At 59.3% G+C, this 56761-nt stretch carries 54 protein-coding genes, 1 pseudogene and 1 riboswitch (2 of these 56 running past the window's edge); of the genes and pseudogenes, 34 read left to right on the forward strand and 21 right to left on the reverse strand.

The genetic code is table 11. The annotated features are described in order from the left end of the window. The 7 genes from CU103_RS03580 to hutI all read right to left on the reverse strand — a co-directional run. Window positions 1–997, reverse strand: partial view of a PepSY-associated TM helix domain-containing protein gene (locus CU103_RS03580; protein ID WP_106662502.1) — the 5' portion only. It extends 368 nt beyond the left edge of the window; the window shows 997 of its 1365 coding nt (coding positions 1–997); the start codon lies at window positions 995–997; the stop codon falls past the left edge of the window. 85 nt (window positions 998–1082) lie between these two features. Continuing rightward, entirely contained in the window at window positions 1083–1466 is a 384-nt protein-coding gene (locus CU103_RS03585) for a hypothetical protein (protein WP_106662503.1), read from the reverse strand. 80 nt (window positions 1467–1546) lie between these two features. Further along, window positions 1547–2092: a HutD/Ves family protein gene (locus tag CU103_RS03590; protein ID WP_106662504.1), complete on the reverse strand. Its 546-nt coding sequence runs from the start codon at window positions 2090–2092 to the stop codon at window positions 1547–1549. Continuing rightward, window positions 2092–3762, reverse strand: a complete 1671-nt coding sequence (gene hutU / locus CU103_RS03595) for a urocanate hydratase (RefSeq protein WP_106662505.1) — start codon at window positions 3760–3762, stop codon at window positions 2092–2094. Before hutU ends, CU103_RS03590 begins: the two co-directional genes overlap by 1 nt. Next, window positions 3762–4565, reverse strand: coding sequence for an N-formylglutamate deformylase (gene hutG / locus CU103_RS03600; RefSeq protein WP_106662506.1), 804 nt, complete (start codon window positions 4563–4565; stop codon window positions 3762–3764). The genes hutU and hutG overlap by 1 nt, the downstream gene beginning before the upstream one ends. After that, on the reverse strand, window positions 4562–6103 hold the full coding sequence (gene hutH / locus CU103_RS03605) for a histidine ammonia-lyase (RefSeq protein WP_106662507.1): 1542 nt from the start codon (window positions 6101–6103) through the stop codon (window positions 4562–4564). Before hutH ends, hutG begins: the two co-directional genes overlap by 4 nt. Further along, window positions 6100–7299 (reverse strand): imidazolonepropionase, encoded by a 1200-nt coding sequence (hutI, locus tag CU103_RS03610; protein ID WP_245448558.1) that lies wholly within the window; start codon window positions 7297–7299, stop codon window positions 6100–6102. The genes hutH and hutI overlap by 4 nt, the downstream gene beginning before the upstream one ends. Window positions 7300–7397: 98 nt before the next feature. Between hutI and CU103_RS03615 the strand changes: the two genes are divergently transcribed. From CU103_RS03615 to CU103_RS03635, 4 genes and pseudogenes are all read left to right on the forward strand, one after another. Beyond that, complete coding sequence (locus CU103_RS03615) at window positions 7398–8768, forward strand: formimidoylglutamate deiminase (RefSeq protein ID WP_106662509.1); 1371 nt, start codon at window positions 7398–7400, stop codon at window positions 8766–8768. Further along, window positions 8765–9466, forward strand: a complete 702-nt coding sequence (locus tag CU103_RS03620) for a histidine utilization transcriptional repressor HutC (RefSeq protein ID WP_245448560.1) — start codon at window positions 8765–8767, stop codon at window positions 9464–9466. The genes CU103_RS03615 and CU103_RS03620 overlap by 4 nt, the downstream gene beginning before the upstream one ends. A 333-nt stretch (window positions 9467–9799) precedes the next feature. Continuing rightward, window positions 9800–11047 carry an Mrp/NBP35 family ATP-binding protein gene (locus CU103_RS03630; RefSeq protein WP_106662511.1) on the forward strand — a complete coding sequence of 416 codons (1248 nt, stop codon included), beginning with the start codon at window positions 9800–9802 and terminating at the stop codon, window positions 11045–11047. Between the two features lie 427 nt (window positions 11048–11474). Continuing rightward, a pseudogene (locus CU103_RS03635) lies at window positions 11475–13114 on the forward strand (arylsulfatase). Window positions 13115–13174: 60 nt separating this feature from the next. Here CU103_RS03635 and fghA read toward each other — a convergent pair. Genes fghA through CU103_RS03655 form a run of 4 tightly spaced genes read right to left on the reverse strand, consistent with a single transcriptional unit; the run spans window position 13175 to window position 16272 of the window. Further along, on the reverse strand, window positions 13175–14008 hold the full coding sequence (gene fghA / locus CU103_RS03640) for an S-formylglutathione hydrolase (RefSeq protein WP_106662512.1): 834 nt from the start codon (window positions 14006–14008) through the stop codon (window positions 13175–13177). A 21-nt stretch (window positions 14009–14029) separates the two neighbouring features. Next, window positions 14030–14680, reverse strand: a complete 651-nt coding sequence (locus tag CU103_RS03645) for a DUF1345 domain-containing protein (protein WP_106662513.1) — start codon at window positions 14678–14680, stop codon at window positions 14030–14032. 6 nt (window positions 14681–14686) lie between these two features. Next, window positions 14687–15160 carry a GNAT family N-acetyltransferase gene (locus CU103_RS03650; RefSeq protein WP_106662514.1) on the reverse strand — a complete coding sequence of 158 codons (474 nt, stop codon included), beginning with the start codon at window positions 15158–15160 and terminating at the stop codon, window positions 14687–14689. Beyond that, the gene (locus CU103_RS03655) at window positions 15160–16272 is read right to left on the reverse strand and encodes an S-(hydroxymethyl)glutathione dehydrogenase/class III alcohol dehydrogenase (RefSeq protein WP_106662515.1); all 1113 of its coding nucleotides are present in this window, start codon (window positions 16270–16272) and stop codon (window positions 15160–15162) included. The genes CU103_RS03650 and CU103_RS03655 overlap by 1 nt, the downstream gene beginning before the upstream one ends. 187 nt (window positions 16273–16459) lie before the next feature. Between CU103_RS03655 and hrpB the strand changes: the two genes are divergently transcribed. From hrpB to CU103_RS03680, 5 genes are all read left to right on the forward strand, one after another. Continuing rightward, on the forward strand, window positions 16460–18907 hold the full coding sequence (gene hrpB / locus CU103_RS03660) for an ATP-dependent helicase HrpB (protein WP_106662516.1): 2448 nt from the start codon (window positions 16460–16462) through the stop codon (window positions 18905–18907). A gap of 67 nt (window positions 18908–18974) precedes the next feature. Continuing rightward, window positions 18975–19334, forward strand: coding sequence for a nucleotidyltransferase domain-containing protein (locus CU103_RS03665; RefSeq protein ID WP_112760646.1), 360 nt, complete (start codon window positions 18975–18977; stop codon window positions 19332–19334). Next, complete coding sequence (locus CU103_RS03670) at window positions 19315–19809, forward strand: ribonuclease toxin HepT-like protein (RefSeq protein ID WP_106662517.1); 495 nt, start codon at window positions 19315–19317, stop codon at window positions 19807–19809. The genes CU103_RS03665 and CU103_RS03670 overlap by 20 nt, the downstream gene beginning before the upstream one ends. Window positions 19810–19815: 6 nt before the next feature. Beyond that, window positions 19816–21120 (forward strand): ActS/PrrB/RegB family redox-sensitive histidine kinase, encoded by a 1305-nt coding sequence (locus CU103_RS03675; RefSeq protein WP_106662518.1) that lies wholly within the window; start codon window positions 19816–19818, stop codon window positions 21118–21120. A gap of 415 nt (window positions 21121–21535) precedes the next feature. Then, window positions 21536–22099, forward strand: coding sequence for an ActR/PrrA/RegA family redox response regulator transcription factor (locus CU103_RS03680; protein WP_106662519.1), 564 nt, complete (start codon window positions 21536–21538; stop codon window positions 22097–22099). A gap of 4 nt (window positions 22100–22103) precedes the next feature. Here the strand turns inward: CU103_RS03680 and CU103_RS03685 are convergent, their stop codons facing one another. Then, window positions 22104–22598 (reverse strand): MmcB family DNA repair protein, encoded by a 495-nt coding sequence (locus CU103_RS03685; protein ID WP_106662520.1) that lies wholly within the window; start codon window positions 22596–22598, stop codon window positions 22104–22106. A gap of 178 nt (window positions 22599–22776) precedes the next feature. On the opposite strand from CU103_RS03685, the gene CU103_RS03690 reads away from it, so the two are divergent. Next, on the forward strand, window positions 22777–23394 hold the full coding sequence (locus tag CU103_RS03690; RefSeq protein ID WP_106662521.1) for a L,D-transpeptidase: 618 nt from the start codon (window positions 22777–22779) through the stop codon (window positions 23392–23394). Between the two features lie 160 nt (window positions 23395–23554). Further along, window positions 23555–25183 carry an alpha-D-glucose phosphate-specific phosphoglucomutase gene (locus CU103_RS03695; protein ID WP_106662522.1) on the forward strand — a complete coding sequence of 543 codons (1629 nt, stop codon included), beginning with the start codon at window positions 23555–23557 and terminating at the stop codon, window positions 25181–25183. On the opposite strand, the gene CU103_RS03700 is transcribed toward CU103_RS03695, so the two are convergent. From CU103_RS03700 to CU103_RS03710, 3 genes are all read right to left on the reverse strand, one after another. After that, window positions 25176–25931, reverse strand: a complete 756-nt coding sequence (locus CU103_RS03700; protein WP_106662523.1) for an RES family NAD+ phosphorylase — start codon at window positions 25929–25931, stop codon at window positions 25176–25178. The two genes, CU103_RS03695 and CU103_RS03700, sit on opposite strands and share 8 nt — an antisense overlap. Next, complete coding sequence (locus tag CU103_RS03705) at window positions 25891–26274, reverse strand: MbcA/ParS/Xre antitoxin family protein (protein WP_106662649.1); 384 nt, start codon at window positions 26272–26274, stop codon at window positions 25891–25893. The genes CU103_RS03700 and CU103_RS03705 overlap by 41 nt, the downstream gene beginning before the upstream one ends. Window positions 26275–26541: 267 nt before the next feature. After that, window positions 26542–27921, reverse strand: a complete 1380-nt coding sequence (locus CU103_RS03710; protein ID WP_106662524.1) for a cytochrome P450 — start codon at window positions 27919–27921, stop codon at window positions 26542–26544. 225 nt (window positions 27922–28146) lie between these two features. On the opposite strand from CU103_RS03710, the gene CU103_RS03715 reads away from it, so the two are divergent. From CU103_RS03715 to gyrB, 3 genes are all read left to right on the forward strand, one after another. Continuing rightward, on the forward strand, window positions 28147–29931 hold the full coding sequence (locus tag CU103_RS03715) for a S10 family serine carboxypeptidase-like protein (RefSeq protein WP_106662525.1): 1785 nt from the start codon (window positions 28147–28149) through the stop codon (window positions 29929–29931). Then, entirely contained in the window at window positions 29928–30380 is a 453-nt protein-coding gene (locus CU103_RS03720; protein ID WP_106662526.1) for an EF-hand domain-containing protein, read from the forward strand. The genes CU103_RS03715 and CU103_RS03720 overlap by 4 nt, the downstream gene beginning before the upstream one ends. 280 nt (window positions 30381–30660) lie before the next feature. Next, window positions 30661–33102, forward strand: a complete 2442-nt coding sequence (gene gyrB, locus CU103_RS03725) for a DNA topoisomerase (ATP-hydrolyzing) subunit B (RefSeq protein ID WP_106662527.1) — start codon at window positions 30661–30663, stop codon at window positions 33100–33102. Between the two features lie 68 nt (window positions 33103–33170). On the opposite strand, the gene brnA is transcribed toward gyrB, so the two are convergent. Continuing rightward, window positions 33171–33386, reverse strand: coding sequence for a type II toxin-antitoxin system BrnA family antitoxin (brnA, locus tag CU103_RS03730; RefSeq protein WP_106662528.1), 216 nt, complete (start codon window positions 33384–33386; stop codon window positions 33171–33173). After that, window positions 33373–33636: a BrnT family toxin gene (locus CU103_RS03735; protein WP_106662529.1), complete on the reverse strand. Its 264-nt coding sequence runs from the start codon at window positions 33634–33636 to the stop codon at window positions 33373–33375. The genes brnA and CU103_RS03735 overlap by 14 nt, the downstream gene beginning before the upstream one ends. A 285-nt stretch (window positions 33637–33921) precedes the next feature. Between CU103_RS03735 and CU103_RS03740 the strand changes: the two genes are divergently transcribed. The 9 genes from CU103_RS03740 (at window position 33922) to thiD (ending at window position 43111) form a co-directional block, all read left to right on the forward strand. Continuing rightward, window positions 33922–34977, forward strand: coding sequence for a dipeptidase (locus tag CU103_RS03740; RefSeq protein ID WP_106662530.1), 1056 nt, complete (start codon window positions 33922–33924; stop codon window positions 34975–34977). Window positions 34978–35019: 42 nt separating this feature from the next. Beyond that, entirely contained in the window at window positions 35020–36630 is a 1611-nt protein-coding gene (locus CU103_RS03745; RefSeq protein WP_162707234.1) for an ABC transporter substrate-binding protein, read from the forward strand. A 27-nt stretch (window positions 36631–36657) separates the two neighbouring features. Continuing rightward, complete coding sequence (locus tag CU103_RS03750) at window positions 36658–37725, forward strand: ABC transporter permease (RefSeq protein ID WP_106662531.1); 1068 nt, start codon at window positions 36658–36660, stop codon at window positions 37723–37725. Further along, complete coding sequence (nikC, locus tag CU103_RS03755; RefSeq protein WP_106662532.1) at window positions 37722–38651, forward strand: nickel transporter permease; 930 nt, start codon at window positions 37722–37724, stop codon at window positions 38649–38651. The genes CU103_RS03750 and nikC overlap by 4 nt, the downstream gene beginning before the upstream one ends. Further along, window positions 38648–39481 (forward strand): ABC transporter ATP-binding protein, encoded by an 834-nt coding sequence (locus CU103_RS03760; RefSeq protein ID WP_106662533.1) that lies wholly within the window; start codon window positions 38648–38650, stop codon window positions 39479–39481. The genes nikC and CU103_RS03760 overlap by 4 nt, the downstream gene beginning before the upstream one ends. After that, on the forward strand, window positions 39478–40236 hold the full coding sequence (locus tag CU103_RS03765) for an ABC transporter ATP-binding protein (RefSeq protein ID WP_106662534.1): 759 nt from the start codon (window positions 39478–39480) through the stop codon (window positions 40234–40236). Before CU103_RS03760 ends, CU103_RS03765 begins: the two co-directional genes overlap by 4 nt. Before the next feature lie 150 nt (window positions 40237–40386). Beyond that, window positions 40387–41412 carry a TadE/TadG family type IV pilus assembly protein gene (locus CU103_RS03770; RefSeq protein ID WP_162707235.1) on the forward strand — a complete coding sequence of 342 codons (1026 nt, stop codon included), beginning with the start codon at window positions 40387–40389 and terminating at the stop codon, window positions 41410–41412. A gap of 55 nt (window positions 41413–41467) precedes the next feature. After that, window positions 41468–41570: riboswitch (TPP riboswitch) on the forward strand. 66 nt (window positions 41571–41636) lie between these two features. Beyond that, window positions 41637–42302, forward strand: a complete 666-nt coding sequence (gene thiE / locus CU103_RS03775; protein ID WP_106662536.1) for a thiamine phosphate synthase — start codon at window positions 41637–41639, stop codon at window positions 42300–42302. Further along, complete coding sequence (gene thiD / locus CU103_RS03780; protein ID WP_106662537.1) at window positions 42299–43111, forward strand: bifunctional hydroxymethylpyrimidine kinase/phosphomethylpyrimidine kinase; 813 nt, start codon at window positions 42299–42301, stop codon at window positions 43109–43111. Before thiE ends, thiD begins: the two co-directional genes overlap by 4 nt. On the opposite strand, the gene CU103_RS32720 is transcribed toward thiD, so the two are convergent. Beyond that, on the reverse strand, window positions 43041–43802 hold the full coding sequence (locus tag CU103_RS32720) for a transglycosylase SLT domain-containing protein (RefSeq protein ID WP_106662538.1): 762 nt from the start codon (window positions 43800–43802) through the stop codon (window positions 43041–43043). The genes thiD and CU103_RS32720 overlap by 71 nt on opposite strands. 230 nt (window positions 43803–44032) lie before the next feature. On the opposite strand from CU103_RS32720, the gene CU103_RS03790 reads away from it, so the two are divergent. The 9 genes from CU103_RS03790 (at window position 44033) to CU103_RS03830 (ending at window position 51758) form a co-directional block, all read left to right on the forward strand. Next, entirely contained in the window at window positions 44033–44782 is a 750-nt protein-coding gene (locus tag CU103_RS03790; protein ID WP_106662539.1) for a FadR/GntR family transcriptional regulator, read from the forward strand. A gap of 24 nt (window positions 44783–44806) precedes the next feature. Then, window positions 44807–45784 (forward strand): sialic acid TRAP transporter substrate-binding protein SiaP, encoded by a 978-nt coding sequence (locus CU103_RS03795; RefSeq protein WP_106662540.1) that lies wholly within the window; start codon window positions 44807–44809, stop codon window positions 45782–45784. Window positions 45785–45850: 66 nt separating this feature from the next. Further along, a complete protein-coding gene (locus CU103_RS03800; protein ID WP_106662541.1) occupies window positions 45851–46423 on the forward strand; it encodes a TRAP transporter small permease in 573 nt (190 codons plus the stop codon). Window positions 46424–46426: 3 nt separating this feature from the next. Then, on the forward strand, window positions 46427–47833 hold the full coding sequence (locus tag CU103_RS03805) for a TRAP transporter large permease (RefSeq protein ID WP_106662542.1): 1407 nt from the start codon (window positions 46427–46429) through the stop codon (window positions 47831–47833). Next, on the forward strand, window positions 47830–48876 hold the full coding sequence (locus CU103_RS03810) for an L-idonate 5-dehydrogenase (RefSeq protein ID WP_106662543.1): 1047 nt from the start codon (window positions 47830–47832) through the stop codon (window positions 48874–48876). The genes CU103_RS03805 and CU103_RS03810 overlap by 4 nt, the downstream gene beginning before the upstream one ends. A 176-nt stretch (window positions 48877–49052) precedes the next feature. After that, window positions 49053–49907, forward strand: coding sequence for a D-alanyl-D-alanine carboxypeptidase family protein (locus CU103_RS03815; RefSeq protein WP_106662544.1), 855 nt, complete (start codon window positions 49053–49055; stop codon window positions 49905–49907). A gap of 100 nt (window positions 49908–50007) precedes the next feature. Beyond that, complete coding sequence (locus CU103_RS03820) at window positions 50008–50598, forward strand: hypothetical protein (protein WP_106662545.1); 591 nt, start codon at window positions 50008–50010, stop codon at window positions 50596–50598. Further along, window positions 50595–51185 carry a hypothetical protein gene (locus tag CU103_RS03825; RefSeq protein WP_106662546.1) on the forward strand — a complete coding sequence of 197 codons (591 nt, stop codon included), beginning with the start codon at window positions 50595–50597 and terminating at the stop codon, window positions 51183–51185. Before CU103_RS03820 ends, CU103_RS03825 begins: the two co-directional genes overlap by 4 nt. Before the next feature lie 3 nt (window positions 51186–51188). Beyond that, on the forward strand, window positions 51189–51758 hold the full coding sequence (locus CU103_RS03830; RefSeq protein ID WP_106662547.1) for a hypothetical protein: 570 nt from the start codon (window positions 51189–51191) through the stop codon (window positions 51756–51758). Here the strand turns inward: CU103_RS03830 and CU103_RS03835 are convergent. The 3 genes from CU103_RS03835 to CU103_RS03845 form a co-directional block, all read right to left on the reverse strand. Next, window positions 51731–53059 (reverse strand): hypothetical protein, encoded by a 1329-nt coding sequence (locus tag CU103_RS03835; RefSeq protein ID WP_106662548.1) that lies wholly within the window; start codon window positions 53057–53059, stop codon window positions 51731–51733. The genes CU103_RS03830 and CU103_RS03835 overlap by 28 nt on opposite strands. A gap of 71 nt (window positions 53060–53130) precedes the next feature. Next, complete coding sequence (locus CU103_RS03840) at window positions 53131–53955, reverse strand: aldo/keto reductase (RefSeq protein ID WP_106662549.1); 825 nt, start codon at window positions 53953–53955, stop codon at window positions 53131–53133. Between the two features lie 19 nt (window positions 53956–53974). Then, window positions 53975–55156, reverse strand: coding sequence for an MFS transporter (locus CU103_RS03845; RefSeq protein WP_106662550.1), 1182 nt, complete (start codon window positions 55154–55156; stop codon window positions 53975–53977). A gap of 169 nt (window positions 55157–55325) precedes the next feature. Between CU103_RS03845 and CU103_RS03850 the strand changes: the two genes are divergently transcribed. Next, a complete protein-coding gene (locus CU103_RS03850; RefSeq protein ID WP_106662551.1) occupies window positions 55326–56258 on the forward strand; it encodes a LysR family transcriptional regulator in 933 nt (310 codons plus the stop codon). Window positions 56259–56278: 20 nt separating this feature from the next. Beyond that, on the forward strand, window positions 56279–56761 hold the 5' portion of the coding sequence (locus CU103_RS03855) for a protein-L-isoaspartate O-methyltransferase family protein (RefSeq protein WP_106662651.1). The gene runs 381 nt beyond the window's last position; the window shows 483 of its 864 coding nt (coding positions 1–483); it begins with the start codon at window positions 56279–56281; its stop codon lies off the right edge, out of view.

The raw sequence follows: 56761 nt of genomic DNA on the forward strand, positions 1-56761 counted from the left end.
TATATTGGTCGAAGTGGATCGTTCGTTGTTTGGCAATGTCGTCCGGGAAAATAGCTGCCGTATAGACACCCTTCTTGCCGGACGGCAGAGAAACCTCGAAACCCGGTGCCATACCCGCAGCACTGGCCGAAGCGACAATTTGATCGAGACCGATAGGCTGTGCGGTGGCGCTTGGCGTCGATGTCGGCACCGGAGCGTTTTCGACGGTCCATCCGGAGTTGGTCAAAACTTCTTTAGTTGGGATTTTTGACACCGGCACATCGTCCCAGAGCTGCGCCGGATAACCGAGGCCAGCGCTAGACAGCGTCGCGTTGACCTTGTCGCCCCAATAGCCCGACCAGGGCATGCCTGTTATTGCCAGGAAGAAGATCAGGGCCCCGGCTGCGGCGCCGGTCACCGCATGAATATCCCGCCAGAACACGCGTTTGTCCGGCGTGCCCCGCACGCTGATCACGCCGCCAGTCTGCTTGCGCGGCCACCAGAGATAAAAGCCGGTAATGACGAGAATGAGCGCGAGACCCCCGACCGCCTCGACGATGCGATTGAACGCTGAACCGAAATAGTCGAGGCTGTGGATCTTCTTGACGACCCAGTTGAATTCCTCTTTCTCGCCGACCTTGCCAAGAACGGAGCCGCTGTAGGGATCGACGAAGACGAGAACATTGCCGGTATCGGTGCCAACCGTAACGCGAGCAGATTGCGTTGGCGCTGCGGGAGCACGATAGCGCGATACTTTCGACCCGGGTACCGCTGCCTTGGCATTATCAATCAACAGCGATGGAGCCAAGGCTTTGCCGCGCGGCTGCACCACATTGCGATAGGCGAACGCCGTATTGTCTATCTCGTCCTTGAACAGGTAGAGACTGCCGGTGACGGCCAGATTGAGCATGAAGGGTATGACCAGTAGGCCGGCGAAAAAGTGCCAGCGCCAGATGGCGCGGTAGAGCGAAAGACTGATGTCATTGGGCTTCTCGGAAGCCAAGCTTGAGACGGACATAGGTGTTCCATTCGTCTGGCAGAAAGGGTGACGGACTGCATCTGCAGGCCCGCCGCGACGCACCCCGGAAGGCGCATTGTTTCTGTCAGGCGAGGGGAGGCGCTTGTGGCGGAGCCGATGGGGGATAGAGGCTGCGTGCGATCAGGATCGCTTCGCGCTTTATTGCTGGCGAACGAGCTGGCTGGACCTTTGGACCGGCCGTGGAGGCGGGCGCAGGCAGGATGAACGACCCGGAGAGCCTGCAGGCCTCGCAACCGGTGCCGTGCCAGGAGCTCGTGTGCAGATCCTTGTCGCCGCTGCCTGGGAGACATAATACGGGAACAGTGCCATCTGGCAGCGTATAGGCAGCGAGATCGATCTGGCCGCCCGTCCCCGCTTCGATCGGCTGGTGCGCGAAAGCAACGAAAACGAGCGCCAATGCGCACAGCATGCGCACCGCCAATCGCCAATCGTTCCAGGTCTTGCGCATCAACGCCTCATGTTCCAGCCGGAAAGCTCAAATACATCAGCCGGGCGCCGAAATCTATGCGGCAAAGCGACAGCGAATGTTTAAAGGCGCTGAATTTCGATTAGCCAGGCGGTTTGAGGGGTGCCGGCGAAAGCAATCGCTTCAGACGGGGACAGATGGATCAGGTCATCGAGCCCAAACTGTGCTCTGTTCGAAGCCAGCGCATTCGAACGAAACAGTACAAAGGTTTCGTCTGCGCTGGCGGTAATATCCGCCTGGTCAAACCGCCTGACACTGGCCGAAAATCGTCCACGACGAACCATGACGTTGAGATCCGTGACTTCCCGGATAACATCGGCGCTCGTCGGGACATCACCGGGAAAGGCGATAGCCGGGGAGGCCGGGCCAATCAACGCCGCCTTGCCACCACCGATCGTCAGCCGCATCTCGCCGTCCAGGACGGCAAGAACCCGGTCGATATTGGCAAATGCGGAGAAAGGGCCGGAGCTTGGCACTTTTGCGATGCTGATGCGCCAGTCGAAATCGCTGACCGCTGCCCCAGACGGTGAAATCGCGATCTCGGTCGTGAATCCACCGCCATTCTTCCATGGCATTTGCCGGTGATCGCCGGCGCGCAGAATGCGCATCAGCCAAGAATACCCGGCAGGTTCAGGCCCTTTTCCCTGGCGCATTCAATGGCAATCTCATAACCCGCATCGGCGTGACGCATGACGCCCGTGGCAGGATCGTTCCACAACACGCGTCCGATACGCTCCGCGGCATCGCCGGTGCCATCACAGCAGATCACCATGCCGGAATGTTGCGAGTAGCCCATGCCGACGCCGCCACCGTGATGCAACGATACCCAGGTGGCGCCCGAGGCGGTATTAAGCAACGCATTCAACAGCGGCCAGTCGGAAACCGCATCGGACCCATCCTTCATCGCTTCCGTTTCGCGATTGGGCGAGGCAACGGAACCGGAATCGAGATGGTCGCGACCGATCACGATCGGCGCCTTTAGCTCGCCGGTGCGCACCATTTCATTGAAGGCGAGGCCAAGGCGATGCCGGTCACCGAGACCGACCCAGCAGATGCGTGCCGGCAAGCCCTGGAAGGCGATGCGCTCACGCGCCATGTCGAGCCAGTTGTGCAGATGCGTGTTGCCCGGGGTGAGTTCCTTCACCTTGGCGTCGGTCCTGTAGATGTCTTCCGGGTCACCTGAAAGCGCTGCCCAGCGGAACGGGCCAATACCCCGGCAGAACAAGGGGCGGATATAGGCGGGGACGAAGCCCGGGAATGCGAAAGCATTCTCCAGGCCTTCGTCTTTGGCCACTTGGCGAATATTGTTTCCGTAGTCGAGTGTCGGTATGCCCCGGTTCCAGAATGCGATCATTGCTTCGACATGCTCGCGCATCGACGCCCGCGCGGCTTTCTCGACCGCCTTCGGGTCACTTTCGCGCTTTTCACGCCATTCCGCCATCGTCCAGCCCTTTGGCAGATAGCCGTTGATCGGGTCATGCGCGGAAGTCTGGTCGGTGACGATATCCGGGCGCACGCCGCGGCGCACCAGTTCCGGTAAAACATCGGCGGCATTACCAAGTAGGCCGACGGATTTGGCCTCGTCGGCTTTTGTCCAGCGATCGATCATCTCCAGCGCTTCGTCCAGCGTCTCAGCCTTGGCGTCCACGTAACGGGTACGCAGGCGGAAATCGATCGAGTCGGGATTGCACTCGACCGCAAGGCAGCATGCACCGGCCATCACGGCGGCGAGCGGCTGCGCGCCGCCCATGCCGCCAAGTCCGCCGGTCAGGATCCATTTGCCCTTGAGGTTGCCGTCATAATGCTGGCGGCCGGCCTCGACGAAGGTCTCGTAGGTGCCCTGAACAATGCCCTGCGTGCCGATATAGATCCACGAACCGGCGGTCATCTGGCCGTACATGGCCAGACCCTTCTTGTCGAGTTCGTTGAAATGGTCCCAGGTCGCCCAATGCGGCACGAGATTGGAATTGGCGATCAGCACGCGGGGGGCATTGGCATGGGTCTTGAAAACACCGACCGGCTTGCCGGACTGGACGAGCAGCGTCTCATCTTCGTTCAGCGTCTTCAGCGTGGAGACGATCTTGTCGAAGTCGTCCCAGGTGCGGGCCGCGCGGCCAATACCACCGTAGACCACGAGCTCATTGGGGTTTTCGGCAACCTCCGGATCGAGATTGTTCATCAGCATCCGCAGCGGCGCTTCGGTCATCCAGGATTTGGCGTTGAGCTCATTGCCCCGGGGGCTGCGAATTTCCCGGATATTATGCCTTGGATTGTTCATTATCTGCTCCCCAATTTGATAGCGGTCTGTTCAATGATCTCGAGGACGTCCTTGAGATGCCGGCGCAATTTTTCCGCCTTGGCTTCATCAAGGGCAAAGGGCGGTGCTTCAGTCGCCAAGTGCGATGATTGCGTCAGTTCCATCTGAATGGCGTGGATGCCAAGCTGTGGCTGGCCGTAGTGGCGCGTCGTCCAGCCACCCTTGAACCGGCCATTGATGACGGCGTCATAGCCACGTGCGGCAAAGACGATACGGCCGACCGCCGAGGCGATTTCGGGCGAACAGCTCTTGCCTTCGTTGGTGCCGATGTTGAAATCCGGCAGCTTGCCTTGGAAGAGGAAAGGGATATGCGACCGGATGGAGTGGCAGTCATAAAGAATCGCCAGGCCGCAAGCCTCATGCACCCGCTTGATCTCATCGGCGAGCGCTGCGTGGTAGGGACGATGAAATTGCTCCAGCCGCGATTTTATATCTGCCGCATTGGGCTTTTCACCGTCACGCCAGATCGGCTTGCCGTCAAAATCCGTTTCCGGGATCAGCCCTGTGGTGTTTTGCCCAGGATAAAGGCTGACGCCTTCCGGATCGCGGTTTGCATCGATCACATAACGATGGAAAGTCGCCCGGACCGTCGTTGCTTCCGGAAGCAGCCCATCATAGAGCTGATCGATGTGCCAGTCGGTGTCGGCAAGCAGCTGGCCGTTTTGGTTGAGCCGCTTCCAAATATCGGCGGGAACATCGGTCCCCGTATGCGGGAACCCGAGAATGATCGGGGACAACCCCCGTTCGACTTCGACAACACTCATAAGTCTGTGTCCAAAACCGGCAGAATATCAGTAGAGATCGCGGCATTGAGTGCACCGGAGGCAATAAGATCGGAAACAGCTTTCAAATCGGGTGCCATGTAACGATCCTCATCCAGTGTCGGCACTGCCGTACGAATAACGCCGTGGGCTCGGGTCAGTTCCGGGCTGGTCCGCAGCGGACTGCGTAAATCGATACCCTGCGCAGCGGTCAGTGCCTCGATACCAATGATTGAGAACAGATTTTCAGTCATCTGCAGGAGGCGGCGCGCGCCATGGCACGCCATCGACACGTGATCTTCCTGATTGGCCGAAGTGGGCGTCGAGTCGACCGAGGCCGGATGGGACATCTGCTTGTTTTCCGACATAAGCGCCGCAGACGTGACTTCCGCGATCATCAGCCCCGAATTCAAGCCGGGCTTTCGGGCGAGGAAGGCGGGCAAGCCGTAGCTCAGCGCCGGATCGACCAGCAAGGCGATACGCCGCTGCGCGATAGAACCGATCTCGCAGATTGCCAGCGCAATTTGATCGGCGGCAAAAGCTACAGGCTCCGCGTGGAAATTGCCGCCCGACACGACGGAGCCATCGCTCAGCACGAGCGGGTTGTCGGTTACCGCATTGGCTTCAATTTCCAGCGTCCGGGCCGCCATGCGCAACAGGTCGAGACAGGCGCCGTCCACCTGAGGCTGGCAGCGGATGCAATAGGGATCCTGAACGCGCTCGTCCCCTTCGATATGGCTCATCCGTATGGGCGAGTTTTCGAGCAGCCGGCGCAAGGCGGCACCAGTATCGATCTGACCGCGATGACCGCGCAAAGTGTGAATATCCGGATGGAACGGCGCCGAGGAACCCATGGCGGCATCGGTCGAAAGAGCGCCGGTAATGAGTGCCGACTGACCTGCCCGGTGGGCGCGGAAGAGACCCGCCAAGGCAAGGGCGGTCGAAACCTGCGTGCCGTTGATGAGTGCGAGGCCCTCCTTTGCCGCCAGAACGACGGGCTTGAGCCCTGCCTTGGCAAGGCCAGTGCCCGCACGCATCTGCATGCCGTCAAATACAACATCGCCTTCGCCGATCATCGCTGCCGCCATATGCGCCAACGGCGCGAGATCGCCTGATGCACCGACAGACCCCTTTTCCGGAATGACCGGGATCACGCCCTTCTCCAGCATGGATTCGATCAGGCTGATGAGCTCAGGCCGCACACCGGACGCGCCGCGTCCCAGCGAGATCAACTTCAGCACCATAATCAGGCGAACGATGTTTTCGGGTAATGGATTGCCGACACCGCAACAATGGGAGAGGATCAAATTGCGCTGCAGGGTCTCAACGTCGGCAGCCTCAATCTTGATCGAGGCGAGCTTGCCAAATCCCGTATTGATGCCATAGACGGGCTCGGTGCCGCCGGCAATTTCGGCGATGCGCCGTGCCGCGGCCGTGATTCCTGGATGAAAGGAAGGATCGAGCCTGGCGGAGCCTCCCTGCCAGTACATTGTTTCCAAAACAGAAATTGGCACGGAGCCGGGATGAAGCGTGATGGTCATGACTGTGCTTTCAAAACAAGCTGATAGAGCGGGTTAAAGCCGATGCGGTAGCAGAGTTCCGCTGGTTGCTCGGCGTTCCAGATAGCGATTTCGGCGCGCTTTCCAGGCGTGATGGTACCAATCTCGCCTTGCAGGCCAAGTGCGTGCGCCGCCTCGCGTGTTGCCCCGGCGAGTGCTTCTTCCACGGTCAGGCGAAAGAGCGTGCAGGCCATGTTCATGGTCAATAGGAGCGAGGTAAGGGGCGAGGTGCCGGGATTGCAATCCGTGGCGACAGCAATGCGAACACCTGCATCGCGCAAGATTGCTACGGGCGGCGCGCGTTCTTCCCGCAGCGCGTAAAAGGCACCAGGCAGGAGTACGGCAACGGTTCCTGCCGTCGCCATGGCTTTCGCACCCTCTTCGTCGAGATATTCGAGATGGTCGGCCGATAGCGCGCCGAAGGACGCTGCAAGCTTGGCCCCACCGAGGTTCGACAGCTGCTCGGCATGAAGCTTCACCGGCAGACCGAGCGCCTCGGCCTTTGCAAAGACACGGGAGATTTGCGCGGGCGAGAAGGCAATGCCCTCGCAGAATCCATCCACGGCGTCGACCAGACCCTCCGCATGAGCTGCTTCAAGACCGGGCAGCGCCACCTCTGAAATATAGTCGTCAGCACGGCCGCGATACTTGGGCGGGACAGCATGGGCGCCGAGATAGCTCGTCAGGATCCGCACCGGGCGCATTGTGCCGAGGCGGCGCGCGACACGCAGCATTTTCAGTTCAGCCTCGATGTTGAGACCGTAGCCGGACTTGATTTCGATGGTCGAAATGCCCTCAGCCAAAAGCGTATCGAGCCGGGGCAGGCTTTGCGCGACAAGTTCGTCCTCGCCCAAGCCGTTGGTCGCTTTAACGGAGGAAATGATGCCGCCGCCAGCTCGCGCGATCTCTTCATAGCTCGCGCCCTCCAGCCGCATCTCGAACTCTCGGGCACGGTTGCCACCGAAAACCAGATGCGTATGACAGTCGATGAGGGCCGGGGTTGCCAGCCTACCGCCGAAGTCCTGGCGCTCGACAGTGCTCCAGTCGCCTGGAACCTCCTGTCCGACCCAGACGATCCGCTCGCCATCGATGCCGATCGAGCCATTATCAATCAGGCCATAGGGCGCGCCGGTTTGCTCCAGCGTGGCGATCTTCAATCCGGACAGAATTTTTCTCATCGGCCTTCGCAGCGTCCCCATTTATGGTCTTGCTCATATCATTATTATGTATATACATATTATGTCAATCGGTTGCGGGAGAAGAAATGAGAGACGCCATGAAATCTGTTTTTGCGCGGAAAGCCCTGACGCTGAACGGCTGGGAAAATGACGTCCTCTTGCACATCGACGCTTTGGGCCGCATCGCGTCGGTCGTGCCAAATAGTGCAGCCGATTCCGATGCTTACGTTGTTGATCGGCTGCTCCCTGCGCAGGCCAATCTGCACAGCCATACCTTCCAGCGCGGCATGGCCGGGCTTTCCGAAGCGCGCAGCCCGGCGGGGCGTGACAGCTTCTGGACATGGCGCGAGATCATGTATCGCTTTCTCGAATTTCTTGGCCCAGAAGACATCGAGGCGATCGCCGCATTTGCCTTCGCCGAGATGCTCGAAGCGGGTTATTCCAGCGTCGCGGAATTCCACTATGTTCATCATCAGCCGGGCGGCGAGCCCTATGCCAACTTGAGCGAATTGTCGGAGCGGATCGCAGCGGCGGCCAGCGCGACCGGCATTGGCCTGACGCTGCTGCCCGTCGCCTACGCGCAGGGCGGCGTTGACGGGCGCGCACTGACAGGCGGGCAACTGCGCTTCGGGAATGATCTGGAGCGTTATGTTGAACTGGCGCAAGTCGCTGAAAAGACTGCAAAAAGCGTCAGCCTCGACGCAGGTTTCGGTGTCGCTCCGCATTCGATCCGCGCCGTGAACGAGCGCGACCTTAAGGCGCTGGAGCAGCAGTTCCGCGGGATGCCCTTCCACATTCATATTGCCGAACAGATACCAGAGATCGAAGAGGTGCAGGCGGCCTATGGCCAGCGCTCGATGAGCTGGCTGCTCGATCACCTGCCGGTCAATGAGCGCTGGTGCCTGGTCCATTCCACCCATATGACGCCGGAGGAAACGCAGCGAGTTGCACAAAGCGGCGCCGTGGTTGGACTTTGCCCGATGACCGAAGCCAATCTCGGCGATGGAATTTTCAATGGAGTCAATTACTTGAGCGAAGGCGGCCGGTTCGGCACCGGATCGGATTCCAACATCCGCATTTCGCCATCGGAAGAGTTGCGCCAACTTGAATACAGCCAGCGGTTGCGGGATGTGTCGCGCGTTACCCTCTCGGTCGAAGGCAAGTCCTGCGGCCGGACGCTTTACGACACCGCGCTGGCGGGTGGTGCGCAGGCACTCGGCCGGGATTCCGGCAGTCTAGCCCCCGGCAAATGGGCAGACATGATTGCCATCGACGTTGAAAATGCTGCACTTTTTGGCCTGAGCGGCGACAGGCTGCTTGACGGCTGGATTTTTGCGGGCGACAGACAGGCCGTCAGCGATGTCTGGTCGGCTGGGCGCCATGTGGTGCATGAGGGCCGGCATCGCGACCGGACGGCGATCGTTAAAACCTACAAAACTCGCTTGGCAGCGATACTGGAGAGAGTGTGACGGCAACTGCACGCAAATCGTTCCATGCCATCAAGGCCGAGATGGCGCGGCGCATCGCCGAACGGGTCTGGGCGCCCGGAGCGTTGATTCCGGGCGAGGAAGTGCTGGCCGTCGAATTCAGCTGCGCCAGGGCCACGGTCAATCGCGCCTTGCAGGAACTGGCGCGCGGCGGTGTCCTGGTGCGCAAGCGCAAGGCTGGCACCCGCGTGGCGCTCCACCCGATGCGGGAGGCGCGTTTCGTCATCCCGATCGTGCGTCAAGAGATTGAAAACAAAGGCGGAATCTATCAGTTTCGCCTGCTTTCGAATAGAGTTGAGAAGGCGCCGCTGGCCGTCACCAAACGGCTCGGCCTCGCCAAAACGAAAGAGATGCTGCATGTGCGCTGCCTGCATCTTTCCGACGGCAAGCCCTATCAATATGAAGACCGCTGGGTCAATCTCGACGCCGTTCCCTCCATTCGCAATGAGACTTTCGAGACGGTCAGCCCCAATGAATGGCTGGTCACGCACTCGCCGTTTTCACAGGCCGAGATCATTTTCCACGCTGATCTGGCAGACATTGAAGAGGCCGAAATCCTTGGCATTGACGAGAAGGAATCGGTTTTCATCATCGAACGCCTGACCTTCGTGCTGCAAAAGCCTATCACTTTCGTTCGCATGAGCCACCCAGGTTCGCATCGGATGGTCACTCAACTCTAGACAACTATTTTGCGCGCCAAGGTTGATAATGCTTGGCCAGAATCGATGATTGTTCGGCCATTTTCGCCGGTTCCCGGGCAAGATTGGATCGCACTCGAGCGAAACTTTTCCAACCTTGGCAAAACATGTGTCAGACTTGGTGTTTCGTGCCATGAACCCATCAGCAACTGGCGGCGAGGGCGGTGCATGATCGGTTTTCGTGGATAAATGGCCATTGGCGTTTCGCCTCAACTGCACTATTTGAAAGCATCTTCGTAATACGCAATTCCGATTGGGAAGCCGCTTCACACTTTTCCTGGAATTGCGCCAAGGAATGACAGGGATGGAATTGCAATGGCAGGCGTGACGAAAGACCAGGTCCTCGAACAGCTGAAGACAGTGACCGGTCCCGACTTCAACAGCAACATCGTCGAGCTCGGCCTCGTGTCGGATATTTTCATTGCCGACGGCAAGGTGTTCTTCTCGATCACCGTGCCAGCCGAGCGGGCCCAGGAACTGGAGCCGCTGCGTGCCGCCGCCGAGCGCGTCGTCAAGAACATGCCGGACGTCACCGGCGCCGTCGTTGCCCTGACAGCCGAGAAGAAAGGCGGGCCGACCAGCGACGATGCGCCGCCGAAGGCCACCCCCTCGCCACGGCCCGCACAGCGGCCTGCTCCGGCGGGCGCGGTTCCACCGCCGCGCGTACCGGCTCAAGGTGTACCCGCCCAAGGAGCGTCCGCCCAGGGAGCATCCGCAAGTCCCGCACATTCGCATGGCCACGCTGCTGCACCGGTCAAAGCCGGTGTGCCGGGCGTCGGCGCGATCATCGCGGTTGCGTCGGGCAAGGGCGGTGTCGGCAAGTCGACCACGGCGGTCAACCTCGCGCTGGGGTTGCAGGCCAATGGACATCGCGTCGGCATTCTCGATGCGGACATTTACGGTCCTTCCATGCCGCGCCTGCTTGGCCTGCATGGCAAGCCGGAAGTGATATCGGGCAGGGTGCTCAAGCCGATGGAAGGCTACGGCCTGAAAGTCATGTCGATCGGCTTCCTGGTCGATGAGGAAACCCCGATGATCTGGCGCGGCCCGATGGTCATGTCGGCGCTGACGCAGATGCTGCGCGAGGTGCAGTGGGGCGATCTGGATGTATTGGTGGTCGACATGCCGCCCGGCACCGGTGACGCGCAATTGACCATGGCACAGCAGGTGCCGCTGGCCGGGGCCGTCATCGTCTCCACGCCGCAGGATCTGGCGCTGATCGATGCGCGCAAGGGGCTCAACATGTTCAAGAAGGTCGATGTGCCTTTGCTCGGCATTGTTGAGAACATGAGCTATTTCATCGCCCCGGACACTGGCGCGCGCTACGACATTTTCGGCCATGGCGGCGCGCGCAAGGAAGCGGAGCGCCTCGGCGTGCCGTTTCTCGGCGAAGTGCCGCTCGTCATGGAGATCCGTGAAACTTCCGACAGCGGAAAGCCGGTCGTCGTCAGCAATCCCGACGGCCCGCAGGCAAAGGCCTATCGCGACATCGCGGCACGAGTATGGGACCAGCTTGCGGCGGCGAAAGGCGGACGGTCCGCCCCGGCAATCGTATTTGAGTAGGGCGTAACCACTTCAGCCTGAACGCTCTGGCCGCAATGGTTTGCTCCTTGCGTGGCCATATCATGCAGCGCGCAAGCAGCGTTGGATGCGTCGTTTAGTGCGGGTTCAGTTCGCCATTCGCCGCTCTATTGCGGCGAAACCCGCCAAGGAACGCAAGACGGACTTGTGAGAAGCCATCCTTCCGAGATTTCGCACTGGATCTTCGCCCATAGGAGTTGTTACCGTTACGTACTTGCGGTGCGCAAATCCGAAAGCGATGATCGATGGGTTGGGCACGCCGCTCAGCCCTGTTACCAGCATCACGGCGTGCCCTTCGCGCGGCTACTCTACAGAGCACATCACATCAGGTGCTACGGGCGTGATTACGTCGAGCTACCCGCAGCAACATGTCTCTCTGTTCTTTGGCCTGATCAACGGGAGGGACACAATGGCAGACTATGCGAATCCGAGCAGGCGCGATATCTTGTTGACCGGCGGGTCGCTGCTCGCCATGTCAGCGATCGGCGCAGTTGCAAATGCAGCTGTCAGCAACACTGCTATAGCCCAGGCAGCGGGCAAAAAGCCCAACATCCTCGTCATTTTCGGTGATGACATCGGATACTGGAACACCAGCGCCTATAATCGCGGCCAGATGGGGTACCGTACGCCGAACATTGACCGTATTGCCAAGGAAGGTGCGGTTTTCACCGACCTTTACGCCCAGCAATCCTGCACCGCAGGGCGCGCGGCGTTCCTCACCGGACAAAGCTGCTTCCGCACGGGACTGCTCAAGGTCGGCCTGCCCGCTGCGCCGGAAGGACTGTCGGAGAAGGACCCAACGCTTGCCGAACTGTTGAAGCCGCAGGGCTATGCCACCGGCCAGTTCGGCAAGAACCACGTCGGCGACCGCAACGAGTTTCTGCCCACGGTTCACGGCTTCGACGAGTTCTTCGGCAACCTTTACCACCTCAACGCCGAGGAGGAGCCAGAAAACGTTGACTACCCGAAGAACCCTGAGTTCCGCGCCAAGTACGGCCCGCGCGGCGTCATGAAGTGCTCTGCGACTGACACGGATGATGCGACCGAAGACCCGCGTTTCGGAAGGGTAGGCAAGCAGAAGATCGAAGACACCGGTCCGCTGACCAAGAAGCGAATGGAGACTGTGGACGAGGAATTCCTGGCGGCTGCCAAGGATTTCATCGACCGGCAGCACAAGGCCGGCAAACCGTTCTTCTGCTGGTTCAATTCAACCCGCATGCACATTCACACCCATCTCAAGCCCGAGTCGACAGGCAAGACGGGTCTGGGGGTTGAAGCTGACGGCATGGTCGAGATGGATGGCATGGTTGGTGAGCTTCTCCAACAGCTCGATAACCTCGGCATCGCCGACAACACCATCGTTCTGTGGACCACCGACAACGGAGCAGAAGTTTTCTCGTGGCCGGATGGTGGCACGACGCCATACCATGGCGAGAAAAACACCAGTTGGGAAGGCGGCTACCGCGTTCCGGGCATGATGCGCTGGCCGGGTGTGATCAAGCCGGGCAGTGAGATCAACGAGATTGTGTCACACGAGGACTGGTTCCCACTCTCGTGGCGGCAGCTGGGGAACCGGACGTCAAGGATAAGCTGCTGAAAGGCTACGAGGCAGCGGGCAAGACCTTCAAGGTCCATCTCGACGGCTACGACCAGCACGACCTCTTGGCTGGCACTGGCCCAAGCAAGCGGAAGGAGTTCTTCTACTGGACCGACGACGGCAACCTCGCAGCGTTTCGCTATGACCGCTGGAAGATTCTGTTCATGGAGCAGCGGGCGGAAGGCTTTGACGTGTGGCAGGATCCTTTTGTCACCTTGCGGGTTCCGAAGATCTTCGACCTGCGCGCCGACCCCTTCGAGCGTGCCCAGCATGAATCCGACCAATATGACAACTGGCGGCTGGACCGGACATACCTTCTCGTACCAGCCCAGGCCTTCGTTGGCGAGCATTTGCAAAGCTATGTCGAGTTCCCGCCGAGGCAGAAGCCCGGAAGCTTCTCGCTCGACCAGGTGTTGGCGAAATTACACGAGGCGGGCAGCGGCAAGAACTGAAGCCACCGGCGCCAACGATCCCAGGTAATGGGGGGTGGCCTGCAGTCCCCCCGCTGCGCCTTACCTCAGCCTGTCCGCGTGCCAGGCGATATGATCGGCCATGAACGTGGAAATGAAGAAATAGGAGTGGTCGTAGCCGTCGCGCATGTTCAGCGTCAGCCGGATGCCAGCCTTGGCGCAGGCTTCTTCCAGAAGCCACGGCCTGAGGCCGTCCTCAAGAAAGCCGTCCGCCTTGCCCTGGTCGACCAGCAGTTCAGGTACGCGGTGGCCGTCCTCTATCAGTGCGACACTATCATAGGCGCGCCACACGGCCTCATCCGGGCCGAGATATTTTTCGAAGGCAGGGCGCGACCAGCCGGCAACGGAGGGCCGGGCGATCGGCGCAAAGGCTGAAACGGATTTGAAGCGCCCCGGATTCTTGAGAGCGAGCGTTATGGCCCCATGGCCGCCCATGGAATGGCCAAAAATGCCCTGACGCTGCATGTCGAGCGGGAAATTGGCGGCCACCAGTTCAGCCAGTTCATAAGCGATATAGGTTGCCATGCGATAATTCGTTGACCACGGTTGCTGGGTTGCGTCCAGATAGAAGCCCGCACCGCTGCCGAACTGCCAATTATCCTTTTCGTCCGGGACATGCTCACCGCGCGGGCTCGTATCCGGGCAAATAATGGCTATGCCCAGTTCGGCGGCAATGCGGCGGTATTCGCCCTTGTCCATGACGTTCTGGTGGGTGCAGGTCAGGCCCGACAGGTACCACAGCAGCGGCACTGGTCCATCCTTCGCCTGTGGCGGCAGGAATAGCGCGAAGGTCATGTCGCATTGGCAGGCGTCACTGCGATGGCGATAGACGCCTTGCGTACCCTCGAAACTCTTGGCAATCGATAGTGTTTCCATGAATTCCCCGTGTCGTGTTCGTTATTGGCCGAGCGTGACGGCGACGTTGACCGCTGCGGCAACAAGCACCGTGTTGAAGAAGAACGATACAATGGCGTGTAACAAATTAATCTTGCGCATAACCGTACTGGTGACGGCGGTGTCCGAAGTCTGCGCCGTCATGCCGATGACATAGGAGAAATAGAGAAACTCGATACCGCCCGGCTCCTTGCCACCGGGGAAATCCAGTCCGCCCACATGTTTGTGCTGCTCGCGCTTGGCGCCCTCGGCCGACTCATCCGGCTGCCAGTAGAGATGGGCATAGTGGATAGCCGCCATCATGTGGATCGTCATCCAGCCGAGAAAAACGGCGGCGAGCCCAAGCGTAAGATCAACGGGATTGAGGTTCTGGCCGGAATTCAGCAGCACGAAAAGCGACCCGACGGCCACCACGACAGTACCAAACGTGACGGCGAAAATGATCCAGACTGGCTCGTCCGAACGCGCGGCATTCTTGCGCAGATATTCCGGCGTCAGTTTGCGGACCTTGATGGCAGAGAGCGTAAGGTAAACCAAGAAAAATGCATTGGCAGCGGCGGCGTAGGCAACATGCGGCGCGAACGCCAAAGTCAGCACCAGCGCGATGAGCCCGACAATCGCCGCAAGAAAGAAGGGATTGTGCCGCTTCCACATTCCTGCCTACTCCGATGCGATGGCCGCGGGGCGCTGCATGTCGACATGTGGAATATTATCTTCGAGATATTCCTCCGAGACCCCGACAAAGCCGAACGATTCATAGAAGCGCTTCAGGTGGCTCTGCGCCGACAGCTTGATCGGGCTTTGCGGGTAGAGCCTTTCGCATTGCGCGATCGCCTCGACCATCAATCGGTCGCCAAGCTTCTTGCCGCGGTGTTCGGGTGAGACGATGACCCGGCCGATCCGCGCTGCCGGATCGTTTTGCGCTGGTTTGCGGATACGCGCGCTTGCGACCAGTTCCCTGGCCCGAAGCAGGCGAAGATGCAGCGCATCGGCATCCTTGCCGTCAAGCTCGGGATAGGGGCATTTTTGCTCGACGACGAAGACATCGACCCGCAGTTTCAGCATGGCATAGAGGTCGCGCGGGCTAAGCTCGTCGAGCCCGCTGAGCACGACCTTGTAAGCGTCGCCCTCCATCAGAAGGTCACGACCGAACGGATCGACTTGCCTTCATGCATGAGGTCGAAGGCGGTATTGATCTCTTCAAGCGGCATCTTGTGGGTAATGAGCGAGTCGATATCGATCTTGCCCTCCATGTACCAGTCGACGATCTTCGGAACATCGGTGCGGCCGCGCGCGCCGCCGAAAGCCGTGCCGCGCCAGTTGCGCCCGGTGACGAGCTGGAACGGCCGCGTCGATATTTCCTTGCCGGCTTCCGCCACGCCGATGACGATGCTGGTGCCCCAGCCGCGATGGCAGCATTCCAGCGCCTGGCGCATGACATTGGTGTTGCCGGTGGCATCGAAGGAGAAATCCGCGCCGCCGTCGGTGAGGTCCTGGATGGCGGCGACCACTTTATCATTGCCGACTTCGCTCGGATTGACGAAGTGGGTCATGCCAAACTTCCTGGCCATCTCTACCTTGCCGGGGTTGAGATCGACGCCGATGATCTTGTCGGCGCCGACCATGCGGGCGCCCTGGATGACGTTGAGGCCGATGCCGCCAAGGCCGAAGACCACCACATTGGCGCCCGGCCAGACCTTGCCGGTATAGATGACGGCGCCGATGCCGGTTGTCACACCGCAGCCGATGTAGCAGATCTTGTCGAAGGGCGCGTCTTCACGCACTTTCGCCAGCGCGATCTCCGGCAGGACCGTGAAATTCGAGAAGGTCGAGCAGCCCATGTAATGGAACACTTCACCGCCATCGCAGGAGAAGCGGCTGGTGCCATCGGGCATGACGCCCTGGCCCTGGGTCGCGCGGATCGAGGTGCAGAGGTTCGAGCGCTGCGACAGGCAGGTTTTGCACTGACGGCATTCGGGTGTGTAGAGCGGGATGACATGGTCGCCGACCTTCAGCGACGTCACCCCGGCGCCAAGCTCGCGCACGATGCCCGCACCTTCATGGCCGAGGATCGCCGGAAACTTGCCTTCCGAGTCGAGTCCAGACAGCGTGTAGGCATCGGTATGGCACACGCCCGTCGCCATGATTTCGACCAGCACTTCGCCGGGCTTGGGGCCGCCAATCTCGATCGTCTCGATTGTCAGTGGCTTCTTGGCTTCCCAGGCAACGGCGGCGCGCGATTTCATGATTGTCTCCCTATGCGTCTGTGCAACATGCTGATTTGCAAAGTTGCACTATCGGGATGGCATAAGGGGTCGTCAATCGAATGAGCGACATTTATCAAAGCGAAATGACGCGGGGCACAATCCTGCTGGACTTGGCGGCCGGAACCCTGTCAAAACGCCACACCATTGAAATGCGGGAAATGACCTGTTGAGAGACTTACCCACCCTTCCTGTCACCGAAATTCTGCCCGCGCTTGACGCTGCGCTGGCAAGGGGCAATGCGGGGGTGCTGGTCGCGCCGCCCGGCGCAGGCAAGACGACGCTCGTTCCCCTGCATCTCCTGAACGCGCCCTGGCGCCAGGGCCGCACCATTATCCTGCTCGAGCCGCGCCGGCTTGCCGCGCGCGCCGCCGCAAGCCGCATGGCGAGCCTGCTGGGCGAAGATGCCGGCGCGACTGTCGGCTATCGCATGCGGCTCGATAACAAGGTGTCGGCGAAGACGCGCGTGCTCGTCGTCACCGAAGGCGTCTTCGCCCGGATGATCCTCGACGATCCGGACCTGAAGGACGTTGCCGCTGTGCTTTTCGACGAATTCCACGAGCGCAGTCTCGATGCGGATTTCGGCCTGGCGCTGGCGCTCGACGTGCAGGCGGGCCTGAGGCCGGATTTGAAGCTTCTGGTCATGTCGGCGACGCTCGACGGCGCGCGCGTGGCATCGCTGCTGGGCGACGCGCCAGTGCTGGAAAGCAAAGGCCGGTCTTTTCCAATCGACATCCGCTATCGGGCCCGCAATCCCGACGAGAAGATCGAGGATGCAATGGCCAAGGCCATTCGTGACACGCTGGGAAGCGAGACCGGCAGCATCCTCGCCTTCCTCCCCGGCCAGCGTGAGATCGAGCGCACAGCGGATATGCTGGAAGGGCGTGTACCCCCTGACACGCTGATCGTGCCGCTTTACGGCGCGCTGGAGGGCCGCGATCAAGACCAGGCGATCAGGCCGGCACCCGCCGGCAAGCGCAAGGTGGTGCTTGCGACTTCCATCGCCGAAACCTCGATCACCATCGATGGCGTGCGCGTCGTCATCGACAGCGGCCTGGCGCGCCTGCCGAAATTCGAACCCGCAACGGGCCTCACCCGGCTGGAGACTGTCCGGGCGGCGCGTGCCGCCGTCGATCAGCGCGCCGGACGCGCCGGTCGAACCGGGCCCGGCATTGCGCTGCGCCTCTGGCGCGCCGAGCAGACGGCAGCACTCGAAGCTTTCGCGCCGCCGGAAATCCTTGAAGCGGATCTTGCCGGACTGGTTCTCGACTGCGCGGCCTGGGGCGTTGCCGATCCGGCAAGCTTGAGCTTTCTCGACCCGCCGCCTGCCCCGCCGATCAAGGAGGCCAGGGCACTCCTGGAGAATCTGGGCGCACTGCAAGGCGGCCGCATCACGCCGATGGGCAACGCCATGCGGGAGCTGGCCCTGCCAGTCCGGCTGGCTCACATGGTCCTGACCGCGCGCGAACGCGGACAGGGTTTGCGGGCCGCGGAACTTGCGGTGCTTCTCACCGAACGCGGCCTCGGCGGCAACGATATCGATCTCGATGTCCGGCTCACCCGCTTCCAGCGCGAGCGGGGTGACCGCGCCGTGCGTGCACGCGGGCTGGCAAAACGGCTGGCGGGAAATAGCGGACCGGCACCAGCGGGACCGGACAGTGCCGGCCGTCTGCTGCTTGGCGCCTATCCCGACCGCATCGCCAAGGCGCGGGGCAACGGCCAGTTCACGCTCGCGAACGGGCGGGGCGGCGAGGTCGATCCCGCCACATCTCTGGCAAAAGCGCCGTGGCTGGTCGCCGCCGATCTCGCCGGGCGTGCAGGACGAGCGCGCATTCTGGCCGCAGCGGAGGTGACCGAAGCGGAAATCCGCGAGGCTCTGGGGACAAGCATCGTCAGTGGACGGCAGGTCACCTACGATCCCGCTCGCAATGCCCTGCAGGCGCGCGACGCCACCCGCATCGGCGCCATCGCGCTTTCCGAGAAGACACTGCCCGCGCCGAGTGGCGAAGAGGCGGATCGCGGCGTCATCGCCGCGGTGTGCGCACATGGGCTCGACATCCTGCCGTGGTCGAAAGACGCAACGATCCTGCGCCGCCGACTCGCCTGGCTGCATCAGGGTCTCGGGCTCCCATGGCCGGCGATGGACGACGAGGCGCTCATCGCAACGGCGGGCGACTGGCTTTTGCCTTTCCTGAAAGGTACGGCACAGCTCGGCCAGATTCCGACACACGTACTGATCGAAGGTTTGCGTTCACGCGTACCCCACGATCTGCAGCGCAAGATCGATGCGCTGGCACCGACACATTACGAGGTGCCTACGGGTTCCAATATCCCCATCCGCTACGATGCCGGCGAACCGGTGCTCGCTGTGCGCGTGCAGGAACTGTTCGGGCTTGCCACGCATCCCGCTATCGCCGGCGGAACGATCCCCTTGCTGCTTGAGCTGCTGTCGCCTGCGCATCGTCCGATCCAGATCACCCGCGACCTGCCGGGCTTCTGGAAAGGCTCGTGGGCCGACGTGCGCAGCGACATGCGCGGCCGCTATCCCAAGCATGTCTGGCCGGAAGATCCAGCAAATGCATCGCCCACCAGCCGCGCCAAGCCGAGGGGGACTTGATGCATTCAGCGCGGATTTGACTTGGCCCTGTAGAAATCTCATATCTACCTGATGAGAAAATGCAGGAATGACCGTGCCGAGCGCTGACAAGACTATTGCTGTCACTCCCAAGCCATCCGCTGCCACGCGGATTGCCACCCGGCGAATCCTCGCCGTTTCCCATGCGTGTGCTGCAAGTGAAGCGCTCGCTGAACTTGGGGTAGCTGTGAAGGTAATCGGTTCGCTTGCCAATGGACGTTTCGGCCAGTCGTCGGACATTGATTTCCTCGTTCTTGAATGCCCTCGTCACCTAAAATATGGGATTGAGGGGATCGTCGAAGATTGTCTGCAAGGTTTTCGGTTCGACGTCATCTATCTTGATGACATTCCTCCTCATAAGCGCGGCCGTTTCAGCAGGGAGGCGGTCTGTGCGAGGCATCTTCGTTGATATCGAAAATGAACTGAGTGACATTGGTAGTGAGGTCGAGATGCTGGTCCGCGCCGTTGCCATCTACGAACGCGACGTGATCAATGCGGAACCCGCCTGGTTGTGGCTCGCGGTACAAGGCCTCGCCTCAGGAATCGAAAAAATCTACACTGGCTGTGAACGGGTCATGGGAATGATCGCGAATGACGTCGATGATGCCAAAGTCGATCACAGTGAAGGTTGGCACATTTCCCTTCTGAAGCGAATGGCACATCCATTTCCTGGTATTCGCGGGGCTGTAATCACTGATGAATGTTATAAAGCCATGGATGTGCTGCGTGCCTTTCGCCACCGCGAACGAAACAGCTATGGATTGATGCTGGACAGTGAGGTCGTGCGGAACCGGGCACTCCAGGCGGAGACTGCGTTTTGCAGATTTCGCAACGAGGTCCGGGCTTTCGCGCTCTTGCCTGTTGGCAAAGACTCCGATCTTTAGAGCTCCATGGTTCAGGATTTCGGCATACGCTCATCTTATCTGTCGCGACGCCTGCGGCTGACGACGCTCATCCGCCTGCGCTGGCTTGCCGTCGCCGGCCAGAGCGTCGCCGTGCTTTTCGTCGCGCTCTACCTCAAATTTCCCTTCCCCGTCAGCATATGCTTCGCGCTGATCGCCTGCTCGGCATGGCTCAACCTGCTGATGTCGTTCCGCTATCCGATCAACCACCGGCTCGAGCCACGCGCGGCGATTACCGTTCTCGCCTTCGATATCCTCCAGGTGGCGGGCCTGCTTTATATGACCGGCGGGCTGCAGAACCCCTTTGCCGTGCTGATGATCGTTCCCGTCATCATTTCCGCCACTTCGCTGCCGGCCTACGCAACGATAGCACTCGGCCTGCTTGTCACCATCTGCGCCACCCTTCTGGCCAATGTTTACCTGCCGCTACCATGGTATCCCGACGAGACGATGCAACTGCCCTTCGTGCTGATCGCCGGAGTCTGGTGCTCGGTGGTCTCGGCGCTGGCCTTTACCGCCGTCTATGCATACCGCGTTGCCGAAGAGGCGCGGCTGCTTGCCGACGCGCTGACTGCCACCGAACTGATCCTGCAACGCGAGCAACATCTTTCCGCGCTGGATGGGCTTGCCGCCGCCGCCGCGCATGAACTCGGCACGCCGCTTGCCACAATCGCGCTGGTCGCAAAGGAAATGGAGCGGAGCCTGAAGCAGGATGACCGTTTTGCCGAGGATATCGAGTTACTGCGATCGCAGACCGAACGCTGCCGCGAAATCCTGAAACGTCTGACGAGCCTGTCTTCAACAAGCGAAGAACATATGTCGCGCCTGAAGATTTCGTCGCTGATCGAGGAAGTCATCGAGCCGAATCGCAATTTCGGGGTCAATATCAAAGTGACCAAACTGCGCGGCGAGGGCATCGAGCCGGTCATCCGCCGCAATCCCGGCATTATCTATGGGCTCGGCAACCTGGTCGAAAATGCCGTCGATTTCGCGCGGGAGACCATCGATGTCCGCTGGGGTTGGACCGACAAGACAGTGGAGATCATCGTCAGTGACGATGGCAAGGGTTTTGCGCCCGATATTCTGGACCGCATCGGCGAGCCATACACCACGGGCCGGGACCGCGAGAGCAACGAACATGGCGGTGGGCTGGGGCTGGGGCTGTTCATTGCCAAGACACTGCTGGAGCGCTCCGGCGCCACCATCATCTTCCGCAATCGCAATGACCCGGGTCAAGGCGCTGAAGTTGTTGTGACGTGGCCACGCCACCAATTGATTGCGGAGACCTCCTGACAAGCCGGCTCTGACTTGCCAGGTTTAGCCAGCGGTTTTCAGGCGGAATTCTCAAAAAGTGTCTCTGATGGATAGTCTTTGACATTTTGTTCATTGCAAACCATTAGAGCATTGTACGGTAAATAAAACGCATTCTGCCGGCGGGAATTCGTGGACAAGGTCAAGGGGTTTGGCGAGACCGATGTCTTTCCATCGGGCGATGCCAAAGCCCGAAGGATTTGGCCAGAATTCACCAGGCCCTTCGGGTTTCCGGCTGGCGGACACCCATTTTGTCAGGCGGCTTCGTCCGATGGATAAACATCGGCCTCGCCACCTTCCGCGTGGATTGTCTCGCCATCCGGGAAACAGAAATGCGTTCTATTTACCGTACAATGCTCTACGGAGTATATTCATAGGAAATGAGCAGGAAAACCTGATGGAAAACACGGATCAGGACGATATTGAAGCAATTGGCGGAGATCGCACCCTCCTTCTTGTCGACGACGACAAGCCGTTCTTGCAGCGCCTTGCGCGCGCCATGGAAACGAGGGGTTTCACGGTCGCCATCGCCGATTCGGTCGAAGCGGGCCTTGCCAGTGTCAAGGTGAACGCCCCGGCCTATGCGGTGGTCGATATGCGTCTTGGCGACGGCAACGGCCTTGATATCATTGAGGCGATCCGCGCGCGCCGCGAAGATACGCGGGCGATTGTCCTGACGGGCTATGGCAATATCGCGACGGCTGTCAACGCGGTCAAACTCGGCGCCATCGATTACCTGTCGAAGCCGGCCGATGCGGACGAGGTTTTTGCGGCCCTGACCCGCCGGTCGGGTGAAAAGGTTGCTCCACCTGAAAATCCGATGTCTGCTGACCGGGTTCGCTGGGAACATATCCAGCGCGTCTACGAAATGTGCGACCGCAATGTTTCCGAAACCGCGCGCCGTCTCAACATGCACCGCCGCACGCTGCAGCGTATCCTCGCCAAGCGCGCGCCGCGCTGAGGTGCTACTCCATATCCGTCTCGGGCAGATGGATGCCCGATAGCTCGGCCAGTGTCATGCGTGCCGCGCTGACGCGGGCAAATCGCAGGGTCATGGCTTTGCGGGTGGCGCCTGCCAATTTGTGCTCCGGTGCATCGCGAATGATCTCGGCGCCATAGCCGTCGGAAAGAATGAACCCGCAATCCTCGGGGAAAATGTCCGCCGGAACACCGGGATGCGTGGCAAAGAACAGGCGGTCGCAATGCTCCCGGTAAATCGGCCATTTGCGATCGACCTTCCAATCCTCGATCGACGATTTGATCTCCACAATCCAGATTTCGCCGCTGCGCGTCAGCGCCACCAGATCAGCGCGCCTGCCCGATGCCAGCGGCAGTTCGGGCAGAACCGCGAGGCCGAGCTCAAGGAACAGCCGCTGCACGCCGCGCCGTACCAGCATGGCGTTTTCCGATTGCCGTCCATCGATGAGCGGACTTGTCTGACCTGGAATCACAAGGGGCATGATCAAAACGATATCGGCAAATCTGCAACCATGCGCAGGAAAAATGCACTAGCAGATTGTAGAAAACATGGTTAACAGAAAACTGCGCTTTACGGTTAATCAGGCATTAACAATAATGGCGCTAGAGAGGCAATAGCAAACGCCATCGCAGATTCGCATAATATTCAACGGGGTGACCATGCAATTCAAGACTATTGTCCTTGCAGTTGGACTGATGGGTGCAACTGCTCTAACGGGCTGTTCGACTATCGGACTGAGCTACTCGACCGCTTCCTACAACTCCGTTGTCGATGCCGGTTATGTCATCCCGGCCGTACCGCGCATGAAGGTTCCGCCGCAGTATCTGCGCCAGGAAGTCAACTACGACGGTGGCGAAGCAGCGGGTACGATCATCGTCGATACCAATGCGAAGTACCTTTACTACGTGCTCGGCGGCGGCAAGGCGATGCGCTACGGCATCGGTGTCGGCAAGGAAGGCTTCGAATGGGCAGGCACTGCCCGCGTCGCAATGAAGCGCGAATGGCCAACATGGACGCCTCCGCGTGAGATGATCCAGCGCCAGCCGGTGCTCGCCAAGTTCCGTGACGGCATGGATCCCGGCATCACCAATCCGCTCGGTGCCCGCGCCCTCTATCTCTTCAACAAGGGTGGCGACACCGGCTATCGCCTGCATGGCACCCCGGAATGGTGGTCAATCGGCAAGGCCATGTCCTCGGGCTGCATCCGCCTGATGAACCAGGACATCATCGACCTGTACAATCGCGCCCAGGTCGGTGCAAAGGTCATCGTCCGCTAATTTTGCTGGCTCATAAATTGGACAATAGGCCGCTTTCGAGCGGCCTTTTTTATTTGCTTGCCTGACTTTTGTCGTGTTGACCTGATCGTTAGGCGCCCCATAGATTGCGCCCATAGACTTCAGAGCAGCGCATAAACTGGCTAGAGACTGGAAACTCATCATGTTCAAAACCGTTCCCACCACGCCATTCGACGACCAGAAGCCCGGAACCTCCGGTTTGCGCAAGAAAGTCCCGGAATTCCAGCAGAAAAACTATGCCGAGAACTTCATCCAGTCGGTGTTCGATTCGCTTGAAGGCTTCAAGGGCAAGACGCTGGTGATCGGCGGTGACGGCCGCTACTACAACCGCGAAGTTATCCAGATCGCCCTCAAGATGGCGGCCGCCAACGGATTCGGCAAAGTCCTCGTCGGCAAGGGCGGTATCCTGTCGACCCCAGCTGCTTCCAATGTCATCCGCAAATACAAGGCGTTTGGCGGGCTCGTCCTTTCAGCCAGCCACAATCCCGGCGGTCCGACCGAAGATTTCGGTATCAAGTACAACATCGGCAATGGCGGACCCGCGCCGGAAAAGATCACCGAGGCGATCTTCGCCCGTTCCAAGGCGATAACGCAATATGTCATCGCCGAGGCGCCGGATGTCGATATCGACACAATCGGCACGCAGAAACTTGCGGGCATGGATGTCGAGATCCTCGATCCGGTCGCCGATTACGCTGCGCTGATGGAGGAATTGTTCGATTTCGACGCAATCCGCGCGCTGATCAAGTCGGGCTTCACCCTGCGCTTCGATTCCATGCACGCGGTCACCGGCCCTTACGGCAAGGAAATTCTCGAACACCGCCTCGGGGCGCCGGAAGGCACCTGCGTCAATTTCGTGCCGCTGCCGGATTTCGGGGGGCATCATCCCGATCCCAATCTCGTCTATGCCAAGGACCTCTATGATCTCTTGATGTCGGCAAACGGACCGGATTTCGGGGCGGCTTCCGATGGCGATGGCGACCGCAATCTCATCATCGGCAAGGGCATTTTCATCACGCCGTCCGATTCGCTGGCGATGCTCGCCGCCAATGCGCACCTGGCACCCGGCTACAAGGCGGGCCTTGCGGGCATCGCCCGCTCCATGCCGACCAGCGGCGCCGCCGACCGCGTTGCCGAGAAACTGGGGATCGGCATGTATGAAACACCGACCGGCTGGAAATTCTTCGGCAATCTGCTCGACGCCGACATGGCGACGATCTGCGGCGAGGAGAGTGCAGGCACCGGGTCGAACCATGTGCGCGAAAAGGACGGGCTCTGGGCGGTGCTGCTCTGGCTCAACATTCTGGCAGTGCGCCGTATCAGCGTGCGGGAGATCGCCAGGGAACATTGGGCAACCTACGGCCGCAACTATTATTCCCGCCACGATTATGAGGGTGTCGATACCGCTGCGGCCAATACGCTGATAGATGACCTGCGCGCGAGGCTGCCAAAGCTGCCCGGTACCTCTGTCCAGGGTTTGACTATCCAGACTGCCGATGATTTCGCCTACCACGATCCGGTCGACAAATCGGTCAGCAAGAACCAGGGCATCCGCGTGCTTTTCGAAGGCGGCTCACGCGTGGTCTTCCGCCTGTCGGGAACGGGAACGTCGGGTGCGACGATCCGCGTCTATGTCGAGCGCTACGAGCCCGATCCAAAGCGGCACGATCTGGAGACGCAAGGCGCGCTGGCGGATCTCATCCGCGCCGCCGAAGACCTTGCCGGAATCAAGGTTCACACAGGCCGCGACAAGCCCAGCGTAATTACGTGATTGCAGCGATGCGCGGGTCGCTGGCAAATGTGTCAAGGCTGAAGCCGAGCCGCGTATCGGGATAGTCGCAAATGGCATTGACCCCATAATTGGAGAAATGCAGGCGCCATGTCGTCATGCGCGTTGGGTGCGGCATGGCAAAGCAGCCGCAGGAGAGCAGGGCCAGATTGATGCCGCCCTGCGGATCGCGCACGGAACGATAGCGGATGAGCTCGATCCCGGCTTCATGCGCGGCGTCGGCAAGGTCGAGGCAGGCGGAGTAGTCGGTGAGGTGCGTCCATTGCTTCGCCTGGCTCAGGAAAGACGCGCTGGTGAGGTCGATGGCACTGGTCGTCGCGTAGCGCGCCTCGAAGGCCGTGAATTCGAGGGCATTGCGCGGCCACGGCGTGCCAGGGCTTTCGACGAAGAAAAGCAGCCTGTAGAACGCAGTTTCGGCCACGGCCGTTTCCACCAGCTCGCTGGCGTAGAACACGCCGGGTGAATAGCCCTCACGCCGGAAGCGTGAATTGCCGGGATAGCGGCCATAGCGGAACGGCGTCGCCAGCAGATAGTCGAGATGAACGCAGGATGGAGGCAGCGGCGGTTTGGTGGCTTCAAGCTCGTCTTCGAGCAACGCCTGTTCGTCGAGCGTGTCGACCAGCTTCATCGTGGAAACGCGATGCTGCGCCTCGACGAGACGCCAGCAGGCCCCGTGGCTGGAGCGTGATTCAGATCGGAGCGCGGCGGGCGTCCAGATAGGCGAGGACATGGGCGAGACCGTCAATGGTTTTGATCCGGTTGAGCGGCTTGCCGCCGAGCATGGTATTATCAGTTCGCATCCACTGGCGAGCCACGGCATCATCGCCGCCGACAATCGCATCGAGCGAGCGGTAGAGGCGAATGAACAGGAGGGCGAGTTCATAGCTCTTGCCGGTGAGCGGGCCACTACCCTCACTGCGCTTGAGGCGGGATATGCTGGGTTCGGACAGACCGACGACAGTGGAGAGCTCCCTGGCGGTCAGCCCCAGCAATTCCGCCGCACGCAGCAATGCCTTGGAGACCACGGCGGTCTTCCCCGGAGTTGCTGGTATGTGCTGTGCAGTGGTTCCCATGAATCGGCCCTTTCGCTGGAAATAAATATAGATTAAATTTCTGGTGAAATCAAGGGTGGTCGATAATCTCTCCCCTTGCGGGAGAGAAAGCGATTTCAGCATCTTAGCCACTTTGCTAAGTGCTAGAAATCGCAAGAGAGGGGATTTGCTTCACTGAACTTACCCCTCATTTGGATTTTCCAAGGGTTCAGCAAAGGGGCTAAACCCAGGAAAATCCTTTCTCTCCCGCAAGGGGAGAGATTATCGGCATCAACCTTCCTGACGCATCTACCGCCGCGCCGTCACGGTCATTGGCAGGCCGCCATCCGGCTGGGTGGTGAGCTTTTGCACCGGCCAGGGTTTGATCGCTCCCGCCATGTCGAACCGGTAGCGATGGAGCAGCGTTGCCAAAGCAATGATCGCCTCCTGCAAGGCAAAGCTGGCGCCGATGCAGACGCGCGGCCCCGCCCCGAACGGCAAATATTGGAAGCGGTCGATCTTGTCGCGATTCTCCGGATGGAAGCGGGACGGCATGAAGGCTTCCGGGTTGTCCCAGTACAGCCGGTGGCGGTGGACGGTCCAGGGCATGACAAGCACCGCCGAGCCCTTCGGCAGTTTCAGATCCTGGTATTGATCGTCTTCGATCGGCTCGCGGTTGATCGAGGGAGCCGGAGGATAGAGCCGCATCGCTTCCTCGAACGCGGCGCGGGTCAAGGGCAGGGCGTCCAGCCACGCATGTGGCGGCGGGACCTTGGCCTGATCCATGAAGGCATCGATTTCCTGCTCGATGCGATCGCGCTCCCATGGCGCCCGTGCCAGCAGATACAGCGTCCAGCCAAGCGCCCGCGCTGTCGTCTCATGGCCGGCACCGATGAATGTGATGATATTGTCTTCGATCTCGGCGCGCGACAGGCCTTCGGGCCCTTCGGCCCTGAGGAGAAGCGTGAGGAAATCATTGGGGACCCTGTCGCCTTCGTTCTCCATGCGGGTCTTGCGCATTTCCATCGTATTGGCGACGATCTGGCGGAAGAAAGCAAGGGCGCGGCGCCCGCGAATCTGGGTGAAGCGCGGCAGCCAGGCCGGCGCGCCGAGAAGATCGAGCGGATCGACGCGGCCCATGGTCTCAAACAGCCGGTCGACCTCGTGCGAAAACTGGTCGGGATCACCGGCGATCTCGCCGGAAAACAGCGTTTCGGCGAGAATGTCATAGGTCAGCATCGTCATGTCGCGCGACACATCGGTGGTGCCAGTGAGACCTTCGTAGCGATCGGCAAAAACCTCGGTTGTCCGCTGCATCGCCTCGGCGAAGCCGTGGATGTGGCGCGGTGTGAACACTGGCGCCATGGCCTTGCGCGAGCGCCTCCAGACCTCGCCTTCCGCCGTCAGCAGCCCATCGCGCAGGATCGGGCGCAGAATGCGCTGGCGCACCGCGGCCATCTTGTAATTCTTGGCATTGTCAACGAGCACATGGCGGATCAGGCCGGGATCATTGGCGATGATCGTATGCGCGAAGGACCAGTCAATTGAGACCCAAGGCTCGTTGTAGGACGGCTCGCCCCACAATTCGAGCGGATTGCGGTAAATGGTGCGGATAAGACGCAGCGTACCGACCGGCCCGGTGCGCGGGATCGGGGCAGGTGGAACAAACGCGGCTTGTACAGGATTCATTGGGCCTCCTCGGGTCCCATGTGGGGACAGGCGCGCGGGATTTCCACCAAATCGACCATTATCCTTTCGCCCAATGACCACGGTTCTGTGGTGGTTCCGCCTTGACGCCAACGCCCGAATGAGGTCTGTTTCGGCGCATATTTCATACGCCCTGATGACTGCAATCACAGACAATCTTTTCAGATATTCGATTTCAACCAATCTTTATTGTGAGGCCTTTTCATCATGCTTTTTCGCCTGTGCTGGCTTTTGCTGGCGATTTTCCTTGCATCGTGTAGTGGCGGATCGGATTCGGAGGAGGATCATGCTGCCAGCACGTTTGAAACCCTGTTTGAACCGCCCCGGCCACCGGTGCCGATCCCGGGTCCTGCCGACGCCATACCCTGGAGCGATCCCGATTACGGGCCAGAGGGCACGTTCGGTCTGCACGATTTTACCGAAACGCCAACCAGTAACGTGCACACGATTTACCTGAATGGCAATGCGATAAAATTCGCGGTAACTGCCGGACATCTGAAGGCCGAAAGTTCGCGCTACCCTTCGTCGAGCAGTCAAGGGAAGGCAGCAATTTTCTACACTGCCTATACGCGCGATGAGCTGCCCGAGGGCACGCGGCCGGTGACGTTCGTTTTCAATGGCGGGCCCGGCGGCGCGTCGGCCGTGCTTGACCTGAATTTTCTTGGACCGAAACGGATCGACTGGAATGCACCCGGATCGGCGACTTTGCCCCTGGCCGACAACCCCAACACCTTGCTCGAAAAGACAGACCTCGTCTTTGTCGATCCGGTAGGTACTGGATATTCGAAGGCGGTTTATCCCAGTCGGAACGAGGAATTCTGGAGCGTCGATGAGGACGCAAGCGTGCTCACCGATTTCATCATCCGTTACATCAACGCCAATCATCGTCAGGAATCGCCCAAATATGTCTATGGAGTTTCGTATGGGGGCATTCGCGCTCCAGTCATCGGACGCATGCTCTTGGAAAGCGGGACAGCCAAATATGCCGACAAGAAAGATTCAAAGAACGTTCTCACCGGTCTGATCCTGAACTCGCCGATACTCGACTACGAAGCAGATTGTATGTCCAATGATGCATCTTGTGGCGGCTCGCTTCCGACTTATGCGGCGGTTGCGGCCGATTGGGGCAAATCAATTGAACTAAAAGGTAAGCCTATCGATACAATTCCGGACAATGTAGTGCCATTTGTCTCCGCATATAACAAACTTTACGATTCGACGTTCAGTGGTGTCGATAATAGCAAGGCCCCCGATCGTGCAAAATGGGAAGCCTTCCTCAAGCAACCCGCGGCGCCGCCCTTCTTGAATCGCCTGTTTGAACTGACCGGTGTTGGCAAGCTTCATAAACCTGGAGACAGTGCCGCCAACAATCCGTGGATCGCCCAACCGAATATGAACAGCTTTGAATTCAGCTGGTATTTCGATGCAGGCAAAGACGATGCAGGCAAACCCCTAAAACTCGTGCTTGCCGATGGGCGGGCGACCATTACATTTGACGATACCGATTCAGCACTTGATCGCAGATCCGATTTTGATCCGCTTGCTAAACTCTATCAAGAGCAGTTTATCGGCTATCATTCCAATTTAGGTTATATGGGGAGCAATGGTGAAATCATCGACAAGTGGGATTTCTGGTCACATCATCCCGATGATCCGGTCAATCCTGGCAGGTTGGTGTCAAGTGTTCCCGATCTCTCCGAGAGCCTTAGCCTCAAACCTGATCTGAAGGTTTTGGTTCAGCACGGGTATTATGACCTGAACACGCCTTTCTATCAGTCCGAACTTGTTCTTGCCGCATTGCCGGAAGCGATAAAAGTGCCGGTCAAACTGTATGAAGCCGGTCACGGTATTGGTCCTGAAGATGGCCCAAAGGACAAACTCTTCCTCTACATCCGAGTGCGGCGCGACCTTGAAGCATTTTATGATCAGCCACTGCCAGGTATTGTACTGGCGGCTATACGTTCTCCTCGGCCTGAAAGGGTTCAGCCATGAGAGTTTGGTTCACCGCCGGAATGGCAGTGCTGCTTGCTGCGCAATGGCATGCACAGCCATCGGATGCCGCTGAAACCATGGCGCGGTTCAAACCCGACAGGCAGATGCAGGGGCGGTCGTTGCGCAGCATTGTTCCTTCATCAACAGGCCCGAAGCAAGGAGCGGTTCCCCTTACCCGCGAAATGGTAAGCGCCGCCGTCGACGCGCGCATCAAAGCCCTTTTCGATCGTGCGGCTGATCCTGCAACGCATCTTGTGACCGCTGCATCTGCAGAGAATTCGGGCGTGGGTTATTTCACTGGTCATTTTGCGGATATGGACCGGGACAGCGACGGGGCACTCTCCCTCGAGGAGGTCAAGGGTTTTCTCGATGCGCAGTCACCCATTGCGCGACCTGGATCGAAGGAGCTACAGACCATCGGGAAGACGGAGGTACAAATCATCGAGTGACAGGGTGCGGCCGGTCCGGTCCCCGGGGGCCTGAGCAGATGGACAGAACCAGTTCCTGTGTGTCCGTCAGGTGATTTCCCCAACGGCCGCTAACGGGGATGTGAGTATAAATCGCCAAAAAGTCCACCAATTGGCCATGATCCGTGGATAGAGCGGGTGTCATGAATTGGAAAAACCGGCATTAAACACTATATCTACCACTGTAACCGGGCATGATTCGCCCGGTTCTGTTATAAAGACGGGTGCGCCAATTCAGGCGCGAGAAAAAGATTGAAATTACATGAGTGAAACACCGGAGATGACAGTCGAAACCTCGCCGGAATACGGTGCGGAATCCATCAAGGTTCTCAAGGGGTTGGATGCAGTCCGCAAACGCCCGGGCATGTATATCGGTGATACGGACGACGGTTCCGGCCTGCACCACATGGTCTATGAAGTCGTCGACAATGCCATCGACGAGGCCCTTGCAGGTCATGCGACGCGCGTGACCGTGACGCTGAATCCCGATGGATCATGCACGGTGACTGACAACGGCCGCGGCATTCCGACAGATATGCACGAGGAAGGCGTTTCGGCCGCCGAGGTCATCATGACCCAGCTGCATGCGGGCGGTAAGTTCGATCAGAACTCCTACAAGGTTTCCGGCGGTCTGCACGGTGTTGGCGTTTCGGTCGTCAATGCGCTGTCCGTCTGGCTGAAGCTTAAGATTCGCCGCCAGGGCAAAATCCATGAAATGAGCTTTACCCACGGTGTTGCCGATGCCCCTTTGCGCGTCACGGGCGATTCCGAAGGTTTGACAGGCACCGAAGTCTCGTTCCTGCCGTCGACCGATACTTTCACCATGGTCGAGTTCGACTTCAAGACGCTCGAACACCGCCTGCGCGAATTGGCCTTCCTCAATTCGGGTGTCCGGATTCTGCTTGCAGATCGCCGGCATGCCGATCCGGTCGACCTCGAACTGTTCTATGAAGGCGGCCTGACTGCCTATGTGCGCTATCTCGACCGCGCGAAGAAGGAACTGGTCAACGAGCCGATCTATATTCGCGGCGAAAGGGATGACACGACGGTGGAAGTCGCGATGTGGTGGAACGACAGCTACCACGAGAACGTGCTCTGCTTCACCAACAACATTCCGCAGCGCGATGGCGGCACGCACCTTGCCGGTTTCCGTGGCGCGCTGACGCGCCAGATGACCGGCTATGCCGAGACGTCCGGCCAGGCGAAGAAGGCAAAGGTAACGCTGACTGGCGATGACTGCCGTGAAGGCCTGACAGCGGTGCTGTCTGTCAAGGTTCCCGACCCCAAATTCTCGTCGCAGACCAAGGACAAGCTCGTATCCTCGGAAGTGCGCGCCGTTGTCGAAAGTCTCGTCAATGAAGCGCTTTCGACCTGGCTCGAAGAGCACCCCGCCGAGGGCAAGGTGCTTGTCGACAAGGTCATTCAGGCTGCGTCGGCCCGTGAAGCAGCGCGCAAGGCGCGTGACATCACCCGCAAGAACTCGCTCAGCATCAGTTCGCTGCCGGGCAAGCTTGCCGATTGCCAGGAGAAAGACCCTGCCAAGTCGGAAATCTTCATCGTCGAGGGTGACAGCGCCGGGGGATCCGCCAAGGGCGGACGCTCGCGCCAGAACCAGGCGATCCTGCCGCTGCGCGGCAAGATCCTCAATGTCGAGCGCGTCAAGCTGGATCGCATGCTCTCCTCCGATCAGATCGGTACGCTGATCCTGGCGCTGGGTACCAGCATCGGCAAGGATGAGTTCAACCCGGACAAGCTGCGCTACCACAAGATCATCATCATGACCGACGCCGACGTCGATGGAGCGCATATTCGAACGCTGCTGTTGACGTTCTTCTTCCGGCAGATGCCGGAATTGATCGAGCGCGGCCACATCTACATCGCCCAGCCGCCGCTCTATAAGGTATCGCGCGGCAAGTCCTCGCAATATATCAAAAACGAGTCCGCCTTCGAGGAGTTCCTGATCGAATCGGGGCTCGAGGAAGCATCGCTCGAATTGAGCACCGGCGAAGTGCGGGCAGGTATCGACCTGCGTGCGGTCATCAATGATGCGCTCGCAGTGCGGCATCTGCTGCAGGGGTTGAACACCCGCTATGATCGCGCTGTCGTCGAACAGGCGACCATTGCCGGCGCACTCAATCCGGAAGCCATCTCCGATACGGTAAGGGCACAAAGCCTGGTAACGGAAGTCGCCGGACGCCTCGACCTGATCGCCGAGGAAACCGAAAAGGGCTGGACCGGCCGTCTGGCAACACCGGATGACGGCCTCGACGGCTATATTTTCGAGCGGTCGTTGCGCGGCGTGAAGGAAACGGTAACCCTCGACATGGCGCTGATCGGTTCTGCCGATGCGCGCCAGCTCGACCGGTACTCCGCCCGCCTGCACGAGATCTATGCCAAGCCGCCGGTGCTGCGCCGCAAGGAAAAAGCCGACTCTGTTGCCGGACCAATTTCTCTGCTCGAGGCCGTTTTCGCGGCGGGACGCAAAGGCCTGTCATTGCAGCGCTACAAGGGTCTTGGTGAGATGAATGCCGACCAGCTTTGGGAGACAACGCTCGATCCGAATGCGCGGTCGCTGTTGCAGGTGAAGGTCCACGACGCCACCGATGCCGATAGCCTGTTCTCCAGGTTGATGGGCGACGACGTGGAGCCGCGCCGCGAGTTCATCCAGGACAATGCGCTGAGTGTGGCCAATCTGGACGTTTAGGAATGGATCGGTGGTGCAGTGATTTTCAATGCACCACCGTTTATTCGGATAGTTAAACGAAAACCGCTCTAACCCAGTCGTTCGGCGATCCAGAGCTTGATAAGGGCTTGTCTGGTCACGCCAAGCCGCCGTGCCTGTCTGTCCAGACCTTCCACTACCCACATGGGAAAGTCGACATTCACCCGCTTGAGTTCTTCGTTGGGCCGACGGGCCTTCGACCAATCCACCTGTTCGGCAATATCTTCTCCCTCGTCGAAATTGCGGTCAAAATCACTTGTCTTCATAGTATTCGATTTCCTGTTTTCGGGCCCGGCGAACCGAAATGATGCGAACCTTACCGCTTCTGTAAACGCAGATGGCTGACCAATGTTTGCCTCTGAGTAAGCCAATTACGAGAAAACGCGGCTCTCCGTCCACTTTGGCTGGAGCTTCCAGCATCCGGTCATCTTTCCAGAGCGGTTGTGCTTCCTCAAAATCAATACCGTGTTTGATTTTATTGGACGCGCTCTTTGCCGGATCGTACTCAAACAGCATGGATCAGTATTGGTATAAGAAATATACCATTTCCGTGCATATGTCCACGAAATATCGGGTTCGGTGTCTGGTCATGCCTGATGCTATCGTTTGACACCAACCACCACCACGACCTGCAGGTTGAATCGAACCCCAGCGTTTTTATACTTTTGTACAACAACTCTCTTGCCTGTTCGGCGGCGTCATGATCTTTTGTCAAAAAAGAAGCGATGTCCCGGGGATAGGCCAAACGAATGCCCGGCAAAGATGGCGTACTTTTTTGAGTCAACCTGATCGGGAATTGAAATGCAGCCTGTCTTTGATGGTCACAACGATGTGCTTTACCGGTTGTGGAAACATTCAAGAGACGGGGCCGATCCGATCCAGGAATTTATCGATGGGACGACTTCCGGCCATATCGACAAGATCAGGGCGCTCAAGGGTGGCTTGATCGGTGGCCTCTGTGCCATTTACGTCCCTTCCGGTGATCTTGCCTTCAAGGCACCCGATGCCAACGGCCATTATTCGACGCCTCTCGCTGCGCCGCTGGACCGCGCGCCATCGCTCGATATTTCACTCGAGATGGCGGCGATCGCGTTGAAACTGCAGCGGGCCGGAGGGTGGAAGCTCTGCCGCACTACAGCCGAGATTGCCGAATGCATGCGCCGGGATATGTTCGCCGCCGTGCTGCATATGGAAGGCTGCGAAGCGATAGGTGCGGATCTGGCAGCGCTCGATGTCTTCTACGCCGCGGGACTGCGTTCGCTGGGGCCGGTCTGGAGCCGCAACAATATCTTTGCCCACGGCGTGCCTTTCGCCTATCCGATGCATCCGGATACAGGCCCCGGATTGACGCGGGAGGGCGAAGAACTCGTTAAAGCCTGCAACCGCCTTGGCATTCTCGTTGATCTTGCCCACATCACCGAAAAAGGCTTTTGGGACGTTGCACGCATCAGCGATCAACCGCTCGTCGCCAGCCATTCGAATGTCCATGCGCTGACCCCTGTTGCACGCAACCTGACGGACAGGCAGCTGGACGCCATACGCGAGAGCAAGGGTCTGGTCGGGCTCAACTATGCCGTCGCCATGCTGCGCCCCGATGCGCGCGAAAACGCCGATACGCCACTGTCTGATATGGTACGCCACATCGACTACATGGTGAACCGCATGGGCATCGACTGCGTGGCACTTGGTTCTGATTTCGACGGTGCTAAAATCCCCGGCGAAATTGCCGATGCAAGCGGAAATCAGAACCTGGTAGCGGCGTTGCGGGACGCCGGATATCTGGGAGATGATCTTGCAAAGATCTGCCGCGAAAACTGGCTGCGCGTGCTGCGATCGGCGTGGCACGAAGAAAACTAAGATTGCCAAGAAACCAATCGCTCTAAAACAGGGAACAGAACAATGTTGGTGAACCAGATCAATACCAAATTCCGGCTTCTTCTCGGCGGGGCGGCGCTTTCCGCGATCATGCTTTCCGGTGTACCGGCATGGGCGGAAACGCCGGCCGATACCCTTGTCGAGGCATTTGCCATCGACGACGTCATCACGCTTGATCCGGCCGAGGCCTTCGAGCTCACCATGGGCGAGATCAACGGCAACACCTATGACAAGCTTGTCCGGCTCGATATCAACGATCCCTCGAAGATCATTGCCGATATCGCCGAGAGCTGGACTGTCTCCGACGACGGCCTGACCTATACATTCAAGCTCAAGCCGGGGCTGAAATTCGCTTCGGGCAATCCGATCACCGCCGACGACGTCGCCTATTCTTTTGAGCGCGCGATCAAGCTCGACAAGAGCCCGGCATTCATCCTGACGCAGTTCGGATTGAAAGCCGATAATGTCGCCGAGAAGGCCAAGGCATCCGATCCGTCAACCTTTGTCTTTACGGTCGATCAGCCCTATGCGCCGAGCTTCGTGCTGAACTGCCTGACGGCGACGGTCGCCTCCGTGGTCGACAAGAAGCTGGTTTCCGAACATGTCGTTGGTGACGATTACGGCAATGCCTGGATGAAGACCGGCTATGCCGGCTCCGGTCCGATGAAGATTCGCGACTGGCGTGCCAACGAGATCATCGTCCTGGAACGCAATGACAATTATTACGGCACCAAGGCAGCGCTGAACCGCGTCATCTACCGCCACGTCAAGGAAAGCGCGGCGCAGCGTCTTCTGCTCGAAAAGGGCGACATCGACGTTGCGCGCAATCTCGAGCCGAACGACCTGGAGCAGGTCGTCAAGAACAGCGACATCACGACGACCAGCGCCCCGAAGGGCACGATCTATTATATCAGCCTCAACCAGAAGAACCCCAACCTGGCGAAGCCTGAAGTACGCGAGGCGTTGAAGTACCTGGTTGACTACGAGGCGATTGGCGAGAAGCTGATCAAGGGCATCGGCGAGATCCACCAGACCTTCCTGCCAAAGGGAATTCTCGGAGAACTCGATGAAAACCCCTACAAGCTGGACGTTGAAAAAGCCAAGGCGCTGCTGGAGAAGGCAGGGCTGAAGGAAGGCTTCTCGTTCTCCATGGACGTGCGCAATAACCAGCCTGTGACCGGCATTGCGGAATCGGTGCAGCAGACGCTGGCTCAGGCCGGTGTAAAGCTGGAGATCATTCCCGGCGACGGTAAGCAGACGCTGACCAAGTATCGCGCTCGCACGCACGATTCCTATATCGGCCAGTGGGGTGTCGATTACTGGGATCCGAACTCCAATGCGGAAACCTTCACCAGCAATCCTGACAATTCGGATGCGGGCACCAACAAGACCCTGGCCTGGCGCAACGCCTGGGATGTGCCGGACCTGACCAAGGAAACCAAGGCCGCCCTGCTTGAGCGCGATGGTGCCAAACGTGCCCAGATGTATCAGGATCTGCAGAAGAAGGTTCTCGAGACCAGCCCGTTCATCCTGATTTTCCAGCAGACGGAAGTCGCGGGTCTTCGCTCGAACCTGAAGGGGTTCAAGCTCGGACCATCATTCGATACGAACTACGTCTTCAACGTATCGAAATGATCGGGGCAAGTCCCGAGAGTTGATCATATGAGCAGCACCGAATCACGATTGGAGTCCAGGCGATCAGGCGCCTGGGCCTCCAGCCTCCTTTGGGCTATCGGCAGGTTCCTGCTGATTGGCGCCATCACATTCCTGGGGCTTCTTGCCGTCACGTTCTTCATTGGGCGGGTCATCCCGATCGATCCGGCACTGGCCATCGTCGGCGACCGGGCTCCCGCCCATGTGGTCGAGCGGGTGCGTGAGGAATATGGCCTCAACTTGCCAATATACCAGCAGTTCGTCATCTATATAAAAGACGCATTGCAGGGCAATTTCGGTAATTCGGTGCTGACCACCAACCCGGTCATGACCGATATCAGGCGGGTGTTTCCCGCCACCATGGAGCTGGCTACGTTCGGGACGCTCCTCGGTGCCGTATTCGGTGTGCCGCTCGGCGTGCTGGCAGCGGTCAAGCGCGGCAGCATCATCGATCAGATCGTCCGCATCATCGGACTGATTGGCTATTCGGTGCCGATTTTCTGGCTGGGCTTGCTGGCACTGCTCGTATTCTACGCAAAGCTTGGCTGGACCTCCGGCCCGGGCCGTATCGATGTGGTCTACGAGTACACATTTACTCCGATAACGGGCTTTTACCTGCTCGACGCGATCCTGCAGCGCAACTGGGATGCGTTCTGGAATATTTTCAGCTTCATCATACTTCCTGCCTCGCTGCTCGGCTATTTCTCGCTTGCCTATATCAGCCGCATGACGCGCTCGTTCATGCTTAACGAGCTGGAGCAGGAATATATTGTCGCCGCCCGCGCCAAGGGCCTGTCGGAAACCCGCATCATCTGGGGCCACGCGCTGCGCAATGCGGCTGTTCCCTTGGTGACGGTAATCGCGCTGTCCTATGCCGGGCTGCTGGAAGGATCCGTCCTGACCGAGACGGTTTTCTCCTGGCCGGGCCTCGGCATGTATATCACCAATTCGCTGCAGAACGCCGACATGAATGCGGTGCTGGGCGGAACCATCATCATCGGCACGGTCTTCGTTGCCATCAATCTGTTGTCCGATGTTCTGTATCGGGCGCTTGACCCACGGACACGCGCACGATGAGTGAACTTAGCCCCGCACGTCCCCTTTCTCGCCGCGAATGGCTGATGAGCGACCGGCCGCAATCGCGCATGCAGGCAAGGCTTGGCCGCGCCTATCTGGTCTGGAGCCGCTTTGCCAGCAACCGGCTGGCGGTGGTCGGTCTCGCCATCATCATCGCGCTGCTGCTGGTTGCGGCTTTCGCCGACGTGCTTGCCCCGCACTCGCCGGTTGCGGGCGATCTGCGCAATGCCCGCCTGCTGCCGCCGGGTGGCCTGTATCTCCTCGGAACGGACGATCAGGGCCGGGATATTCTCTCGCGGCTGATCTACGGCTCGCGCCTGACGCTCTATGTTGTCATCCTTGTCGCTATCATCGCCGCACCCATCGGCCTGCTTGTGGGAACGATCGCTGGGTATGCTGGAGGCTGGGTCGACTCCATATTGATGCGCATTACCGACATTTTTCTCGCCTTTCCCAAACTCATTCTGGCGCTTGCCTTTGTGGCTGCGCTTGGACCCGGCATCGAAAATGCGGTCATTGCCATCGCCATCACCTCTTGGCCGCCCTATGCGCGCATAGCCCGGGCCGAGACGCTGACGGTACGCAATTCGGACTATATCGCAGCCGTGCAGCTTATGGGCGCCTCGCCGACACGCATTGTGCTGCGCCACATCATGCCGCTGTGCCTGTCCTCGCTGATCGTGCGGGTGACGCTCGACATGGCTGGCATCATCCTGACGGCTGCGGGCCTTGGTTTCCTTGGCCTTGGTGCGCAGCCGCCATTGCCGGAATGGGGCGCAATGATCGCCTCGGGCCGCCGCTTCATCATGGATCAGTGGTGGGTCGCCGCCATGCCGGGCTTTGCCATCCTGATCGTCAGTCTCGGCTTCAATCTTCTGGGCGACGGCCTGCGCGATGCGCTGGATCCGCGAGGCAGCAGCCAATGAGCACGATGCTGACCGTCGAGGACCTTCGGGTCCAGTTTCCCACGCGCACGGGCACGGTCGATGCGGTGCGCGGTGTCTCGTTTACACTTGGCCGCGAGCGTCTTGGCATTGTCGGCGAGTCCGGCTCCGGCAAGTCGCAGACGGGGCGCGCGATCATGGGCTTGACGCCGCCGCATGCCAGGATCACCGCCAAGACGCTGAATTTCGATGGTATCGATCTCCAGACTGCCTCGGTGAGGCAGCGGCGGGCACTGCGCGGCAATCGCATTGCCATGATCCTGCAGGATCCCAAATACTCGCTCAACCCGGTCATGAGCATCGGCAGGCAGATCGTCGAGACGCTGCGCACGCACGAGAAGGTGAGCAAGAGTGCGGCGCGCCAGCGCGCGCTCGACATGCTTGCCGCCGTGCAGATCCGCGATCCGGAACGGGTCTATGATCTGCACCCGCACGAGGTCTCCGGCGGCATGGGCCAGCGTGCGATGATCGCCATGATGCTGATTACCGGGCCCGAACTCCTGATCGCGGACGAGCCGACTTCCGCGCTTGATGTTACCGTGCAGCTCGACGTGCTGCGCATTCTCGACAATCTGGTGCGCGACCGCGGCATGGGCCTGATCTTCATCTCGCATGATCTGCGGCTGGTCTCGTCGTTCTGTGACAGGGTCATCGTCATGTATGCCGGGCGTATCGTCGAGGAGATCGCCGCGACGGACCTGCACAAGGCGAAGCATCCGTATACGCAAGGCCTGCTCAACTGCATGCCGCAGATCGACAATGACCGGCATCCGCTGCCGGTACTCGACCGCAAGCCGGAGTGGGCCACATGATGAGAGCTTTGGTCACCGAAAATCTCGAAGTGGTGTTCAACCGGTTTCGTGCCCTTCGCGGTGTGAGCCTTGAAGTATCGCCGGGCGAATCATTCGGTCTTGTCGGAGAGTCCGGTTCAGGAAAGTCCACGCTCCTGCGCGCCGTCGCCGGTCTCGCGCCGGTGAGCGGCGGGACGATTACCGTCAACGGCAAAACGCTCGGCTCGAAGCGGACCAAGGCGTTCTATCGTGAAGTGCAGATGGTGTTCCAGGACCCCTACGGTTCGCTGCATCCGCGCCAGACGGTGGACCGGCTGCTGCTGGAGCCGCTGGCCGTTCATGGCTTCGGCGATATTGAAAAGCGCATCCTGCGCGCGCTGGATGAAGTGGGGCTCGGGTCGAGTTTCCGTTTCCGCTATTCGCACCAGCTTTCCGGCGGGCAGCGCCAGCGCGTGGCCATTGCCCGGGCGCTGATCCTGGAACCGTCGATCCTGCTGCTCGATGAGCCCACCTCGGCTCTCGATGCGTCGGTGCAGGCGGAGGTATTGAATTTGCTTGAGCAAATCCGCCGCGACCGGAAGCTGACATTCCTCATGGTCAGCCACGATCTCGCGGTCGTCACCCATATGTGCGACCGGCTGATGGTGATGCAAAATGGCGCCGAAGTCGAACGCCTGACTGCAGCCGAGCTTGCCATGCGCAAGGTGACGCAGGACTACACGCGCAACCTGCTGATTGCCAGCCAGGGATTTGTCCGGCCGGACGTGCGGCTCTAGGGCAGAAACGTTCATCTGATTTTTACCATGCCGGAAGCGAGTCCGCGGATTTCGACCATCCGGCGCGGAATAATGAAAATCTGAATGAATTTTCTAAGCCGGCATTTACGCCATGGAATCAATGGTTCCACTCAACGACTGGAGTGGGACATGAAGCGTATTCGAGATTTCCTGAGAGACCGCAGCGGGGCGACGGCCGTTACATTCACTTTGCTGCTGGTACCTTTGTTGGGCGTGACCGGACTTGCCGTCGATTACAGCCGCGCCAGCAATGAGAGGGTCACGTTGCAGAATGCGGCCGATGCGGCAGTGTTGGCCGGGGCGTCGATCTATGATGGCAAGAACTTGCCGGCAGTAAAAACGCGCGTCCTTGAAATGCTGAATGCAAACCTGACTAACGCTGGCAATAGTGGCGCAACCCACAACGTCACGGTCACGAAAGATGTACCTCCACGAATTCTTCTTACGCTTGACCGGCCGATGGCGACGACGTTCATGAGAGTCTTGAATCAAAACGCGATGGACATTGCCGTTAAGTCGGAAGCATCAGGGGCGCTGGCACCAGTCGAGGCGACATTCAACATCACAAAGGTCAAAGGAATCTACTACAAGAAGATTTCGGTGATTGTTGTTCGGGAGAATGGCGCTGAGGAGGAAGTTGCAGCTATCGAATACACCAACCCCAGTCAGGTTGACGGTAGCGGAATATCGGTTCCAGCGGTTGGATCATCATCTCAGACTTTTAAGCTCGGAAAATTCAAAACCTTCTATTTTACCATGATCGTCAAGAAGGGCGGATGCCCCATTGGCCAGAAAAACGATAACAACAAAACTCCCTCGAAAAGAAAGTGTGTGGCCTCTACCAGCTCCAGCGATCAACTAACACCAATTCCCGCTGGGCTTACGTTCCAGCAAGAATACAATCTCAAAAACAGCGCCAATGCCTTCCTCGTCAGAAGCGACAACGCAAACGATGCATGGCGGCTTGCTCTGGACGGTGCCCAAACGACAAAGCCGCACGAAGCGGAACCAGTGCTTATGAATGACCTGATGAATTGCGATGGTGTCACGAAAAAGCATGGTTGGGAGGATGGCGGCGGCAGCAATCCGGATTTCGAATATACATTGAAAACCGGGTGCGCATTGGACTACTCAAAAATTCGCCTGACCCAGTAGCCTTCCAACGAGAAAGCGGCGCAATTGACTTTGATCTTGCGCCGCTCCATCATGACTTCATTCCGAGGGGGGCACTGTACAGTGCTGAGATGGCGTCGAGCTGGACCCTTGAACCTGATCCGGGTTATGCCGGCGTAGGAACGGGAATTGAGCCTTCTTCGCGCACTCTGCCTTGTCTTCGCACATATCCGGATCTCCAACCTGTTCATGATGGAGTCCAGACTGTGCGACCAAAAGTAGATTTCCGGCTGAATGCCATTGTCGATCTCGACGCGATCGGCGGCGACAAGGACCTTGGCGCACTTGCGCTTGCAGCCGCTAGCGGCGGCGCGACGATTATCCAGTATCGCGACAAGAATTCGCCGACCCGGTTGATGGTGGAGCGCGCACGGACAATCCATAGCGCGTTGAAGGACACGGGCGTGCCGCTGGTCGTGAATGATCGCATCGATGTGGCGCTTGCCGCCGGTGCCGAGGGCGTGCATATCGGCCGCGAGGACATGCCGGTCCGCGATGCGCGGCTGCTGCTCGGCCCGGATGCAATCATTGGCCTGACCGTGAAAAACGAGGCCGATGCGCTGGCAGCAACGACAAGCGATATCGACTATGCCTGCATTGGCGGGTTATTCGAGACGCTGTGCAAGGCAAATCCCGATGGTCCGATTGGCTTCGACGGCTTCAGCCGCTTGGCGCCAATCATTCGGGCTGTGAAACCAGACCTGCCGGTTGGAGCAATTGCGGGGATCGATCTCGCGCGCACGCCGCCTGCCATTGCTGCCGGAGCGGATGGCGTTGCAGTGATTTCGGCGATTTTCCGGCAAGCCGACCCGAACGGCGCTGCGGCGGCCCTGCGCTCCGTGGTCGATGCAGCGTTGCAGGCACGGGCATGACCGCCATTGCCCTGACCATCGCCGGGTCCGACAGCGGCGGCGGGGCAGGCATTCAGGCGGATCTGAAGACCTTCTCGGCACTTGGCGTCTACGGCACCAGCGTTCTCACCGCCGTCACCGCGCAGAACACGCGCGGGGTCACCGCCATCGAAAATCTGTCACCCGGTATTGTCCGCGCCCAGATCGATGCCGTGCTGTCGGATATCGATGTGAAGGCGATCAAGATCGGCATGGTATCGACGCCGGAGGCCATCGAGACCATTGCTGCGTCATTGCAGCATTGGGGCCGCAGGGCGGTGCTTGATCCGGTGATGGTGGCGACATCGGGCGACCGCCTGTTGCAGCCGGAGGCGGTCGAGGCTCTGCGTCAGCTGCTACTGCCACTCGCTGTGGTAGTGACACCCAATCTGCCTGAAGCGGCATTGCTGACGGGGCAGCCGATCGCTGACGGCGAGGCCCAGATGGCACGGCAGGCGGAGCTCCTTCTGGCGCTTGGCCCCTCGGCGGTGCTGATCAAGGGCGGTCACTCAAAAGGCGAGTATAGCACCGACCTGCTGTTTGACGGCGTGACCATGCACCGCTTTTCCCGCCCGCGCATCGCGACAAGTCATGATCACGGTACGGGCTGCACGCTCGCCGCGGCGATGACCGCGGGGCTCGCGAAAGGATCAGATTTGCACGACGCGGCGGAGCAAGCGAAGGACTACCTGACGGCAGCAATGGCTGCTGCCGGGAATCTCAGAGTGGGGCAGGGACGCGGGCCCGTGCACCATTTTTACCGGTGGTGGCCGACGGCGCAGCCGTCATGATGTCTTGCCGTTCGAATGGCAGAGGGACCACCGAGGGAAGCACGACGCGCTCCTCGGCAAAGGCGAGCTGGGTTGGTTCCGCAAGCGCCGTTGTTGCTGCAGCGGGGCCGGCGGCTGCTATCGAAGGCGCAGCAGCGAAAGCAACGGGAGCTGGATCGACAGGCGCCGAATCCGGCTCCAGCACACTCAAAAGACCCTTGCGCTTGGCCTGATAGTAGTAGCCGCGGGAATAGAGCCGCACGGCCTGATCGGGATTGCTGTCGGCAACCTTGTAGGCGCCCGCCAGGTATTTCACGCCATATTTGAGGTTGGTTTCGGCATCGAGCAAATCCTTGGCGCTGCCATCATGGCCGAGGCCCCGCGCTGTTGCGGGCAATAGCTGCATCAGGCCCCAATATGGGCCGTTGCGTGCACCGGGATTGAAGCTGCTTTCGCGCTTGACCACACGGCGCACGAGCGATTCCGGTACGGCATAGGCAACAGAGTATTTCGAGATCAGACCATCGACCGATTTGTTCGAGGATTGGGCTGCAGGTTTGTTCTCCGAGGCAGCGCTTGCGACGCGCGGTGATGGCTCGGGAATAGGAGCGGATGCTGCGTTGGGCAGTTTCGGATCGGTTGTCGTGCAAGCGCCGAGAGCAAGAGCCAGGGTCAGGCAAGCGAAGGCGCGCAGCAATCGAGTTTCAAGCATTTGTCACCGGTTCGAAGGGCGGATGTTCAATGGTCGGTTCCTCATAGCTTGTTCGGGGTCATCTGCGGCAATCACTTTCCAATACGGATTGTTACAATCGTCCCATCTATGGTTGTGAGTGTGTTTTCGCATGGGTTGACTCCAGCATATATATCAATGTATCAGTTAGATATTGGTAAGGCCAGTTTACCAGTCTAGCGCGGAAAGGGAGTGCCGTGCGGGGAGGATCCATGTTCGCAGCCATTCAGCCGCGCCGGCTATACCGGCAGGTGGCAGACCAGATACGCACACTGATCGAGGGCGGCAAATTTGCCGTTGGCGAGCGGTTGCCGGGAGAGCGCGAACTGGCCGAGGAGCTTGGCGTATCCCGTCCGACAATCCGTGAAGCGCTGATTGCGCTCGAGGTGGAGGGGCTTGTGCATATCCGCATGGGTTCCGGCATCTACGTCACGGGCCAGCAGCGTGAAAAGCCTGCGCTGGCACCGGCCGACGATCTGGAGGGACCGTTCGAACTCCTGCGCGCGCGATCGCTCATCGAGTGTGCAATCGCCGAGGAAGCCGCAACGGTCGTGACGCCCGATCACATCGAATCGATGGACGCGGTGCTGACAAAGATGGCCCAAACATTCAACAGTCCGCGCACGTCCATTGCGCTCGATCGGACCTTTCACACGACGATTGCCAACATCATCGAAAACTCGGCTCTCAACCGCTTTGTCGGTGAGCTCTTCGACCAGCGCATGACGCCGTATTTCGAAAAGCTGGCCAGCTATTTCGAGAGCCCTGCCTCATGGCGAGAGGCATTCGAGGAGCACCGGGCCATTCGCGATGCTATCGCTTCCGGCGATCCGGGACGCGCCAAGGAAGCGATGCGATATCACCTGCAACAATCGCAATTGAGATTTTCCAGAAGCTTCGATGAAGATCTGGAAAGCGATAAGGGCCGTTCTGTGAAGGGCGGCCGAAATGGAAAGATCTGAAATTCAATCTGGGAGGATAACGGCATGAAGATCAAACTCACGGCAATTCTGGGCGCGGTTGCCGCGCTCGCACTTTCGGCGGCAGCCGCTCAGGCGCAGACCGCGCTGAAGTGGGCGCATGTGTACGAGACATCCGAGCCATTTCATACGGAATCCGTATGGGCGGCAGAAGAGATCGGCAAGCGGACCGATGGCCGCTACAAGATCGACGTATTCCCGGCATCGCAGCTGGGCAAGGAAGCCGACATCAACCAGGGCCTGAAGCTGGGTACGGTCGATATCATCATTTCCGGTTCGAGCTTCGCAGCACGCGACTACAAGCCGATCGGCGTAACTTATTTCCCCTACATTTTCCGCGGGCCGGAACATCTTATCGCTTATACGAAGAGTGATGTCTTCAAGCGGCTCGCAGCCGGCTATGAGGAAAAGAGCGGCAACCACATCGCGGCCGTCAGTTATTATGGCACCCGCCAGACCACGTCGAACAAGCCCATCGCCAAGTGCGCGGACATGCAGGGCCTGAAGATACGTGTGCCTGACGTTCCGGCCTATCTCGCCATGCCGCGCGCCTGCGGTGCCAATACCACGCCCATCGCCTTCGCCGAGGTCTACCTCGCGCTGCAGAACGGCACGGTCGAGGCGCAGGAAAACCCGCTGACCACCATCGAAGCCAAGAAGTTCTTCGAGGTGCAGAAGAACATCATCCTGACCGGTCACATCGTCGATCATCTCAATACGGTGATCTCGAAGCAGCTCTGGTCGAGCCTTTCCGATGAAGACAAGAAGATCTTCAGCGACGTCATGCAAGAGGCGGCAGAAAAGACGACAAAGATCATCGCGGACAAGGAAAAGGCGCTGGTCGCGAGCTTCAAGGAACGCGGTTTGAGCGTGACCGACATCGACAAGGCCGACTTCGAAAAGAACGTCATGGAAAAGGTGAAGTTCGAGGATTTCGGCTACGACAAGTCCGACTGGGAAGCCATCCGCGCCATCAAGGAATGACTGACGATGGCCGGGCGCTCTTCTTGCCCGGCCATTTCTCCTGAGACCTGATGACCGGAGACAACCATGTCAAATGAAGTTCACACACAGATTACCGCCGAGGAAATCGCCCATTCCTTCGAAGAAGCGGCGCCTGTCGCCAATGTTGCAGATTATGCAATCGAAGACTGGCTTACACTGATCGTCTTCTGGCTGATGACAGGCTGTGTCTTTCTGCAATTTTTCACGCGCTATGTCCTGAACGACAGCTATGCCTGGACCGAGGAAATCGCCATCAATTGCCTGATCGGCGTGGTGTTTCTCGGATCGGTGATGTGTGTGCGCGTCTCCCGCCATATTCAGGTGGATGTGTTCTACCACTACATTCCGGCATCCGTTGCCCGCGTCCTGTCGATCTTCGTCGATCTGGTGCGCATAGCCTTCTTCGTCTACGCCGTCTGGCTGATGTGGCGCTATGTCGACATCGTTGCCGACGAGCGCATGGTGACGGTGGATCTGCCCCGCAACATCGTTTTCTACGGTGTCCTGCTTGCATTCGTCCTGATGCTGTTTCGCGCCATTCAGGTTTTCATCAGCAATATTCGCCGCGGCTACTCCGTTCTGGAACGCCCCGAAGAATTCCAGAAGATCGAGGATTGATCGATGCTATTGCTTGTCGGAACTTTTCTCGTCCTCATGCTTGTTGGCGTGCCGGTGGCCATTTCCATGGCGGTGGCGTCCGTCCTTTACCTCGTGTTCTTCGGCGTTGCCCCCGACATCATCGTCGCGCAGCGCATGATCGCGGGCGTCGAAAGCTTCCCTCTGCTCGCCGTGCCATTCTTTATCCTGGCGGGCAATCTGATGAATTCGGCGGGCGTTACCGGCCGGATCTATTCCTTCGCCGTCGCCCTTGTCGGCTGGATGAAGGGTGGTCTGGCACAGGTCAACATCATTGGCTCGGTGATCTTCTCCGGCATGTCGGGAACAGCGCTTGCCGACGCTGCCGGTATCGGCACCATCGAGATCAAGGCGATGAAGGATCACGGCTATCCCGTGGAAGCGGCAGTCGGCGTGACCGCCGCGTCCGCAACGCTCGGCCCGATTTTCCCGCCATCGCTGCCCTTCGTCATCTACGGCATGATGGCCAATGTCTCCATCGGCGCCCTGTTCATGGCCGGCATCCTCCCGGGCGTCGTCATGACCGTGCTGATGATGGTTACCGTCGCCATCTTCGCCTACATCAAGAGGTGGGGTTCCGACGCGCCATTCAAGGTCAAGCAGCTTCTGGAAGCCTCGCTTGAAATTGTCGTGGTTTTCGCTGTTCCACTGGTCATCTATCTGCTGACCCTGACCGGCCTGTCTGTCAATGCCTCCGTCGGTATCGCACTCGTGCTCCTGCTTGCGGTCGACTGGTATTTCGACTTCTCCGCGGTCATGGCGCTGATGACGCCGGTCATCCTGATCGGCGGCATGACCATGGGCTGGTTCACGCCGACGGAAGCGGCCGTCGCAGCCGTGCTCTGGTCGCTGTTCCTCGGCCTGGTGCGTTATCGCACGATGACACTCGCGAGCCTTGCCAAGGCCAGCTTCGACACGATCGAGACCACCGCATCCGTGCTTTTCATCGTGACGGCGGCCTCCGTCTTCGCCTGGCTGCTGACAGTGAGCCAGGCGGCGCAGCTGCTGTCGACGGCCATTCTCTCGATCACCGAGAACAAATGGGTGTTCCTGATCCTGGTCAATCTGCTGATGCTGTTCGTCGGCTGCTTTCTCGATACGATCGCCGCAATCACCATCCTCGTGCCGATCCTTTTGCCGCTTGTACTGAAATTCGGTATCGACCCGGTGCATTTCGGTCTGATCATGACGTTGAACCTGATGATCGGGCTTCTGCATCCGCCGCTGGGCATGGTACTATTCGTGCTGTCGCGGGTTGCCAAGCTTTCGGTCGAGCGCACAACCATGGCCATCCTGCCCTGGCTCGTTCCGCTTTTCATCGCACTGATCGCCATCACCTTCGTTCCGGCGATTACACTTTGGCTTCCAACACAATTGGGTCTGATCAAATGAGTACCAAAGGCATTGCTGCAACTCTCTTCGGCGCGGAAGATCTGCGCGTCGTCGACGTCGAACTCGGCGAGCTCCAACCCAATATGGTTCGGGTCAAGTTCGGCGCCGGAGGTATCTGCGGCTCGGACATGCATTATTTCCGCCATGCCAGAACCGGCGATTTCGTCGTCACCTCGCCGCTCATTCTAGGCCATGAGGTAGCCGGCGAGATAGTAGGGGTTGGCAGCAACGTCACCGGGCTTACCATTGGTGAACGGGTCGCGGTCAATCCGTCCCGCTGGTGCGAGCGGTGCGTCTACTGCCATGAAGGCCGCGCCAATCTTTGCGAGAACATCTATTTCATGGGCTCGGCGTCGAAGACGCCGCATATGCAGGGCGGGTTCGCCAGTGTTTTCGATGCGACTGCGGCGCAATGCGTCAAGGTACCGGCGGAGCTGTCCTTTCAGGCGGCCGCGCTGGCCGAACCCTTGGCGGTTTGCCTGCACGCGGTGCGCCGCGCGGGGCATGTAAAGGGCTTCTCGACGATTGTCTTTGGCGCCGGTCCAATCGGTCTTTTGACAATGCTTGCATTGAAACACGCGGATGCGGGTTCAGTCACCATGGTCGACGTCGCAGCTGCACCGTTGAAATTTGCCCAAGAGCTTGGCGCCGATCAGATCGTCGATCTTTCGAAAGGCGAAGAGCAACTGGCTGAGCTCGCGGCGGCCACGCCATTCGACATCGCCTTCGAAATCTCCGGAACGGCGGCGGGGCTTGCCTCTGCCATCCGAACGGTACGGCGCGGCGGCACGGTGGTGCAGGTCGGCAACCTTGCCGGCGGGACAATTCCGGTCCCTGCCAATGCCGTAATGGCGAAAGAGCTCGACCTCGTCGGAACGTTCCGCTTTGGCGAAGAGTTCTTCGAGGCGGTCGAGTTGATCGTCGAAGGCAAGATCGATGTGCTCAAGCTGGTAACAGGGGAGTACAGGCTGTCCGAGGCGCCTGAAGCTTTCCGGATGGCCTTGGACAGGTCACGAAGCGTCAAGGTGGTCCTAACGGCCTAAACCTATTTGGTAACAGGACAGGGAGCGACAATTTGCTGTAGATGTTCACGCTTGGCGTAGGCGTTCAAATCGGCTAACAAGCACTGGTTAAACTGAATATTTCAACCATCCTGCGCTAGATTTTTTATTCTTTCGCAAGTTCAGAGATCCGGAAAATAAACGTGCCGCGAGTCTATATGTCTTTATATTCACTTCCGAAAATCGTGGCATTGATGGGTTTGATCCTAGGGGTTGCAAGCGGCTGTACCACAGCGGCCACGCTTGATCCGGCCGGGGTGGTTTCTGGCCCTGTTTCCGAAAAATCAGCTTCTATCGTCGTCGATGGCAGCACCGGGGTCGTTCTCTATCAGGCGAGCGCCGATCTGCCGCGCATTCCTGCATCACTGACCAAGATGATGACGCTTTACCTCACGTTCGAGGCCCTCCAATCCGGGCGAATAACCAAGTCGACGCTGATTCCCGTGTCGGCACACGCTGCATCGCAGGCGCCGAGCAAGCTCGGCTTCAGACCCGGTCAGACAATCGATGTCGATACGGCGATCAAGGCGATCGTGGTGAAATCGGCCAATGACGTGGCGGCAGCGCTTGCCGAATATCTCGGCGGCACGGAGGAGCAGTTCGCCGCGCTGATGACCGACAAGGCACGCCGCCTCGGTATGAGGGGCACGACGTTCCACAATGCCTCGGGTCTGCCTGATCCGCAGCAGATCACCACGGCGCGCGATATGGCGCTGCTGGGCCTCGCCCTGCGCCGGCATTATCCGCAGCAATATTATTATTTCGGGACCCAGGAATTCGTCTTCAACGGCAAGCTGGTTCGTGGTCACAACCGCGTGCTGAGCCAATTGAATGGCGCAGACGGCATCAAGACCGGTTATGTTCGGGCTTCCGGCTTCAACATTGTCACCTCCGTCAGTGACAATGGCCGCCAGCTCGTTGCTGTGGTCATGGGCGGGAATACGGCGAAGACCCGCGATGCACAGGTCGTCAGCCTGGTGAACACTTATCTACCTCAGGTTGCTTCCAGATAAATCCAAGGGTTGAAATATACCTGCTGGTCGTTGCATGGTTGGCACGATAACGACTCATTATTGATCCGGACTACCGGCTCAAGGCGAGAAGGATCGGCTAATGTGGTCCCACGTTTTGAACCTGCGCAGTCAAGCTATCGCTTGGCTCACAGCGGGTATTGGTTCCTTCGCGGCTCTGGCGGTCGCGTTTGCACTCGGCGCATTCGAGGCTATGCCGCAGCAGCAGGATCCGCAATTCACACCCAACGAGACAGTAGATGCAGGGCAGTGGCGCATCAAGCCGCTCGCCGCCCGCGTCACCAGCGAGAAGGCGTTCGGCGTGACGCCGAAGGAGGGCCAGAAGGCCATTGTCTTCGAGGCTGAAATGACGAATCTCACGGCGAGATCATCAAAGGATTATTACGGGGTTTTCCATTTCCCGTCTGCTATCGACGCACAAGCTGAAAAGCCGATGATCTATCTTGCACGCGATATGGCGCTTCTCCCGGATTTGCATCCGGGCATGACCGAAAAGATGGCCTATGTCTGGCTGGTGCCGGCCAATGCCGCCCCCACCGGTGCTGTCGAGTTTCTGGTGACCGCAAAGGTATACAAACCGCGTGACAATCTGACAGGCAGTCCCGGCTGGTACAACGAGCACACGGCTGGAACAGTTCGTTTCCCGGTTTCTGCACAGGCTGCACAGCAATGAAACGCAAGCTGGGAAATATACTGGTGCTTTGCCTGGCGATTGCAGTTCTCTACGGCATGCAGCGATCCAAGCCGCACTATATGGATTTGACGGGCCCGATGCCGGTGCACGGCAAGATGCATGAACCCGTGCGCACGCGGCAGTTCGACGTGACAGTTGACAATGTGGTGTTCGCCCGCGAGCTGACGCTCGACAGGTTTGGCGCCACCAAAGTGCTGACGACATCGGGATTGTGGGTGGTTGTGACCGCGCAGCTTGCCGCCACCAATGCCTCCAATACCGTGGCGCAGGCCAGCTGGGTCGGACCGACTGGACTGCAATATGACAGCTCGGATCGTGCCGGTTATCTGCCGGGGCTGCCCCCGCATTCGCTCAATCCAGGTTTGCCGAAGACTGCGCGCTTTATCTTTGAGACCCTGCCCGATCAGGTCAATGGCGCCACGTTTGTCGTGTCGAACCAGCTCTTTCCGAGGCTGGATTCGCAGGCGCGGATCGCCATTGACGATTTCAGGAAATTCAACGATGGACAGCCTTTGATCGTCGATAGCTTCGATCTGCGCAATTCCGCAACCGTATCCGGGAACTGAGCGATGAGCGCGTTAGACGAGACAGGATCGCAGCCGGAGGGCAAGTGGCGCCGCCGCAGTCTCTGGGCACTGATTGTGCTCGCACCGCTGACATTGCTCGAGATTTCCTATGACAGTGTGAAGGAACTGGTGCGGGGCAATGATCTTTGGCCGCGGGAAGTGGCGGCAAGCCAGACGGTGACATTCGGGGGCAGCAACTGGCAGTTCGCTTCGCTGAAAACGGTCGATGGCGTCAAAGCGGGCTCACTGCCGGCAGGGTCGGTCCCAGTGATTGCCCGCTTCCTAGTCGAGGTTGGCAATCCCGATCTGCAAAATCTATGGCTCGGCTGTTCGATCAAATTGGTGGATGCCAATGGGCGGTCGTGGCTGCCAGCGTCGGTCCCGGGCATGCCCTATCCGGCCGACGGCATCAAGACCTGCAGCTCGGCGGCCTTTTCCGGAGCTGAAAGCGGTGCGCGCATGGTCATCGAGGAGAATTTCCTTGTCCCTCAAGACGTGGCGGCCGAAGTGCGGCCGACGCTTGGTCTCGGCAGCGAGCGGCCATACTACTTGCGGTTTGCAGTGCCCAATTGACCATCCATGGCCGGTGCGGCGGCAACGGCATGCGCCCGCGAGGTGACCTTCCTGGTCATCGAAAATGCTGTCTCGAGAACAGCTGCGAGGAAACAGATGCGGAGCGGTTCGACAAGAATGCCGGTCGAGGAATCCTGGAAGGGGCTACCGAAAAGTAGTGACACGCCGTGAGAAATCACCTGCCAATAATCGAGAGCCAGCGGGCCGATCAGTCGCGTGGCGCCGATCCATGCCCAGGCTGCAGCCCAGTCGATCAGGCGGTAGCCGACGATCAACGTAATGATCAGCAACAGGCCGGAGTTCAGCGTCAGCCTGACCCCATTGGCGATGGGAAGATAGCGTGAACGATAACCGCCGATGAAGTGCTCGACAAAGTCGCGCAGGAACTTCGGGATGGCTTTGTAACGCTCGCCGAAACGTTCGATGCGGTGGTGAATGCGCATGAGTTCCTTATCGTCGCGGACATCATAGCCATAGACGAGCGCGACCATCACCAGCCAGATCACCGGCAGAAGGGCGTAGAAGAACAGTCCGATAATGGTGGTAGACACGCTGACGGAGGATTGCTCGACCGGGATGATGGTCGCGGCATGGGCAGTTGCAATTGGGAATTCGATGCTGGTCCAGAGTCCCTCGAACAGGTTGCCGATATTGCGGGTGGTCAACCAGGCCAGAAACGTGTCCTTCCATCGGCTGATCACATAGAGACCGATGAAGATCCAGTTGGTCTCGCAAACGACCACGATGATCTGCCAGATGGAGCGGCCGGTCCTTTCCTTCATGATCTGCGCGAACTTGCGCACAACCCATGAAACCGCAACCGACAGGATAAGCCATTTGGAGTCGAGCACATCAAGCACATTGCCCGACTCTCCCAATGGCGCGTAGGACAGGGCAAGGCGCGAATATTGCCGTATCGTATCGCCGAGAAACCCCCAGGCGGCGTAGTAGGCAAAGAACGGGAGAAGCGCCACGGCGATGATCGTGGCAAGGCGGGAAAGGCCGCGCTCCGGCCTGGCGCCGTCTGCTTCCCTTTGCGCCGTTGCTTGTGCCGCGGAGATCGAGGGTAATCCCGGCCGCACAATCTGGATCATGGAGACGGTCGTCACCAGTTGGGTAAGGGCGACAAGGGTCAGCAAGCCAAGGCCAGCGTAGTGGTTGATGAAGGCGGCCTTGACCGACAGCCACATCAGGAAGTCCGAGACAAGAAGGCCGAGGAGCACCATTGCGACCAGCTGGGGCCAGAAGCGCAACCAGAGCTGGAATGTCAGCTTGATGGGCAATGCCACTTCGGCCAGCATGAAAAACCTCTCGCGAATCTCATGCTGACCTTACTGATTTTTTCGGTGCTGTCACCGGCGGATGAGAACGGCTAGTCCCAATCGGGCGCAAGGTTGCGTGGATTGACGATGCGGCCGTCTGGTCTTGCGAGGGCGTGCAGTGCCCGCATCTCTTCCGGCGACAGCTCGAAATCGAAGATCTCAAAATTGCTCTTCGCGCGCTCCTCATTGACGGTCTTCGACAGCGCAACCACGCCCTCCTGCTGCACCAGCCAGCGCAGGACCACCTGGGCTTCGCTCTTGCCATGGGCAGCAGCGATCGCCTTGATGGCAGTATCGCCGATCACCTTGCCATCGGCCATGGCGTAGTAGGCGGTGATGCTCATGCCGGCCTTTCGGGCCGCATCGAGCACGGCAGTCTGACCGAGATAGGGATGATATTCGACCTGGTTGGTGACGATCGGTGCCTTGCTCAGCGCAACCGCTTCCGCCATCAAGGCGGTGTTGAAGTTGCTGACGCCGATATGGCGAACCTTGCCGGCATCACGCACTTCGTTCAAGGCGCCAATGCGCTCCGCCAGGGGCACATCGCTTTGCGGCCAGTGCAGGAGCAGAAGATCGACATGATCGGTCTTGAGTTTCTTCAGGCTTTCCTCGACCGACCGGATGAAATCCTTGTGCCGGTAACTGTCGACCCACACCTTGGTTGTGAGGAAGACGTCGCCGCGGGCGACACCCGAACCGGCGATGGCTTCGCCGACGTCCGCCTCGTTGCGATAGGCCTGGGCGGTATCGATATGGCGGTAGCCGAGTTTGAGGACCGCCGGGACCATGCGGAGGACGTCGGCGCCGGGCATACGGAACGTCCCGAAGCCGATTGCGGGGATCTTTGCGCCATTGGCGTCTACATTGAACATTGTTATTCCTTTCGATATTTCAGGCGGCGACGAGTTGCGCGGCGGCACGTCTGTCGAGCATCTGGCTCCAGAGGGTCAGAGCGAGCGCGCCGACCACCAGAAGAGCACCGACCCACGGCGTTGCGCCGAGACCGAGCGGCGAGGCGACGATGAGACCGCCGAGAAATGCACCACCGGCAATACCGAGATTGAAGGCGGCGATATTGAGGGCAGAGGCCACGTCGACGGTATCAGGCGTATGGATCTTGGCAAGCTGTACCACATAAAGCTGCAGGCCTGGCACATTGGAGAAGGACAGCGCACCAAGCGCGGCGAGCGTCACCAGAGACCATATGGGTGATACGGCGGTGAATGTGAAGGCTGCAAGGACGATGGCCTGCAGCAGGAACATGACCCCGAGAGCACCGACCGGATTGCCATCGGCGACGCGTCCGCCGACCATATTGCCGACCGCGATGGAGAGACCATAGAGGACGAGGATCAGGCTGACTGTCGAGCCGGCAAAGCCGGTGATCTCCTGCAGTACCGGGGCAAGGAAAGTGAACATGACGAAGGTGCCGCCATAACCAAGCGCCGTCATGGCAAAGGCAAGAAGCAGGCGTCCACTCGCCAGCACACGCACCTGATCGATAAGACGGGCAGGAGCGGCTTTGGCGATCTGTGACGGAAGCAGGATCGCAATTGCCATGAACGCGATCACGCCGAGTCCGGAGACGGCCCAGAATGTCGCGCGCCAGCCGAGCTGCTGGCCGATGAAGGTGCCGAGCGGTACGCCGGTCACGATGGCCACGGTGAGGCCCAGGAACATCATGGCGATGGCGGAGGCGCGACGGTTGGGCGCCACGAGATCGGCAGCAATGGTTGCGCCGACCGAGAAGAACACGCCATGGGCGAAGGCACTCAGCACACGCGCGACAAGCAGCAGTTCATAGGTTGGCGAGAGTGCCGCGGCCGTATTGCCGACGATGAAAAGCGCCATCAGGCCGAGCAGCAGCGGCTTGCGCTCGATGCGTCCGGTGAGGGCGGTGAGGATGGGTGCGCCGAAGGTGACGCCAAGCGCGTAGACACTGACGATGAGGCCGGCCAGCGGCAGCGATATATTCAGATCACCGGCAACAGTGGGCAGAAGACCGACGATGACGAACTCTGTCGTCCCGATGGCATAGGCGCTGATTGTCAACGCCAGAAGAGCGAGAGGCATTGTCTTGTCCTTTGAGTGGAGGCTGTCTTGGGAACCAGCCCGCGAATTGCGAAAATGGCGGAACGGGTCCGGTTGAGGCTGAATATGGCCTATCGCTATTACCTTGATAATCGCCTCATATTGCTCAATACTTGTGAAGTGAATTCACAAGTGGATTGGACCTCCGATCATGGATAACCGGGCTGGCGAGATGGATGTTTTCGTACAGGCGGTTGAGCTCAACAGCTTTTCCGCTGCGGGGCGGCGGCTCGGGCTGTCGCCTTCCGCCGTCAGCAAGATGATCACCCGGATCGAGGAGCGGCTCGGCACACGTCTCCTTGTCCGTTCGACGCGGACGTTGCAACTGACGCCGGAAGGCGAGATTTACCACCAGCGGGCACTTCGCATCGTTGCGGAGATCGAAGAGGCAGAACGCGCCGTGGCTTTTGGCGCATCGGCTGCGCCGCGCGGCCTGCTTCGGGTAAACTCATCGGTGCCGGTTGGCGTGCGCTGTATCCTGCCGCTCGTGCCGAAATTCCTGCAGTGCTATCCCGAGGTGAAGCTCGATGTTTCCCTGACCGATGGAGTGGTGGACCTGATCGAAGAGCGCGCAGATATTGCCATCCGCGTCGGTCCCATGCGCAACTCAAGTTTGAAGGCCCGCAAGCTGTTCGAAAGCCGCGTCGTGGTGATTGCTTCGCCAGATTATCTTGCCAAACACGGCATGCCCTCTCATCCGCGCGAGCTTGCCCGGCACAATTGCCTCACTTTCAATTTCCGCCGCGTGTTGAATGAATGGCCTTTCAACAATCCTGAAACGGGCGAAACCGAGATGCTAGAGGTCTCGGGCAACTTCCTCTCCAACAATGGCGTGACGGCACAGCAGATGTGTGTGGCGGGGCTGGGCATTGCCCGGCTCGGCTATTTCCACGTCAGCGAGGACATTCTTCAGGGCCGTCTCGTTGTCCTGCTGGAGGAGTACAACCCTGGGGACATGGAATTGATCCACGCCGTCTTCGTCGGGCATGAATATCTCGCGGCACGGGTGCGCAGTTTCGTCGATTTTCTGGCGGAGAACATAGGGATGCCTGGCCCCTTGACGAACGGCGCTGCAAGGTCATGATTATTCCGGATGAGAAAGCGATGACTGACGCTGAGAAACTCAAAGCTGTGCGCCATGCCTATGCCAGGCGAATCCTGGCTAGCGTCGGAGTTGACGACGCGCGTATCGAGCAAGCATTCGCGGAAGTGCCGCGCGAAGATTTTCTTGGTCCCGGACCGTGGCCGATAAGCCGTTTCGGCCTTGGCTATGTTTATACACCCAGCGCAGATCCCGCCTACCTCTACACGGATGATCTGGTCGGGATTGCGCCGGAGCGGCATATCAATAATGGCGAGCCATCGCTGCACGCCCACCTGTTGTGGTTTGCGCAGCCATCGGAGGGTGAACATATTGTGCATGTCGGAACTGGCACTGGCTACTACACGGCCATCATGGCGCATCTGGCGGGCCCAACTGGACATGTAACCGGCATCGAACTGGAATCCGATCTGGCAGCGCGAGCAAAGGAATATCTGACCGCATATCCGAACGCCGAGATTGTCGAAGGCGATGGAACAATCGTG

This window comes from Phyllobacterium sophorae (genome assembly GCF_003010965.1).
Lineage (GTDB): Bacteria > Pseudomonadota > Alphaproteobacteria > Rhizobiales > Rhizobiaceae > Phyllobacterium > Phyllobacterium sophorae.

What these genes read in the sequence shown, in the direction of transcription:
- CU103_RS03630 (WP_106662511.1), top strand. Translation starts at nt 9,800, where the DNA reads ATGGCAGGCGTGACGAAAGACCAGGTCCTCGAACAGCTGAAGACAGTG.
- CU103_RS03750 (WP_106662531.1), top strand. Translation starts at nt 36,658, where the DNA reads ATGAGCAGCACCGAATCACGATTGGAGTCCAGGCGATCAGGCGCCTGG.
- CU103_RS03800 (WP_106662541.1), top strand. Translation starts at nt 45,851, where the DNA reads ATGTCAAATGAAGTTCACACACAGATTACCGCCGAGGAAATCGCCCAT.
- CU103_RS03810 (WP_106662543.1), top strand. Translation starts at nt 47,830, where the DNA reads ATGAGTACCAAAGGCATTGCTGCAACTCTCTTCGGCGCGGAAGATCTG.
- CU103_RS03710 (WP_106662524.1), bottom strand. Translation starts at nt 27,921, where the DNA reads ATGAATCCTGTACAAGCCGCGTTTGTTCCACCTGCCCCGATCCCGCGC.
- CU103_RS03735 (WP_106662529.1), bottom strand. Translation starts at nt 33,636, where the DNA reads ATGCTGTTTGAGTACGATCCGGCAAAGAGCGCGTCCAATAAAATCAAA.
- hutH (WP_106662507.1), bottom strand. Translation starts at nt 6,103, where the DNA reads ATGACCATCACGCTTCATCCCGGCTCCGTGCCAATTTCTGTTTTGGAA.
- CU103_RS03585 (WP_106662503.1), bottom strand. Translation starts at nt 1,466, where the DNA reads ATGCGCAAGACCTGGAACGATTGGCGATTGGCGGTGCGCATGCTGTGC.
- CU103_RS03715 (WP_106662525.1), top strand. Translation starts at nt 28,147, where the DNA reads ATGCTTTTTCGCCTGTGCTGGCTTTTGCTGGCGATTTTCCTTGCATCG.
- CU103_RS03740 (WP_106662530.1), top strand. Translation starts at nt 33,922, where the DNA reads ATGCAGCCTGTCTTTGATGGTCACAACGATGTGCTTTACCGGTTGTGG.
- CU103_RS03720 (WP_106662526.1), top strand. Translation starts at nt 29,928, where the DNA reads ATGAGAGTTTGGTTCACCGCCGGAATGGCAGTGCTGCTTGCTGCGCAA.
- CU103_RS03820 (WP_106662545.1), top strand. Translation starts at nt 50,008, where the DNA reads ATGTGGTCCCACGTTTTGAACCTGCGCAGTCAAGCTATCGCTTGGCTC.
- fghA (WP_106662512.1), bottom strand. Translation starts at nt 14,008, where the DNA reads ATGGAAACACTATCGATTGCCAAGAGTTTCGAGGGTACGCAAGGCGTC.
- CU103_RS03760 (WP_106662533.1), top strand. Translation starts at nt 38,648, where the DNA reads ATGAGCACGATGCTGACCGTCGAGGACCTTCGGGTCCAGTTTCCCACG.
- CU103_RS03680 (WP_106662519.1), top strand. Translation starts at nt 21,536, where the DNA reads ATGGAAAACACGGATCAGGACGATATTGAAGCAATTGGCGGAGATCGC.
- CU103_RS03615 (WP_106662509.1), top strand. Translation starts at nt 7,398, where the DNA reads ATGAAATCTGTTTTTGCGCGGAAAGCCCTGACGCTGAACGGCTGGGAA.
- CU103_RS03850 (WP_106662551.1), top strand. Translation starts at nt 55,326, where the DNA reads ATGGATAACCGGGCTGGCGAGATGGATGTTTTCGTACAGGCGGTTGAG.
- CU103_RS03830 (WP_106662547.1), top strand. Translation starts at nt 51,189, where the DNA reads ATGAGCGCGTTAGACGAGACAGGATCGCAGCCGGAGGGCAAGTGGCGC.
- CU103_RS03835 (WP_106662548.1), bottom strand. Translation starts at nt 53,059, where the DNA reads ATGCTGGCCGAAGTGGCATTGCCCATCAAGCTGACATTCCAGCTCTGG.
- hutI (WP_245448558.1), bottom strand. Translation starts at nt 7,299, where the DNA reads ATGAGAAAAATTCTGTCCGGATTGAAGATCGCCACGCTGGAGCAAACC.
- CU103_RS03845 (WP_106662550.1), bottom strand. Translation starts at nt 55,156, where the DNA reads ATGCCTCTCGCTCTTCTGGCGTTGACAATCAGCGCCTATGCCATCGGG.
- CU103_RS03590 (WP_106662504.1), bottom strand. Translation starts at nt 2,092, where the DNA reads ATGCGCATTCTGCGCGCCGGCGATCACCGGCAAATGCCATGGAAGAAT.
- CU103_RS03690 (WP_106662521.1), top strand. Translation starts at nt 22,777, where the DNA reads ATGCAATTCAAGACTATTGTCCTTGCAGTTGGACTGATGGGTGCAACT.
- CU103_RS03805 (WP_106662542.1), top strand. Translation starts at nt 46,427, where the DNA reads ATGCTATTGCTTGTCGGAACTTTTCTCGTCCTCATGCTTGTTGGCGTG.
- CU103_RS03705 (WP_106662649.1), bottom strand. Translation starts at nt 26,274, where the DNA reads ATGGGAACCACTGCACAGCACATACCAGCAACTCCGGGGAAGACCGCC.
- CU103_RS03655 (WP_106662515.1), bottom strand. Translation starts at nt 16,272, where the DNA reads ATGAAATCGCGCGCCGCCGTTGCCTGGGAAGCCAAGAAGCCACTGACA.
- CU103_RS03745 (WP_162707234.1), top strand. Translation starts at nt 35,020, where the DNA reads ATGTTGGTGAACCAGATCAATACCAAATTCCGGCTTCTTCTCGGCGGG.
- CU103_RS03665 (WP_112760646.1), top strand. Translation starts at nt 18,975, where the DNA reads ATGACCGTGCCGAGCGCTGACAAGACTATTGCTGTCACTCCCAAGCCA.
- CU103_RS03675 (WP_106662518.1), top strand. Translation starts at nt 19,816, where the DNA reads ATGGTTCAGGATTTCGGCATACGCTCATCTTATCTGTCGCGACGCCTG.
- CU103_RS03700 (WP_106662523.1), bottom strand. Translation starts at nt 25,931, where the DNA reads ATGTCCTCGCCTATCTGGACGCCCGCCGCGCTCCGATCTGAATCACGC.
- gyrB (WP_106662527.1), top strand. Translation starts at nt 30,661, where the DNA reads ATGAGTGAAACACCGGAGATGACAGTCGAAACCTCGCCGGAATACGGT.
- CU103_RS03645 (WP_106662513.1), bottom strand. Translation starts at nt 14,680, where the DNA reads ATGTGGAAGCGGCACAATCCCTTCTTTCTTGCGGCGATTGTCGGGCTC.
- brnA (WP_106662528.1), bottom strand. Translation starts at nt 33,386, where the DNA reads ATGAAGACAAGTGATTTTGACCGCAATTTCGACGAGGGAGAAGATATT.
- CU103_RS03685 (WP_106662520.1), bottom strand. Translation starts at nt 22,598, where the DNA reads ATGCCCCTTGTGATTCCAGGTCAGACAAGTCCGCTCATCGATGGACGG.
- thiD (WP_106662537.1), top strand. Translation starts at nt 42,299, where the DNA reads ATGACCGCCATTGCCCTGACCATCGCCGGGTCCGACAGCGGCGGCGGG.
- CU103_RS03795 (WP_106662540.1), top strand. Translation starts at nt 44,807, where the DNA reads ATGAAGATCAAACTCACGGCAATTCTGGGCGCGGTTGCCGCGCTCGCA.
- hutG (WP_106662506.1), bottom strand. Translation starts at nt 4,565, where the DNA reads ATGAGTGTTGTCGAAGTCGAACGGGGGTTGTCCCCGATCATTCTCGGG.
- CU103_RS03650 (WP_106662514.1), bottom strand. Translation starts at nt 15,160, where the DNA reads ATGGAGGGCGACGCTTACAAGGTCGTGCTCAGCGGGCTCGACGAGCTT.
- CU103_RS03825 (WP_106662546.1), top strand. Translation starts at nt 50,595, where the DNA reads ATGAAACGCAAGCTGGGAAATATACTGGTGCTTTGCCTGGCGATTGCA.
- CU103_RS03815 (WP_106662544.1), top strand. Translation starts at nt 49,053, where the DNA reads ATGTCTTTATATTCACTTCCGAAAATCGTGGCATTGATGGGTTTGATC.
- CU103_RS32720 (WP_106662538.1), bottom strand. Translation starts at nt 43,802, where the DNA reads ATGCTTGAAACTCGATTGCTGCGCGCCTTCGCTTGCCTGACCCTGGCT.
- CU103_RS03770 (WP_162707235.1), top strand. Translation starts at nt 40,387, where the DNA reads ATGAAGCGTATTCGAGATTTCCTGAGAGACCGCAGCGGGGCGACGGCC.
- CU103_RS03695 (WP_106662522.1), top strand. Translation starts at nt 23,555, where the DNA reads ATGTTCAAAACCGTTCCCACCACGCCATTCGACGACCAGAAGCCCGGA.
- CU103_RS03840 (WP_106662549.1), bottom strand. Translation starts at nt 53,955, where the DNA reads ATGTTCAATGTAGACGCCAATGGCGCAAAGATCCCCGCAATCGGCTTC.
- CU103_RS03765 (WP_106662534.1), top strand. Translation starts at nt 39,478, where the DNA reads ATGATGAGAGCTTTGGTCACCGAAAATCTCGAAGTGGTGTTCAACCGG.
- hutU (WP_106662505.1), bottom strand. Translation starts at nt 3,762, where the DNA reads ATGAACAATCCAAGGCATAATATCCGGGAAATTCGCAGCCCCCGGGGC.
- nikC (WP_106662532.1), top strand. Translation starts at nt 37,722, where the DNA reads ATGAGTGAACTTAGCCCCGCACGTCCCCTTTCTCGCCGCGAATGGCTG.
- CU103_RS03790 (WP_106662539.1), top strand. Translation starts at nt 44,033, where the DNA reads ATGTTCGCAGCCATTCAGCCGCGCCGGCTATACCGGCAGGTGGCAGAC.